Genomic DNA, 57,671 nt, shown 5'->3' on the forward strand with positions numbered 1-57,671 from the left:
TCGCCTCCCCGATCCCCAAGCGCATCGTGGAGTTCGACGCCGTGCGCGACCTGGTGGAGGACGGCTACGTGGTCGTGTCCACCGGCGGCGGCGGGGTGCCGGTCTTCGAGACCGAGAACGGCTACGTGGGCACCCCCGCGGTCATCGACAAGGACCGCTCCAGCGCCCTCATGGCCGCCGAGCTCGGCGCCGACATGCTGATCATCCTGACCGCCGTGGAGAAGGTGTGCATCAACTTCAACACGCCCGAGCAGGAGCAGATCTCCGAGATGACCGTGTCCCAGGCCCGCGAGTACATCGCCCAGGGCCAGTTCGCCCCCGGCTCGATGCTCCCGAAGGTCGAGGCCTGCATCGAGTACGTGGAGAAGTTCCCCGAGGGCAAGGCGCTCATCACCTCGCTCGAGTGCGCCGCCGCCGGCCTGCGCGGCGAGACGGGCACGGTCATCGTCGCCGACTAGGCAGTGATTTACAAAACCAAGGGGCGGCTCCGGGATAAAGAGCCGCCCCTTTTTATGCAAGAATTTCGACCTGTTAGAGTTATGGGAGGCAGGAAAGGGCCCCTTGCCGCTTGATTCAGGGAAAGCGACGGCGAAATCCCAGGTCGCTGTACGATCCTCTGCAGCCGATTCTTTCGAGCGTTCGTCCCGAACTCTAACAACTCGAAAAAACCGCTCTGCAAATGGCCGCCGATTGTCGCGGGGGATCCGGCTTCCTCGCTAGCCCTCCGCGCGCAGGAAGGCTTCGTAGCCGCGGCGGGCTTCGTAGATGTCGGCTTTGCTGGTGACTTCCCAGGGGGAGTGCATCGAAAGCACGGGCACGCCGGAGTCGATGACGTCCATGCCGTACTTCGCGGGGATGTAGGCGATGGTTCCGCCGCCGCCAGCGTCCACGCGGCCGAGCTCGGCGGTCTGGAAGCTCACGTGCGCGTCGTCCATGATGCGGCGCACCAGCGCGACGTACTCGGCCGAGGCGTCGTTCGATCCGCTCTTGCCGCGGGAGCCGGTGTACTTGTTGAACACGAGGCCGCGCCCCAGGTAGGCGGAGTTCTTCGCTTCGAAGACGCTCGCGTAGGCCGGATCGAAGCCGGCGGACACGTCTGAGGACAGCATACGCGAGCGGGTGAGGGCGCGGCGCAGGCGAAGCGGGCTGCTCTCGCCGGCAAGCGCCATGATCTCGGCGATGGTGTTCTCGAAGAACATCGAGGCCATGCCCGAGGCGCCCACGCTGCCGATCTCCTCCTTGTCCACGAGCACGCAGACGGCGGTGCGGGCGGGCACGTCGTCGCCCAAGGCCAGCTGGGCCACGAGCGAGGTGTAGGCGCAGACGCGATCATCCTGGCCGTAGCCGATGACCATGGAGCGGTCGAATCCGAGGTCGCGGGCGCGGCCGGCCGGCACCGCTTCCAGCTCGGCGGAAAGGAAGTCCTCCTCGCTGATGCCGTACTTGTCGGCCAGAAGCGCCAGCACGTGGGCCTTCACCGGATCTTTGGGAGTTTCGGTGCTCTCGGCTTCCTTGGAGTCGGAGGAGTCGGCGGTGCTCAAGAGCGGGCGGTTGCCCACGAGCACGTCCAAGTCCTCGCCTTCCACGACCTTTGCGCCCTTCTTGTCCATCTGCTGGGAGCCCAAATGCGGCAGCAGGTCGGTCACGCAGAACACCGGGTCGGCCTCATCATCGCCGATGTTCACCTCTATCACCTCGCCGTCGGTGGTCGCCACCACGCCGTGCAGCGCCAAGGGCAGCGCCGTCCACTGGTAGTTCTTGATGCCGCCGTAGTAGTGGGTGTCCAGAAGCGCGAAGTCGTTGGCCTCGTACAGCGGGTTCTGCTTGATGTCGAGGCGCGGCGAGTCGATATGCGCCCCCAGGATGTTCATGCCCTCGGAGATCGGCGCGGCCCCCACGTGCACGAGGATGACTGCCTTCCCCTGGGCGCAGGCCCACAGCTTGCTGCCCGGCCCCACGGGCGTGCCGGCGGCGATGCAATCGGCCAGCGAGTCGTAGCCGGCGTCCTCGGCCGCGGCGATGGCGGCCGCGGCGCACTCGCGCTCGGTTTTGTTGTCGGAGATGAAGTCGATGTAGTCAGCAGCCAGCGCCTCAACCTCGGCCGATGCTGCCTCGTCGTACTTCTTCCAAGCTACTTCGCGTTCCACGAAACTTCCTTTCTCTTGTGCGATCGAGCACAGTATGAACCAATCTATGGGGAAAAGTTCGGAAATTGTTACATCCTGTTTTCTCGATGCGCGAAGCGGGCGCTCCGTACTATAATGGCCCAGACATTGAGACGATGTCGCCGTTACCCAAGAAAGGAAGATTCAATGAATCTGCGTGACGTTATCCCCACTGCTGAGAACTCCAGCAACTTCAACGTGGTCCCCGAGTCCATCACCGAGGTGGGCACCACCCTCGAAAACCTGAAGGCCGCCGTGTGTGGCGAGACCGGTGCGTCCGCCAAGTACGCCGCCTGCGCCGCCGCCGCCAAGGAGCAGGGCTTCGACCAGATCGCCCGCCTGTTCGAGGCCACCAGCGCCGCCGAGCAGATCCACATCGGCCTTGAGGCCGGCGTGATCGCCGAGATCGAGCCGGGCTACGAGCGCCCCGCCGCTCCCGAGGCCGAGGGCATTGCCACCGACCTGAACCTCATCGCCGGTGCCCTGGGCGAGATCTACGAGACCTCCGACATGTACCCGAGCTTCATCAAGGTCGCTCAGGAGGAGGGCAACAAGAAGGCTGAGTTCGTGTTCACCCGCGCCAAGCTCGCCGAGGCCGTGCACGCCGAGCTGTACATGGACGCCTACAACAACATCGACGCCCCCACCGATGAGCCCTACTACCTGTGCCCCATCTGCGGCTACATCCACAAGGGCGACGACTTCGAGAAGTGCCCCATCTGCTTCACCCCGGCCGACAAGTTCCGCAAGTTCTAATTCAGCAGCGGAAACATGCGCTATACGGCGGCCGTCCTTCGGGGCGGCCGCTTTTTTGATTCCCCGCAGCTAGACGAACTGGATGACGAGCTTCTTTCCCATGCCTTCTGCCAACTGCTGCAGCGTTTTCAGGGTAGGGCTCGTCTTGCCCGTTTCTAGACGGCTGAGAGCGCTCTGCTTCATGCCGCAGCGCTCGGCGAGTTCGCTCTGGGTGATGCCGAGCTCGCTTTCGGCCCGCAGAATCGCGAGTCGCACCTCGTGCTCCGGCTGAAGCCGCTCCCATTCCCGGGCAAATTCAGGGTCCTGCATCATTTCCGCGAGGTGCTCATCAAGGGTTGTCATGCGTTGTGCCTCTTTTCCCAATCGTGCTTGTATCGAAATGCCCGTTCGATTTCCCGAAGGGGCGTCTTCCGTGTCTTTTTGAGAAAACCGTGGGTGACCACGATGCTCCCTCTCTGATAAAAGAAGTAGAACGCCCGCACGTTGTCCCCGTCGGCTTGGATTCTCAGCTCGAAAAGCCCCTTTCGGATGTGACGCGAATGCGGCATGCGCAATTCAGGACCCATTTCTTGGAGAGTAGCGAGGTCGCTAAACGCCTCGGAACTCAGTTTTGGCGAAAGGCTCTCGAGGAATTCTCGTAGGGGTTCCCTCCCATTTGGCTTGCTGTAGTAGACGATTTCGTAGTTGCCCATTTGATCCTCCTCCATAGTATAACAAAAATGTTATAAGTCAATGCCTTGTCTCCAAGGGGATGAGGATCTTGCAAGCTAGGTTGCCCGATGCGCCCAAGCTTCTCAAGCTTGCCGATGGGCTTTGACGACGATGAGCTGCCCGCCGCCGCTGCACTGGCTCATTAGTACAATATAGCAAACTAAAGTTCGAAATACAAGGTATCAGATATTGATATTTCCTGCACATTTGCTAAAATGCCTCTGCAAATGTGCGACGCGCGAAGGAGGTGAGAGGATATGTCGAAGAAGCGGATGCGCTCGGTGCCGGTGCAGCCGGAGGCCGATAGGACGGCGAAGGCGCGCGGTGTGGTGTGGCGCCAGTCGGCCGAGGAGGCAGCGCTGGCGAAAAAGCCGCGCTACAACGGATTCGCCTGTGGCCACGGAGCCCATGGCGATGCCAAGTACAGCCGCGCGAAAGCCAAGCGCGCCTGGCGCAAGCAGCTGCGACAAGAAGGAGCCTCTCGGGGCTCCTTTCTTTTTGTTCAATATTGTAATGTGTAACGTGACATATTACAATATCGGTGGAGGTGGCCTATGATTAAGACATTCGCCGACGATGACACCCGGAGCCTATTCGAAACGGGCCGTTCGAAACGACTTCCGCCGGACATCGTGAGAAGGTCGCTTCGAAAGCTTGAATATGTCGATAACGCGATGGTCCTAGGGGATCTGCGATTGCCGCCGGGCAATAAACTACACGCCCTCAAGGGCGATCGTGAAGGTCAGCACGCCATTGCGATAAACGACCAGTGGCGAATCTGCTTTGTTTTTGAAAGGGACGGTGTCTACGATGTCGAAATATGCGACTACCACTAGCGAGGAGGCGGGCATGGACGACAAGATGATCATGGTCTCTCGGGAGCCGATCCATCCCGGCGAGTTCCTGCGGGAGGACTATATGCCCGAGCTTGGCCTTACCGTGGCAAGTTTGGCGAAGCGCCTTGGAGTTTCGCGGCAGACGGTAAACGATATCGTTAGAGAGCGACGGGGCTTGAGTCCTGAGATGTGTCTTCGCCTCGCGAGGCTCTTCGGCACGACGCCCCAGTATTGGATGAATATGCAGGCGAAAGTGGACATTTGGGACTCTCTGGCGCTTCACGAGGAAGAGCTTGAGAGTATCGAGCCGTTCGATATCGCGGCCATCGCTTAGGAGGGCCAATGCGGCAGAAGAGTTTTGATACGGGGCGGGGAAATATCGTCTATTGGGTGAGCGATGAGCCTGATGTGGCGCGGCCGTGGCTGGTGTTTCTGCCGGGGCTCACGGCGGATCATCGCTTGTTCGAAGGGCAGATCGAGCACTTCGAAAGCTGCGCCAATTGCTTAGTTTGGGATGCGCCGGCTCACGGGCTCTCGCGTCCGTTCCCGTTGGATTTCTCGCTCGAGGATATGGCCCGCTGGCTGGGCGATGTCCTAGATGCCGAAGGCGCTGCGGACCCCTTGCTCGTGGGGCAGTCGCTCGGCGGCTACGTGGCCCAGGTGTTCGATGTGCTGTTTCCCGGGCGCGCCCGCGGCATCGTCTCGGTGGATTCCGCGCCGCTCGGCCGCAGCTACTACAAGAGCTGGGAACTGGCCTGCCTGCCCTTCGTGACGCGCATGTTCCGGCTCTATCCGTGGGAGACGCTGCAGAAGGCGAGCTCCGAGGGCAATGCCGCTACCGAGGCCGGCCGCGCGATCATGGTCGCCATGATGGCCGACTACTCGAAGGACGAGTACTGCCTCCTTTCCACCCACGGCTTCGCCATGCTCGCCGATGTGGTGCGCAGCGACGACTACGCCGCGCCGGCGGCTCCGCTTACCCTCATCGTGGGCGAGCGCGACAATACGGGTTTCATCCGCAAGTACAACGAGCTGTGGTCGCAGCGCACCGGGCAGCCGATCCATTGGATAGAAGGCGCCGCCCACAATGCCAATACCGACAACCCGCAGGCGGTAAATGCCATCATTGAAAAGGTGCTTGCGGTCGGCGCTTAAAACGCAGCCACTTTGGAAAACACTCAGTTCTTTTGTGCGATTATGCGCAAAAACGAGAGGCCCGCACCAGCGAGCCTCTCGTTTTGAGGGTGCCCGGCTCCAATGGGAGGGAGGTGGAGCCGGGCAGGAAAAGCGCGATTGGTGGTTATACCAGCGAAGCGACGTATTCGCCGGTAAACTTGCCTTGGGTGACGGCGAAGGAGATGGACACGCCGCACAGAGCCGTCGTGTACTGGATGCCGAAGCGGCTGCCGGCGGTGTTGCCCGCCGCGAACAGGCCGGGAATCGGGCGATAATCGGCGCGAGAGAGCACCTGTCCGTTCTCGTCAATAGCGATTCCTGAACCGTTGCAAAGCATATGCCTGATGGTCTTCTCTCCGGCGTAGGCATAATAGGGAGGCTGGGTCACGCCGATCATCAGCTGCTTCTCTTTACCGAAATCCTCGTCAAGCCCGATTTCGCATAGCTGGTTGTACCGCTCGATGGAGGCAACGAAGTTGTCTAGGGTCTCTCCTTCGTAGCCCAGATAGGTACCGAGGGTCTCGTAATCATTGGCAGCGTAAACGACTGGATTGGAGTCTGGTCCTGTGCCCTCGGGCCCGCCGGCAACAGCTGCCGCAAGCAAGTCGGGCAGAGCGTCCATGCCGCCGTTGGAGTAGTCGCCGCCCATGGTAGCCTGGTAGGGATCAATCTGTCCGCCGGCCCAATAGCAAAGCTTCAGGCCATCTCCCTTGTAGCCCATGGAGACTACCTCGCCGTCTTCGCCATCGAGCATGTTGGTTATCTGGCTGAGCAGATCCTTCGCCATTTCGGGATTGCCAGAGTAGTCGCCAGCAGTTACGATGACGCCCTTCTCGGCGTTGATCTTGAGGTAGCTGCCGTCTTCCTTTTTGGCAACGGCTCCGATCACGCGGCCGTCGTCGCCTTGAACCAGCTGCTCCGCCGGGCATCCCCAGTAAATCTGCGCGCCGGCATCGAGCCCGACTTGAAGCATGTTGCCGATGATCTTTTCCTGCAGGGGCATAGTCGAGGCCGTTCCTATGTAGGTGCCAAGGCCATTCTTGAACGTGGTATAGCCGGCGTCGGTTGGGAAGAACTGGATCTCGATAGACGAGCGTTCTTCAGGGGTCAGACAGTCGATGTACCAATCGAACGCCTCTCCGCAGGTATTGGTGAACTTGCGACACAGAGAGGCGTTAGAGCGGTTAGCCGCGCGCAACTGCCAGTTGTTGAGGAACTCGATGGGATCGACGGGATTCACGCCGCGCTCTTTCAAGAACTCGGAGTTGATGTGCCCGAAATGCCCCATGCCCAAAATGGCGAAGTCAGATTCGGCTTGGGCTTCAACGGCGATTACCTTGGCGCCCGATTCTGCCGCCGCTCGGAAGGCGGCGCAGCCGGAGTAGCCGAGCCCGACAACGAGGACGTCGCAATCGACAGTTTCGGCGATGTCGGCCTCGGTGATTGGGGCAGGCGCCTCTCGCCAGCTTGCGCTCGAGATGTTGTCCGACGCGCTTTTATTTCCGTTGTCGGCGGGCACTTCCGAGGCTGTCGTCGTGCTGCTGGGCGAGCATCCCGCAATGCCCGCTGCCGCAAGGCTTGCGGCGCCGAAACCGGCTCCCTTGAGAAAGCTGCGACGGCTCTGTTTCTCTCGTTCGCGGGATTCTTTGCAACGTGTCCGTTGGTGCTGTGGGATGCAGCGCTCTTCTTCCAAATCTCCTCGAACGCGGATTTCGAAGCGGCAGTGGTGGACGGAATGACCTCTGCGGGACTTGTGCTTTCTGTTGCGATCGGACTCTGGTCGCTGGCCCGTGGTTTCAGGGAATTCAAAGGAAGGATGCGTGTCATTGAGCTTTGCGGCGTGGTCCGACGATTCGTACTTCTCCATTGCCCGGGATTTTCTGGCGAACACCATAAGCGTTGAGACATTGGAGCGCGCGTTGTTCCTGGGCGGCCTGGGGTATCAGGTGGTCCTGAGGACGTCGCAAGTCTTCGGGGCTCTGTCAGGTACGGGCTGCGCAATTGCCGAGGGCGAACGGTGGAATCCCCTGCGCCCGAGCATGCGCAGGTGGTGCCGCGCGAGGACTACTGGCTAGGCTGGATCCTGGCGTGCTACCAGATGGAGACGGGACGCCCCTACCGCCAGGTGTTTGACGCCATTCCCTATGAAGAGCTTGCGGGCATGTTCTATCCGCTGCACGAGGCGCCCGAGGAGAAGTTCGTCGAGGCGCTCAACCATCGCCTGGCTGCGGCGCAGCTGCCCACCAGGCTCTATCGCCAGCGGAAGATCTGCGGAGTGTCGCAGAAGCAGCTGGCCGAGGCATCAGGCGTCGGCCTCCGCTCCATTCAGCTGTACGAGCAGCGCCAGAAGAACATCAACCACGCCGCCGCCGAGACCCTCTACCGCCTGGCCTTTGCCCTCCACTGCTCCATGGAGAATCTGTTAGAGCGGTAGGCTGAAAGCGGGGGTTGAACGGCGGAGTCAGCCGTACAGCTCGGGATGCCGGCCCTTCCTTTGTCATCTTTTATCACGCTTTATCATCGGGTTTTCTCTGGCATCAAGCGCTCGCGTACGAGATCGCAGAACAGGCGGGCGGCCGGGGTGAGCCAGTGGGTCTTGCGATGGCCGAGGTAGATGGGGAAGGTGCGCTTTCCGAAGGGGTCGGGAATCTCGACGAAGGTTCCGCGCGCCAGCTCGTCGGCGACGGCGAAGCGGGGGAAGACGGAAAAGCCCATGCCCATGGAAACGAGGCGTTTGATGGCCTGGGAACTCCAGAGCTCCATCGTCTCGGTGAGCGTCACGCCGCGTGCGTCCATGGTTTGCTCGAGGGCGATGCGGAACACGTTGTCGGGCTCGTCGATGATGAAGGGAAGGCCCGCTAGCTGCCCTGCGGACTGGAAGTCGGGGAGGGGTATACTCGGCGCGGCCACAAGGGTCGTGCGAATCTGCCCCACCTCTTCGATGGAGAAATCCTCGGGCTGCCAGTCGAAGGCATAGGTGAGCCCCAGGTCGCAGGAGCCGTCGCGCAGGTTCTCGGACACCTGGGCGCAGGTGCGGTCGCGCAGACGCAGCGCCACGCCCGGGGCGCGCTCGCGAAACGCGGCGATCACCTCGTCGAGCGCATAGCACAGAAGCGTCTCGGCCAGATCGACCCGCAGCGTGCCCTGCAACGCCGTCTCCTCTGTGCCGAGGGCGGCCAGGCGGTCAGCGGCGGCGATGATCTCGGCGGCCTGGGCGAGCGCCTCGGCCCCTTTCTGCGTGAGCACCATGCGGCGCCCGATGCGCTCGAACAGCGGCAATCCTAAGTCGCGTTCGAGTTGCTTGATGTGCACCGTCACGGTCGACTGGGTGTAGCCCAGCCGGTCAGCGGCCTTGGCGTAGGTGCCGCAGGCCACGACGGCCTGGAAGGTGCGCAGGCATTTGATATCCACAGTGGTTCTCCTTTTCGGCGCGTTTCGCGGGCGGGGCGGCCTCGCCGCGCGCAGGTTCCAGCATACGCAACATTGATTGATTTAGTTAAACATATTCTTCTCAATCATTCGTTATACAAATGGGTTGTGGCGCCCTATGCTAGAGCCAACGGAAAGACAGCGGAAGGGGAGCACCCATGGAGGCAACGGAAATGACGATAGCGGCCACCCTGGCAGGGCTGGCGTTCTACTGTTTCGTGCAGGGCATCACCCCGGGACCTGCGAACCTCTGCTCGCTGGCGACGACGCTGCGCTACGGTCGGACGCTTGCGCTACGCCAGTGGTACGGGCTCATCGCCGGCTTCTACGCGGTGTCGTTCGCCTCGGTGCTGGTCGTGTGGACTGTAGGCCAGGTGGCGTCGGGCCTGATGGGGTGGCTCACCGTGGCGGGCGCGGTCTACGTGCTCTGGCTCGCCTGGACCATGGTGGCGCCCAGCCGGGAGGGGCACGCGCTATACGAGGCGAAGCCCACGGCGGCCTCGGGCTTCCTCTTGCAGATCACCAACGTGAAGATACTGGTGCTGTGCCTGACGGCGCTGTGCTCCTACGTGCTTCCCCTGAGCGACCACCCGCTGGCGCTGGCGGCTGCGGGGCTGGTGATGCCCCTCATCGGCGTCGGCTGCAATCTGGCTTGGATATACGCGGGCGAGCTTTTGCGGTCGTTCTACGAACGGCATCGCCGCCGCGTGGACGGGGCGATGGCCGCCTCGCTCGCACTGTGCGCCGCGACCATGGTGGCGCCCCTGCTCGGAAGCTGAGACCCCGCGGCAGCGGGCGCGAAGCGAGTTGCGTGAGCTCCTTTTGGCTTAGAAATCACGGTTTTGTTACCGTGTACAACGACACGTCCAAACCCGACAGCTACCAGTCGATGATCGACACGGTGGTGGCTGCCGAGGGACGCATCGACGGGCTCGTGAACAACTTCGGCGGCACGAACCCCGCCGAGGACAAGGACCTGCTGAGCACCTCCTACGAGCACTTCCTCGCCGGGGTGGATGCGAACGTGGGCAGCGTGTTCCTCGGCTGTCAGGCGGCCGCGCGCGAGATGGCGAAGACCGGCGGCGGTGTGCTTCCTCGGCGACGAGAGCGCTGCCACCACCGGCCAACTCATCGAGGTGGCCGGCGGCTTCGGCCTGGCCACGCCCATCTACGCCGACGCTATGGACGCCGCCGTGGCACGATAGGGTGCTGCTTACCGCAGCGCGCGCATATCCAACGTAGGGGACAGCTTCAGCCGTCCGCCTTTCAGCGTGCATGGCGTCGCCTTGCGTCATCCAAAACCAAGGGTCCCGCAGCATATTGCCTGCGGGACCCTGCTCGATTATGCGGCGCGACGGGGAGGGAGGCGCGCGCCGCTGTATCGCGAATCGTTAGGCGAGGCTCGCCACGTATTCGGCGGTGAACTTACCCTGGGTGACGGCGAAGGCGATGGAAACGCCGCACAGTGCCGTGGTGTACTGAATACCGAAGCGGCTGCCCGCGGTGTTTCCGGCGGCGAACAGGCCGGGAATGGGGCGGAAGGTCTCGCGGGCGAGCACCTGGCCGTTCTCGTCGATGGCCACGCCCGATGTGTTGCAGAGCATGCCGCCCAGAGATTTTTCGCCCTTATAGGCGTAGTAGGGCGGCTGGTTCACGGCGAACATGAGCGACTTCTCCTTGCCGAAATCCTCATCGAGACCCGTGGCGCATAGTTCGTTGTAGCGTTCGATGGAGGCAACGAAATTGTCCAACGTCTCTCCCTCGTAGCCTAGATAGCCGCCGAGTGTTGCATAGTCGTCGGCGGCGTAGACGACGGGATTAGTGTCGGCGCCCGAGCCCTCGGCGCCGCCAGCAACGGCCGCCTCCAGCAGGGCCGGAAGCCCGTCCATGCCGCCATTGGGGTAGTCGATGCCCATGTGACATGCCGGTTGGGCCTTGATCAGCGCCTCGTAGTTGCTATCGAACACATTGGCGACCGGTCCCTGAGGTTGGAGCGCGCCTGCATAGGCCGCCCATTCCATAAAGCCGAATCCCTCATTGCAGTACCGCTTGCCGTCGGCGTTGATCCAGAGCGAGGCAGCCGACCCCAACGGATCCATGGGGCTGTCGCAGGGGTAGTAGTAATCGCCGCCCATGGAAGACTGGTACGGATCCAGCTGCCCGCCGGCCCAGTAGCACAACTTCAGGCCGTCGCCCTGATAGCCGGAGCTGATGATCTCTCCGTCGTCGCCGATCATGTTGGTGATCTGACTCAGTAGTTCCTTGGCCATTTCCTGGTTGCCGGAGTAATCGCCGGCGGCCACGATGACGCCCTTGGAGGCCGCCACCTTAACATAGGAGCCGTCCTCCTTCTGGCCGATAGCGCCGGTAACGGCTCCGTCGGCATCGGTGGTCAGCTGCTGCGCGGGGCAGCCCCAATAGATCTGCGCGCCCGCGTCCAGGCCTACCTGCAGTAAGTTACCGAGAATCTTCTCCTGGACAGGCATGGTGGAAGCGGTGCCGATATAGGTGCCCAAGCCGTTCTTGAAGGTCGTGTAAGACTCATCGGTGGGGTAGAACTGGATCTCCAGAGCGTCGCGCTCCTCCTGGGTAAGGCAGTCGATGTACCAGTCGAAGGCCTCGCCGCACGTGTTGGTGAATTTGCGGGCCAGGGCGGCGTTGGATCGGTTTGCCGCGCGAAGCTGCCAATTGTTGAGGAATTCAATGGGATCAACCCCGTTCACGCCGCGCTCGCGCAAGAATTCGGAGTTGATATGGCCGAAATGCCCCATGCCAAGGCACGTGTGATTGTCCTCGGGGTGCGCTTCCATGGCGATGACCTTCGCGCCCGCCTCGGCGGCTGCGCGGAAAGCTGCGCATCCGCTAAAGCTGAGGCCGATAACGAGCACGTCGCAGTCAGCCGTCTCGGCGATGGAGTCCTCTGCGATAGGCTCGGGAGCTGTGCGCCAGCTGCTTGCGGGCGCCGAGGATCCCGCAGTGCCCGCGGCGCTATCGGACGAGTCGCTGGTGGCGGGGGCGGACGGTGCGCAGCCGAACATGCCGGCGGCGGCGAGCCCCGCAGCTCCGATGCCCGCACCTTTCAAAAAATTACGACGCGTGCATTTCTGGGTGTCTTCCATAGTTCCCTCCTTGGATCGGTGGTAGACGAGGTGCCCGAATCGGCGGCCTCGCTTTCCATCATCGGTTCACGGGGGCGTTCTGCCTATACTCGAAACAGGGTAAACCCCTAACGAGAACCAGGTATTTTTCTCATGTGAGCTCGTCATTTCAGGTTAATCAGGTAGGATGAAGGTAGAGTGACGTTACTAATAGTGGGGAGGGATTTCGTGATTCGCCGACAAGAAGCTGCTCGGGCGGCGGCTTTGTTTTTGTCATTCGCTGCCTTTTTCATGACGTGTCCGCTGACTCTGTGGGATGCTGCGCTTTTCGCCCAGATCTCTATCGATCGCGCGGTGGAGGTCCTTGCGATTAACGGACTGATGGCAACAAGCGCCGTGCTGGCGGTAGGCACGGGGCTGTGGTCGATGGCCCGAGATTCCGTGCGCATGATGCCCGCTGCGACGGTGCTGGGAGGAGTGGCCTATGCCTTGGGAGGGTCGGCCTATGCGCTCGTGCAGACGCTTGCCCTGCCGGTCGGCCCGGCTGGCATCTGCGTTATCAGCGTCGCTATGGGTTTTGGATTAGCGATGCTCGTGCTCGGTTGGTGTCGCGTTCTCTGTCCGTTTGGGCTGAAACGCTCGCTTCTGGGCATGAGCATCGCATGCGCGATGGCGACATTCGTCGAGCTTGGCTTCGAAGCCGGTCTTCTGCCAGCGCGCGAAGGGGCATTCGCCGTACTTCTGTGGCTCGGTGTCGCCGGTCCGGTTTGGAGCGCCTGCAAGGGAGTTGGGGAAATCCCTGCCGTTGACGACACGGTAGGAGATCACCTGTGGGAGTCTATGCGCACCATGGTGCTCAATCCGTGCCTGGGCCTATTCCTGTTTCTCTTTATCATGAGCGCGCGGGAATTCGTGTTCATGGAATATGAGCACATTGGGGCAATCTCGGTCATAGGCGCCGCGGGAATTGCCGTCGCTCTCGTGCGGTTTTGGCCGCGTTTTTCACTCGGCACCGTTTACCGGACGCTTCTGCCCAGTGCGGCCGCATTTTTCATCGTGCTGAGCAGCTTTCCCGTTGGCAGTGTCTCGTTTGGTGCGGGGTTCCTCGTGTCTCATATTCTTATGGCTGCTATCGCCCTGCTTGCCCTGGCGTCGTTGTGCGCGGTGGCGCGGGCTGGGGAATTCTCCTCAGTGTTCGTGGGTTCCATACTGTGCGTGGCGACAAGCCTCGCAGTGTTGCTCGGCACCAACGTGGCGCAGGTTGTTCCCGATGACGATGCTCTCGGCGCCATCCTCCTCGTGTGTGCGATGGCTTATTTCGTTTATGTGCTTGCCTCACCCTTGGTCGACTACCATCGTCTGCTTCGGGAGGGAGAGGAAGGGGAAGAGGTGCGCGAAAGGGACGGTCTGCCGCAACCTCACAGTGACGTTCTATGCGCCGCTTTGGCCGAGGAGCGAAACCTGTCGGCACGCGAGAGGGAGATTTTGCCCTATATAGCTCGCGGGCACCGTCCTGCCTACGTGGCCGATATGCTCTGCATCTCCGAACATACGGTGCGCACCCACCTGCGGAACATATACCGCAAACTGGGAGTAGGGTCTCGTGAAGAGCTCATCCAGCTTGTCGAGAACGTGCAGAGTGCAAATAGGTAGCCGCTTGAATTGCGAGCGAAAAGCGGTCGCCGGCTTTCCCGGGTTTGCCCGATGTCCTTCAACCCAACGTAGGGCGCGGCGCGCGGCGGCCCTCGGGCGTCCTAGCAGCGGAAGCGCTTGCGCCAGGCGGCGGGGGAACAGCCCTGCTCGCGGGTGAAGGCGGTGGTGAAGCTGCTCGGCCGCGGGTAGCCCACTGCCCTCCCGATCTCGGCGAGGGGCATATCGGTGCCAGCGAGCAGGTCGGATGCGCGGTTCATGCGCAGCTGTCGCAGATCCTCGGCCACTCCACGCCCCGTTTCCTCCTTGTAGACGGCGGCGAGGCGCGTGCGGCTCACGCACAACTCGCGGGCGATGGAATCCAGGGTGAGGGGAGCGTCAAGGTGTTGCTCCATGATGGCATGGGCCTTGTGGATGAGCTGCGCCGCCGTGCGCGTCCCCTCGGCGCGAGCGGCCCACGCGGCGCCCTCCGCCGTCTCTATCAGGCAAGCGACTGCCTCGGCCATGAGCGCCGCAAGGCGAAAGCCGGTGGCCGGCGCATTGGCCGAGCGCGCATCCAGCCGATTGAGCATGGCGCTCACGTGGGGTGCCCTCAAGGGCAGCGACGACTCGGTGAGGCGCTCGAGCAGCTCGTCGGCGCCGGTTCCCTGATCGCGGGCCACCTGCTCGATGAAGCGCGGGGTGAAGCAGAGCGAGCGCGAGGCGTAGGCGCAGCCAGGTTTCAGCTGGTAGGAATAGGAGCCGGCCCCCTGACGGTACATGACCAGATCCGACGCGTCGGTAGGGAAGGTGGGGTAGGGCATCGTCTCCAGGCTGCTCGGCGACATGGAGCCGAGGCAGAAATAGCCCGGTCCACAGCTGGTGAGGCTCGAGCCGTCACTCACCGTCAGATCGAGTACGGTGACCAGGCAATCGCGACCCAGGCCGGTCATCCAGGCGCTGCCGGAGCCCCGTGCGGGATCAAGCTGCGACACCACCCCGCACCGTCGTGCCCGCGGTTCCATCTGCAGCGTCTCGAGCTGCGGCACGAAAAGATGGTGCAGGTTCTCGTCGATGTTCGCGAGCGCTGGGGCCTTCATGATCCTTCCCGTCGTTTCCATTCCGTCCGAAGTTCTTTCGCATTCGTCCAAAAGTTAACCATCAATAACATTCATAGCAGATCGCATGATAAATTATCCGACTGAAACTTTCAAGAAGAGCACGGCGGTGCGGCGGGAGAGTGCCTGCGAACGTCGATGCGCAGGGCGAAAGGGAAGTCGGAACGTGGAAGGTACACTGGATCGGGGTGAGGGGGCACCCTGCGTCATGGGGATAGATGAACGGGAGAGCGCATCGCCCTCGGCCTCGGCGCGCGGAGGTGCCCTGCTGTTTGCGGGTGGCGAGAAGAGCCGCCGCCGCGTGGATCCGCGGGCGGCCCTTGTGACGCTCGTGCTGCTCAATGTGGCCGTATTCGTGTCGGGTGCGAAGGCGGTGGAACTGATCGCGGTGGCGGCCGATGCCCTGCTCATGATGTGGTGCCATCGCGGACGTCTCGCCTGCGCGTGGGTGGCGGCCTATGCGGTAATCTCGCTGATTTCCCTCGCCTGCATCCTCGGCGGTCCCTTCTTCATGCCGGTGGGCGCCTGCTTGCTCATGCTCGCGCGCCTGTTCCCCACGGCCATGTTCGCCGCGGCGCTCATCTCCACCACGTATCTGGGCGAGCTCGCCTTTGCGTTGCAGTCTTTCGGCCTCACGGGTCGCATGACGGTGGCCGTGTGCGTGGGACTGCGCTTCTTCCCTACCATCGCGCGGGAGGCGCGGGCGGTGCGCGAGGCCATGCTCACCCGCGGCATCCGCCTTACCCCGGCGGCCATCGTGACGAACCCGGTGGGGCTTCTGGAGAACTTCATGGTGCCCTACATCCATCGCATCTCGCTCGTGGCCGACGAGCTCGGCGATGCGGTGATGGCCCGCGGCGTGGAGACGTCGCGGCCGCGCACGAGCTACCACGAGCTGCGGGTAACGCCGCTCGACGGGGTGGTCGTTGCCGTTGCGGCGCTGCTGGCTGTTGCCGCCGTGGCGGGAAAGGTGCTCTCATGAGGGGCGACGAGGCTTTGGCGGGGACGGCCGGGGCGGCTGTGCAGCTTGAGGGTGTGTCCTATACCTATCCGGGCGCGGCAGAACCGACGCTGCGCTCGGTGAGCCTGGAGGTGCCGGCCGGCCAGTGCGTCGTGGTCACCGGGCCCTCCGGTTGCGGGAAGACGACGCTCTCGCGCCTGGTGAACGGCCTGGTGCCCCATGTGTATGCCGGCGAGGTGACGGGGCGCGTGCTCGTGGGCGGCACCGAGGTGGCGGCATGGGCCCCCGACGAGCTGGGCGTGCGCGTGGGATCGGTGTTCCAGAACCCGCGCAGCCAGTTCGTGAACCTGGATGTGGCCTCCGAGATCGCCTTCGGCTGCGAGAATCTGGGGCTGCCGCGCGCAGAGATCGTCGAGCGCGTGGAGGAGGCGGCTGCGGCGCTCGGCATACGCCCGCTGCTCGACCGCAGCATCGAGGAGCTCTCGGGCGGCCAGAAGCAGGCGGTCATCTTGGCATCGGCTTTGGCCATGCGGCCTGCGGTGTTCGTGCTCGATGAGCCCACCGCCTCGCTGGACACCGCCTCCATGATGCGCCTGGCCGAGGTGGTGGCAGCGCTGAAGGCCCAGGGAAAGACCGTGATCGTCTCGGAGCATCGGCTCTGGTGGCTGCACGGAGTAGCCGACCGTGTGGTGCTCATGGAAGAGGGCACCGTGGCCGGCGACTGGGATGCCGCCTCCTACGGGGCGCTTCCCCGCGCCGAGCGTGCCGCCCTCGGCATGCGCGCTTGGACGGTGACCGAGATGGAGGAGGAGATGGCCGCCCGCGCCGCGGTTGCGCCGACCGCTTCCGCCGAGGGCAGTCCTGCGCCAGCTACAGAGGCCGCCACCGCGGAGGGCCTGACAGCGGAGGGCCTGACAGCGGAGGGCCTGACCGTGGCCTTCCGGCGCAAGCCGCCCGTGCTCGAGGGGCTCTCCCTTGCGGTGGCGCCGGGGCGCGTACTCGGCATCGTGGGCCGCAACGGCGCCGGCAAGACCACGCTGCTGCGCTGCCTGTCGGGGCTCACCCGGGAGCGAGCCGGCTCGGTGGCGCTCGACGGGCGCGCTCTCGCCGCCCGTGAGCGGCCGGGCACGGTGCACCTCGTCATGCAGGAGCCCGGCTACCAGCTGTTCGCCGACAGCGCCCGCGCCGAGCTGCGGCTGCCCGACGCTGAGACCGACGAGCTGCTTGCCGCCTTCGGTCTGACCGCCTGCGCCGAGCGCCACCCCCTGTCGCTTTCCGGTGGCGAGCGCCAGCGCCTGGCCATTGCCGCCGGCATCGCCCAGGGTGCCCGGGCCCTCGTGCTCGACGAGCCCACGAGCGGCCTCGATCGTGCCAACATGGAGCGCGTCGCCGCGGTATTGTGCCGAGTGGCCGCCGCGGGAGCGCCCGTGGCGCTCGTCACCCATGATTACGAGTTCCTCTGCGCGGTATGCGACGAGGTGGCGGAAGTGGAAGGTGGCCGTGTGAGCGCGCGCTACGACCTCGATCCCGTTCACGCCGCCCGTGTGCGCACGCGCTTCGGTTTCTGAATCTCTTAGGTACCCATCCCAACGGAAAGGATTGAATCTATGGCAGCAACGACAACGACGGCAGCGGCAACGGCGGTGGCGGGTTCTCCCGCCCGGCTCACCGCGAAGGACATCGTGCTTTTGGCGGTGTTCGGCGTGGTCACCTTCTTCGTGATGATGATCGTGGCCATGGTGTGCAGCTTCAGCACCGATATGGCCTGGTGGACCCATGCTATCGGCTCCATCCCCGCCGGTATTGTGTGGGCCTATCTCATGGCGCGGGTGCCCAAGCGCGGCTCTGCTCTTATCGCCGGCGCCATCATGGCGCTGCTCGGCTTCGTCATGGGCATGGCCTGGACGGGGCCGGTGGGCATGCTCGTCGGCGCGGTGCTTTGCGAGCTGATCATGATCGCGGGTAAGCGGGCGAAGTGGTCGATCGCGGTGGGCTTCGCCGTGCTCGTGGTGTGCTGGTGGTTCGGCCAGATCTCCCTCATTCTGTTCGCGAGCGAGAGCTACGTGCAGATGGTCATCGACATGGGCATGACCGCGGAGTACGGCCAGGGCCTCATCGACTGGGTTCACAGTCCCGTCTTCCCCGTATGCGGCTGCGTGACGGCAGTCTGCGCGCTGCTCGGCAGCTGGCTGGGCATGCGCATCTTCCAGAAGCACTTCGCGAGGATCGCGGCCTAAGGGGGAACAGTGGCATCATTGGAGAAAGCAGAGGCGCGCTCGGGCAACGCCATCGCGCAGCTGCTGAAATTCGCGGGACCGCGGCGCTGCTTGGCTTATGTGGGCTCGGCGCTCGCGGCACTCAACGGCGTGCTCACCATCGTGCCGCTCGTGCTCGTGTGGTTCGTGCTGCGCGACTTCGTGGCCGTGGCGCCCCGCTACGAGCTGGCGGCCGACGCCACGCTGTGGGCGTGGCTCGCCTTCGCCGTGGCCGTCGTCGGCGCGCTGTGCTACTTCGCCGGCCTCATGCTCACTCACACGGCCGCCTTCCGCGTGGCCGCCAACATGCGCAAGGCGTGCCTGGCCCATGTGGCGAAGGTGCCGCTGGGGTATTTCGACGCGAACGCCTCGGGGCGCCTGCGCCGCATCATCGACGGCTGCGCCGGCCAGACCGAGGACGTCATCGCCCACAAGATGCCCGACTTCATCGCCTCGTGCACGGCACCTGTGGCGTTCCTCGTGGCCATGTTCCTGTTCGATTGGGTTATGGGGCTTGTCTGCCTCATTCCCGTGGCGGTGTCGCTGTTCGCCATGTGGTGGATGATGGGGCGCGATGTGCCCGAGGGTGGCCGCTTCTTCATGCAGCGCTACCAGGAGGCCTTGAACCGCATGTCCACGGCAGCCACCGAGTATGTGCGCGGCATTCCCGTGGTGAAGGTGTTCCAGCAGACGGTGCACTCGTTCAAGGCCTTCCACGCGGCCATTATCGACTACCGCGATATGGCCACCCAGTATGTGAACTTCTGCCGCCTGCCCCAGGTGGTGCAGCTCGTGGCCATCAACGGCACCTTCGCGGTGCTCGTGCCGGCGGCTATCCTGCTGGCCGCAAGCGCCGGCGATTTCGCGCGGTTCCTCACCGACTTCCTCTTCTACGTCGTGTTCTCGGCCTTCACCACCACGGTGATGAGCAAGATCATGTACGCATCCGAGGCCCTCATGATGGCCGAGGACTCCGTGCGCCGGGTGAACGAGATTCTGGCGGTGGAGCCCATGGAGGAGGTGCGTTCGGAAGCGGCGGAGCACGTATCCGATGCGTCTGTGGCCCTGCGCGGCGTGACGTTCTCCTATCCGGGCGCCGCGGTGCCGGCTGTGCGCGACGTGACGTTGGAGGTGCCCGCCGGGGCCACGGTGGCGCTCGTGGGGCCCTCTGGCGGCGGGAAGAGCACACTCGCGAGCCTCATCCCGCGCTTCTGGGACCCGCAGGAGGGCACGGTCGCGGTGGGAGGCGCCGATGTGCGCGCCGTGCCGACCGCCGAGCTGATGGACACCGTGGCCTTCGTGTTCCAGAACGACCGCCTGTTCAAGGGCACGCTTGCCGACAACATTCGCATGGGGCGCCCCGATGCGAGCGACGAGGAGGTGCGCGCGGCTGCCGAGGCCGCCCAGTGCGCCGACATCATCGCCAAGTTCCCCGAGGGGCTCTCCACGGTGGTGGGGTCGGCCGGGGTGTACCTGTCGGGCGGCGAGTGCCAGCGCATCGCGTTGGCCCGGGCCATTCTGAAGGACGCGCCCGTGGTGGTGCTCGACGAGGCCACGGCCTTCGCCGATCCGGAGAACGAGGCGCTCATCCAGCAGGCGCTGGGACGTCTGGCCGCGGGCAAGACGGTGCTCATGATCGCGCACCGGCTCTCCACGGTGGTGGACGCCGATCTTATCGCCGTGGTGGATGGCGGCGTCATCGTGGAGCGCGGCACCCACGACGAGCTCTTAGCGGCTGGCGGCCTGTACGCGCGGCTGTGGGCCAACTATCAGCAGGCAACTCAGTGGAAGATCGAAGGAGGTGGCGCCCATGCTGCGTGATGCGCTGGCCCTCACCGAGCAAGGTGCGAAGTCGCTGCGCCGGGGTGCGGCCGTGTGCGCCCTGGCGAATGTGGTGCTCATGTTGCCCGTGGGCGTGTTCTATCTGGTGACGGGGGAATTCCTCGCCCATTTGGAGGACCCGGCGACGCCCCTGCCGCTGCTGGCACCCTATTTGGTGCTCATCGTCGCGGTGCTCGCCGTGGTGTTCGCCACTCAGTATTGGCAGTACCACGCCACCTACAGCGTCGTGTACCAGGAAAGCGCGCGCAAGCGCATCGGCTTGGCCGAGCGGCTGCGGGTTCTGCCCCTGTCCTTCTTCGGGAAGCGCGATCTGGCCGATCTGACGAGCGTGGTCATGAAGGACACCGCCGACCAGGAGCGCCTGTTCAGCCACACGATGCCCCAGCTGTTCGGCACGGGCGCGTCCACGGCCATCGTGGCCGTGATGCTGCTTGCCTTCGACTGGCGGCTCGCCTTGGCATCCCTGTGGCCGGTGCCGGTGGCCGTGATCGTGCTTCTGGCCACGACGCGCCTGCAGACGGCGGCCACGCGCAAAAAGAACGCGGCGGCCCTCGTGCTCGCCGACGGCATTCAGGAGTACCTGGAGTCGAATCGCGAGGTTCGCGCCCTGAACCGCACTGACGACTTCCTTGCGCGCCTGAACGGGAACGTGGATGCCTTCGAGCGGGCGAAGCTCGCCTCGGAGCTGACCACGGGCACGGCCGTGAGCTCCACCCAGACGCTGCTGCGCTTGGGCACGGTCACGACTATCCTCGCCGGCACGGCGCTCGTGGCCGCGGGCCAGTGCGACCTGCTCGTGTTCTTCTGCTTCATGCTCGTGGTCACGCGGCTCTACGATCCCATCAACCTCATCCTGCAGTCCACGGCCGAGCTCATTGACATGCGGGAGTCGCTTGCCCGCATGCGGGCCATCGAGCAGGAGCCGGCCCAGGTGGGCTCTGTGGACTTCGCGCCCCAGGGTCACGACATCGTCTTCGACGGGGTGTCGTTTTCCTACGAGAACGGCGAGCCGGTGCTCACCGACGTGAGCTTCACGGCCCGCGAGGGCGAGGTGACCGCGCTCGTGGGGCCCTCGGGATCGGGCAAGTCCACGGCCGCGAAGCTGGCAGCCCGCTTCTGGAACGTGAATGCGGGGCACATCACTGTGGGCGGCGTGGACGTGGCCGGCGTGGACCCGGAGACGCTTTTGACCGACTACACCGAGGTGTTCCAGGATGTGGTGCTGTTCAACGGCACCGTGATGGAGAACATCCGGCTGGGCAGGCGCGCAGCCACCGACGAGGAGGTGCTCGCCGCGGCCCGCGCTGCCAACTGCGACGAGTTCGTGCGCAAGATGGCCCAGGGCTACGACACTCCCATCGGCGAGAACGGAGCGCTTCTCTCGGGCGGGGAGCGCCAGCGCATCTCCATCGCCCGCGCTATCTTGAAGGACGCGCCCATCGTCCTGCTCGACGAGGCCACCGCCTCCCTCGACGTGGAGAGCGAGTCGCTCGTGCAGGAGGCGCTTTCCCGTCTTCTCGTGGGCAAGACGGTGCTCGTCATCGCCCACCGCATGCGCACCGTGCTCGGCGCCGACCACATCGTGGTGCTCGCCGATGGCCGCGTGGCCGAGGAGGGAGCGCCTGCCGAGCTCCTGGCGGCCAGCGGCCTGTTCGCCCGCATGGTGAGCCTCCAGGGCGCCGCCGCCGACTGGAAGCTGTAGCCCTTTTTGTCGCGATTCGCCTCGCCCATCAAACTCTGTAAGGGGCGGCTTCAGCCGCCCCGCCAGCCCCGTCTGGCCGCTTGTCTGCCTCAGTCTCTCGTACCGCCGCCGAAAATATGGAGCGGCATGCGGCGGCCTCTGGCAGAAGGGCCGTCCTCGGCCTATAATGAGCCAATTACCGTCCAGGGCATCGAGCGGCAAAGGAGCGCACAACTATGGCCTACTACTTCGAGGAACCGTCCCGTACATTCAACGAGTACTTGCTGGTGCCGGGCCATACGCCCGCCGATTGCGTGCCTGCGGCGGTCAGCCTGAAGACGCCCTTGGTGAAGTACCGCAAGGGCGAGGAGGAGTGCCCGCTCTCGCTTTCCGTGCCGATGGTTTCCGCCATTATGGCCGCCGTGTCCGACGACAAGATGGCCGTGGCCCTGGCCACCGAGGGCGGCCTGTCGTTCATCTACGGCAACCAATCCATCGAAGACGAGGCTGCTATGGTGGCCCGCGTGAAGGACTACAAGGCCGGCTTCGTCACCTCCGACGCAAACCTTTCCCCCGACATGACGCTCGAGCAGGTAGTGGCTCTGAAGGAGCAGTACGGCCACTCCACGATGCCTGTCACCGACGACGGAAGCGCCCACGGCAAGCTGCTCGGCATCGTGACCGAGCGCGACTACCGCCTCTCTCGCATGTCCATGGACGAGAAGGTGGCCGACTTCATGACGCCGCGCGAGAAGCTCGTGGTGGCTCCGGATGGCACCTCTCTGAAGGCCGCCAACGACATCATCTGGGATCACAAGTTGAACTCGCTGCCCATCGTGGATGCCGACGACCATCTGGTGGCGCTCGTATTCCGCAAGGACTACGACTCCCACAAGTCCAATCCCGACGAGCTTTTGGACGCCCACAAGCGCTACATGGTGGGCGCGGGCATCAACTCCCGCGACTACGCCGAGCGCGTGCCGGCGCTTGTCGAGGCCGGCGCCGACGTGCTGTGCATCGATAGCTCCGAGGGCTATTCCGACTGGCAGAAGATGACCATCGAGTGGGTGCGCGAGCACTACGGCAACGATGTGAAGATCGGCGCGGGCAACGTGGTGGACGCCGAGGGCTTCCGCTTCCTCGCCGATGCGGGCGCCGACTTCGTGAAGATCGGCATCGGCGGCGGCTCCATCTGCATCACCCGCGAGACCAAGGGCATCGGCCGCGGCCAGGCCACCGCGACCATCGAAGTGGCGAAGGCCCGCGACGAGTACTTCCGCGAGACCGGTGTCTACGTGCCCATCTGCTCCGACGGCGGCATCGTCTACGACCATCACATCTCGCTCGCGCTGGCCATGGGCGCCGACTTCGTCATGCTGGGCCGCTACTTCGCCCGCTTCGACGAGAGCCCCTCGGCCAAGGTCATGGTGAATGGCACTTACATGAAGGAGTACTGGGGCGAAGGTTCCGCCCGCGCCCGCAACTGGGGCCGCTACGACTTGGGTGGCAAGAAGTCGCTGTCCTTCGAGGAGGGCGTCGATTCGTACGTGCCCTACGCCGGTAGCCTGAAGGACAACATGGCCATCACGCTGCTGAAGCTGAAGAGCACCATGTGCAACTGCGGCGCGCTCACCATCCCCGAGTTCCAGGACAAGGCGAAGCTCACGCTGGTGTCGGCCACCTCCATCGTGGAGGGCGGCGCCCATGACGTGCTGCTGAAGGACAAGGCTCCCTACGCGAGCAACACCCGCTAGGACTCGCTTGGCGGCGCGCAGGCGCATCGCCAAACTCTGGGATTGCCGAAAGGCGCTTCGCGACAATGCGGAGCGCCTTTTTATGGGGTGGGATGAAGACTATGCTTTGAGCGCTTCGAAAAGATCTTCCATATCCTGCTCGTAGATGCTGTCGCGCAGGTAAATGAAGCTGATGTCGTGGAAGATGCCCGCATCGGAGAGGGGGATAACGCGCAGCGTGCCCTCTTGCACCTCCCGCTGCACGGCGGCCTCGTAAACGAAGGAAATCCCAAGATCGGCCTGGACGAATATCTTGATGATATCGAGGCTTTCCACGACGAAATGATCGGCGAAGGAGGCAGGCGAGAGATTGCGCTGAGCGAGCGCGTGGACAAGCACGTTGCGGCTGCCGCTGCCCTCCTCGCGCAGAATGAGTCGTTCGCCCAAGAGGTCTTCCAGGGTGCGTGGCGTACGCGGGAAGCGATGCTCGGCCGCGCAAATGGGCACCAAACGCTCGGACGAGAAGGGGCGTGAGGCATAGCGGGCCTTGTCGAAGAGCCCTTCCACGAAGGCGCAATCGATGGTTCCCGCGTCGAGGAGCTCCATCAGGTGCTGGGTTCCGCCCGAGCGCACGGTGACCTGAATGTCGGGTCGGGCGCCCAGACAGCGGGCGAGGGGCCGGGCCACCACGTACTCGCCGGCGGTCAGCGTCATGCCGATGCGCAGCTTGACTGTGGCGCCATGGGCCACCTCCTCGATGCGCTCGTGCAATAGCACGTCGTCGTGGGCCATGGTCGCTAGCCCGTCGCGCAGGACACGTCCCGCCGGCGTCAGCTCCAGCTTTTTGCGATGGTAGGTGAACAGCTTCGCGCCGTACTCGCGCTCCAGGTACGTGATGTGCTGGGAGACGGCCGGCTGGGTGAGCGCCAGCTCCTCGGCGGCTCGGGTGTAGTTCAGAGTGCGGCACACGGTGAGGAACGTCTTTACGCGATAGTCCTGCATTGCGTCTCCTTCGATGGGTGCGGTGGTTCCTTAGGGACTCGGGTAGCATATCAATAAACTTCTCTAATGGCTACATAATGATATATAAGTTTTCTTTTGGTAAGAAACCGCGCATAATAAAGCCATTCTACTCCTGCGGGTCGTTGCGTTATCTCCGGCGATTCGTGGTCGAGACATTTCCGGCTCCAAAGGCCCCGACGAAAGGTGCTCTATGCGCGACATTATCAAGAAAGTACCCATCCCCACAGCGGGCGTGGCCTTGGGCCTGGCCGCTTTGGGCAACTTGCTTCAACCCTATGCCGAGATCGCCCACATTGCTTGCGGGGCGTTGTCTCTCTTCTTGGTGGCTATGCTCGTCGCCAAGCTGATCATGTTCCCCTCCATGCTTCGCGAGGACATGAAGAACTCCGTTTTCGCAAGTGTTTCTGCCACGTTCTTCATGACGCTGATGCAGCTGGCCGGATACTTGGCTCCCGTGGCTATCGTGCCGGCTTTCGGGCTGTGGTGCTCGGCGGTGGCGGGGCATTTCGTGCTGATGACGTGGTTTACCCTGTACTATATCCGCCGCTTCAAGCTCACCGAGGTCTTTCCTACGTACTTCATTTGCTACGTGGGCATCATCGTGGCGGCTGTAACGTCTCCCGTCTTCGGCGCCGAGGCCTTCGGCCAGGGCATTTTCTGGTTCGGCTTTGCCTGCTACCTCGTGCTGCTCGCCGTGGTGACGATGCGCTACATCAAGCATGAGATCCCCGAAGGCGCTCGCCCGCTGTTCTGCATCTATGCTGCTCCTATGGGTCTGTCGCTGGTTGGATATCTGTCGGTTATGCCTGATCCGAACCTGGTGTTCGTGGCCGTGCTCATGGGCCTCGGCCAGCTGATGCTCATCGGCGTCGTCACCCGGGTGCCGAAGTTCCTCGCCCTGCAGTTCTATCCGAGCTACGCAGCCATGACCTTCCCCTTCGTCATCTCCGCGATGGCGCTCGGCAAGGGCGTGCAGGCTCTCTACGCTGCCGGCTACTCCATTCCGGCGCTCCCGGTGGTCGAGGCCCTCATCGCCGTGGAGACGCTGTTCGCCGCCGTGATGGTCGCCTACGTCTTCGTGCACTTCATGAAGTTCTTCTTCGGTACGCCGAAGGCGGCCAAGGCCCCGAAGACGCGTCCCGAGGTTCCTGCGGCTCTCACTGTCGAGGTCACCGAATAACGCTTGAACACCTATCGCCTCGCCGGCCCGACGTTCTGCTCTGGCCAACGACGGCCCCTCCTCTCCTCAGCGCCCCGGTTCCTCCACTGGGGCGCTCTCCTTTTTGGGAGGGGGTTTCGTTTGTGGCGGGATTTCCCGATTTTCATCGGCAGCGCCTTCGGCATCGCCGCGATTTCCCGATTGCCACGCTAATGCATACCTCACGAGGTGGAAATCGGGAAATCCCGCCATATTGTGCTCCATGGGGGATGAGCTTTCAGCTTGCGGTACGCCTCGGAGCTTGCGACGCGTCTCGGGGCTTGCGGCCCTTATCTCTCGATGGCGCGGTTGATGAGGGCGCGCAGCTCGTCGATGCCGTCGCCCTTCTCCGACGACGTCACCACCATGGGCACGCCACCCGGCAGCTTGAGCGCCTTCTTGATGGCGGCGCGCTGCTTCATCTGCTGCTGCTTCGACAGCTTGTCCGCTTTGGTCAGCGCGATGGCGAAGGGCAGCTCGGCGTCCATGAGAAACTGAACCATGTTGCGGTCGAGCGCCGAGGGCTCGTGGCGGATGTCGATGAGCGACACCACGAGTGCGAAGTCGCGATCTTGATTGTAGTAGCCCTCGATGAGCTCGCTCCACCGGCCCTTTTCTGCTTTGGACACTTTCGCGTATCCGTAGCCGGGCAGATCCACGAGATCGTGGCCGTCCACATCGTAGAAGTTGATGGTGGCCGTCTTGCCCGGCGTGGACGACACCTTCGCCAGGCCCTTGCGGTACATGAGCTTGTTGAGTAGCGACGACTTGCCCACGTTCGAGCGCCCCGCGAAGGACACCTCGGGACCTGTGGATGCTGGCAGCTGCTCCGAGGTGCCGTAAGCGGCTTTAAACGATGCGTTGTGGAAGTTCATGGGTGCTCCTTCGCGGAGGGGATCGCGGTATTTCGCTATCATGGTACTTGAATTGGACGGTCGAAGGGCGAAGGGGCGCGGAAATGACGGCAAATCATAGGAAAGATGCGCTGGAAGTGGCGCACATCACGGGCGTGCAGGGCATCCGCGCCGCCATGGCGCGCTTGGCCGATGAGGAGGCCGACGTGCCGCTGCCTGGCGCAACGCCCGAGGAGGTGCCGCTGGGGCGCCGCATCTGTTCCGTGTGTGCTGCTGACAACGACGGTTCCCGAGAAACCTGCTGGAACTGCGGCGCCTCCCTGCGCCGTGTGCGCTAACTTTTGACATAGCGGTGTGGTTCCAGAAGATCTGCAGGTTGCCGTCGGGCGGATTTTCCGACTTGTTAGATGTCCGCTGCAATAGTCAGCGAGAGCGCCGGCGTGTTTTCGCCGCAAGTTATCGCGATTCGTTAGCGGTCGCCTTCGAAAGGATCGTAGCGCGCATCGGGCATGTCTAACAAGTCGAAAAAAACGCCCGAAATCGGGTGATAGGTTTTCTGGCTCGTCCGTCTGTCCCGTGAGGGGCGCGGTCGGGCGCTGGCGCCCCTTTTCCAAGAGCGCATCATGGCTATAATGGGGAAATCAACTCGCGGCCGCGGGGAATGCGCGCGGTCGAAAGCCACGTTTTCGAGGGAGTGCCATGAAAGCTTACAATCCCCATGAGATCGAGCCCCGTTTGCAGTTGGCCTGGGAAGAGGCCGGGCTGTACACGGTGCCGGAGAATTCCGATGCGCCCAAGAAGTATGTCCTGGAGATGTTCCCGTATCCCTCCGGCGACATGCACATGGGGCATGCGAGCAACTACACCTACGGCGACGTGGTGGCCCGCTACTCCAAGATGCAGGGCTTCGACGTGCTGCATCCCATGGGCTGGGACGCTTTCGGCCTGCCCGCGGAGAACGCCGCCATCAAGCATCACAGCCATCCGGCCATCTGGACCTACGAGAACATCGAGACCCAGAAGAAGAGCTTCTCCCGCATGGGCTTTTCCTACGACTGGGATCGCAAGGTGGTGGCGTGCGATCCGGAGTACTACCGCTGGGGCCAGTGGATCTTCCTGAAGTTCTGGGAGCGCGGTCTCGTGGAGCGTCGCAACTCGCCGGTGAACTGGTGTCCGAGCTGCGGCACCGTGCTCGCCAACGAGCAGGTCATCGAGGGTCGCTGCTGGCGATGCGACTCCGAGGTGGAGAAGCGCGACCTCACCCAGTGGTACTACAAGATCACCGACTACGCCCAGGAGCTGCTGGACGACCTGGATCAGCTGGAAGGCTGGCCCGAGCGCGTGAAGCAGCAGCAGGCCAACTGGATCGGCCGCTCCGAGGGCGCCAACGTGGACTTCATCCTGTGCGACCGCGACGGCAACGCGCCGGAGAACCCCACGGAAGACGACGTCATCACCGTGTTCACCACGCGCGCCGACACGCTGTTCGGCTGCAGCTTCTTCTTGCTGGCGCCGGAAAGCAAGCTGCTCCGCGGCCTTGTGGAAGGCACCGAATACGAGGTGCCGGTCATGGAGCTGGTTGAGGCAGCCAAGAAGGTGACCGCCGTCCAGCGCGCCCAGGGCGACCACGAGAAGCACGGCGCGTTCACCGGTCGCTACGTGGTGAACCCCATCAACGGCGAGAAGGTGCCCGTGTGGGTGGGCGACTACATTGTGGCCGACTACGGCACCGGTGCCGTCATGGCCGTGCCCTGCGGCGATCAGCGCGACTTCGAGTTCGCCCGCAAGTACGATCTGCCCATCATCCCCATCATCCTGTCTGAGGACGACCCGCTGTACCCGCAGCTCAAGGACGAGCAGGGCCGCGTGGTGACCACGGTGGACTGGCCGGAGGCCTACGCCGCCGAGGGCATCCTCGTGCAGTCCGGTCCCTACACGGGCATGATCGGCGGTAAGCACTCCGAGGGCGAAGCGGCCATCGTGGCCGCGCTGGAAGAGATGGGTCGCGGCAAGCGCACCGTGGAGTTCCGCCTGCGCGATTGGCTCATCAGCCGCCAGCGCTACTGGGGCAACCCCATCCCCGCTATCCACTGCGAGAAGTGCGGCGTGGTGCCCGTGCCCGAGGAAGATCTGCCCGTGCGCCTGCCCGAGGACATCGACCTGGCCGCCGGCGAGACGCTGGCCACCCATGCCGGGTTCGTGAACACCACCTGCCCGGTTTGCGGCGGCCCGGCCAAGCGCGAGACCGACACCATGGACACGTTCACGTGCTCCAGCTGGTACTACATGCGCTACACCGACCCGCACAACGTGCACGCGCCCTTCGATCCGGAGAAGACCAACGCCTGGATGCCCGTCGACCAGTACATCGGCGGCATCGAGCACGCCATCCTGCACCTGCTCTACAGCCGCTTCTTTACGAAAGTGCTGCGCGACTGCGGCCTGCTCGACTTCGACGAGCCCTTCACGAACCTGCTGTGCCAGGGCATGGTGCTCGACGCCCACGGCGATGTGATGAGCAAGTCGAAGGGCAACGTGGTCTCGCCGGAGGAGATGATCGCCGAATACGGCGCCGACGCCGTGCGCGCCTACATCTTGTTCTTGGGGCCGCCCGAGAAGGAGAAGCTGTGGAACGAGGACGGCCTGCCGGGCATGTACAAGTTCCTGAACCGTCTGTGGCGCCAGGTGCACGACTTGTGCGGTAAGGCCGGCGACGAGACGCTGTTCGCGCAGAAGCCGGCTGACGAGGCGGCCGTGGCCGCGGCGAAGAAGCTCATTCGTGAGCGCCATCGCGTGGTGGAGAAGGTGTCGGCTGACATCGAGCGCAACACCTTCAACACCGCCATCGCCGCCATCATGGAGCTGTCGAACGCCGCCGGCGAGTACCTGCGTGCGTTCAGCCCCGAGGATCGCGCCGCCTGCGAAGACCATCGCGCGCTCGACGCGGAGGTGGCCGAGGTGCTGGTGAAGCTTGTGGCGCCGTTCACGCCCCATCTGGCCGACGAGCTGTGGCGCGAGGCGCTGGGCCGCGAGGGCTTCGTCTACGACCAGCCGTGGCCGGAATACGACCCCGATCAGGCGCGCGCCGACGAGGTGGAGCTGGCCGTGCAGATCTGCGGCAAGATCAAGGGCCGCGTGACCGTGGCCGCCGATGCCCCGGAGCCCGAGGTGCTCGCCGCCGCCCGCGAGGCCGTGGCCGCCGCCCTTGAGGGCAAGACGGTGAAAAAGGAAGTCTACGTCCCCGGCCGTCTGGTGAACATCGTCGCCGTGTAGCTGCAACTCCTCGCAAGCAGAATCCGTAGGGGGCGACCTTGGTCGCCCCTCTTTTTGTCGTGCGCCCATAACCCGCTCACGAGGGCTGACCAAGGTCAGCCCCTATGGAAGAGGATGCGCATCTCCGCAGGGCGCCCAGAGGCCTGCGATCGGGTCCGCCCTCCCGCAGCGAGCGATGCTAGCTGAGTACCTCGTCTAGAGCTTCGAAGAGCTTGTCGATTTCGACGGGCTTGGTGAGGTGGCCGTTCATGCCGCTGCGCAGGGCCTTCTGGCGATCCTCTTCAAAGGCGTCCGCGGTCATGGCGAGGATAGGCACTTGCGCTCGGGTCGGATCGTTTAGGCGACGGATGGCCTTGGTGGCCTCGTAGCCGTTCATGACCGGCATCTGCACGTCCATGAGCACCAGCTGGTAGTGCCCCGATGGTGCGTCCATGATCTTCTCTACCGCTTCGCAGCCGTTCACGGCGTATTCCACGGTGAAGCCCTCGTTCTCCAGAAGGGTGATGGCGATCTCGCGGTTGAGGTCGTTGTCGTCCACGAGCAGGATGCGGCTGTGGCGCAGCCGGTGGCTCGGGTCGACGTGCTGGGTCTTGGCCTCTTGGGCCGCTGCGGTCGCGCCCTCGCACGCCAGCTGCAAGGTCAGCTCAACGGTGAATGAGGTGCCCTTGCCCTGGGTGCTCTTCACGGAAATAGTGCCGTGCATCATGTCCACGAGGTTCTTCGTGATGGCCATGCCGAGCCCCGTGCCCTGGATGCCGCTGATGGTGGAGGTGCGCTCGCGCTCGAAGGGGTCGAAGATGTGCTCGACGAATTCGGGGCTCATGCCAATGCCCGTGTCCGACACGGTGAAGCGGTAGCGTCCGTAGCCGACCGGCGCGCCGGGCAGCTCGTCCAGCGTCACCTTGATGAAGCCGCCGGGATTCGTGAACTTCAGGGCGTTGCCCAGCAAGTTCAAGAGAATCTGGTTGATGCGCAGCTTGTCGCAGCGCACCTCGGTGTGGCGGACGCTCTCGGTGTTGATGGAGAAGTACAGTTGCCGCGCGCTCGTCTCGGCCTGAATGATGCTGTAGAGATCGTCCAGAAGATCGACGAGGTTGTAGGGCTGCTCGTCCAGCGAGACCTTGCCGCTCTCGATATGGCTCATGTCCAGAATGTCGTTGATGAGGCTCAAGAGATGCGTGCTGGAGGACTTGATCTTGTTCAGGTACTCCTCCACTTTCTCCGGCTGATCGAGGCGGCTGGCAGCCAGAGTGGTGAAGCCCACAATGGCGTTCATGGGCGTGCGGATGTCGTGGGACATGTTCGAGAGGAAGGCGCTCTTGGCGGCGTTGGCCTTGTTGGCCTGGGTCAGTGCCTCTTCCAACAGGGCCTTCTTCTTCATCTCCTCGCGGGTTTGCACGTCGACGCTGCGCAGGCCCAGCACCATGTTGTGAGCTTGGGGCCAATCGCCGCCGCGCACGACGGTGGCCTGGCAGTACTCCGTAACGTCGCCGTGGTTGATGCGATAGTTCACATGGATACGGCTCTCGTCGGTCAGGCGCGTGATGAGGCTTTCCGCCGAAAGCGCGTCGCGCAGCATGGCCTGGTCCTCTTCCACGACAGCTTCATTGATGTATCCGCCGAGGCAGCTGTCAAGATTGAGCTCGCCGGCGAACAGCTCGTCCAGCTTGCGAAGCCTGTCGCCGCTGACGCGCAGGGCCTCGCCCGCTTTGGTGTCCAGGCTGAAGGAGCACACGAGCAGGTAGTCCTCGGAAAGCGCCTGGATGAGATCGCGCTGGCGGCGCTCCTTGCGCACTTCTTCCTTTTTCTTGTCCGTGTAATCGAGCAGGTAACGCTGCAAGAGCAGCTCGCCATCGCTTTCGATGAGCTTCACGTTGCCCATGACATGCACGATGTCGCCGTTGTCGTGGCGCACGCGGTACTCGGTGCTCACCGAGTCGCCGACGTTCTTCAGGGTAGCGATTGATTCGCGCATCTTCCCGGCGTCCTCATCGACGACCGAGGGGGCCACCATGTCGAAGCCGGCGGCCATGAGGTCTTCCGCCGAATCGTAGCCCAAAATGTCCAGGGCCGCCTGGTTGATGCCGAGCAGGCGCGTGCCGTCGAGCGAATGGGTGATGACGCCGCAGTCCATGGTGGTGAAAATGGTTTCCATGGTGCGGTTCTTCTCGACGATCTCGTCCTCGTAGGCGCGTTCCTGGGTGACGTCGATGCCCACGCCAACGGTGCCCATGACCGAGCCGTCGATGTTGTAGAGGGGCGACTTGTAGGTGGTGAGCAGGCGCGTGCCATCGCTGGTCTGCACGGTCTCCTCCGAGACAATGGTGGACTTGGCGGCCATGACCCGGCGCTCCGATTCTATGCAGGCGGGATCGTCTGCCTCCACGTCCCAGATGTAGGCGTGGCCTCGGCCCTGAACCTGCTCTTTGGTCTTGTTCACCGTGGCGCAGAAGGCGTCGTTGACCTTGTGATGGATGCCGTCCTTGGACTTGTACCACACGAGCGACGGAATGGAATTGATGGTGGCTTCCAAATACTGGCTCGTCTCCCAGGAGTCGGCGTAGCGCTTGCAGGCGCGCTGCCAATGGTTGAAGCGCCAGGATGCCTCGGCGGCGCTCAAGGGCGCGATCCACAGGTCGGCGATGTCGTTGAAGTAGGGCTCGACGGCGGGCACTTGGTCGTGGGTGACGATGAGGGTGACCGTTGTGGTGGCCTGCCGGTGAGCGGCGAAGACGCGGGCCCAGGCGGCGGCATCGTGGCCCGTGGCATCGGCGAAAATGGCGCTGGCCTGGGCGGTGAGCGCCTCTTCGGGCTCGTCACTGCGCGTGAAATGGTGCGTGAAGCTTGGCTGCGGCTGCGCATCTTCGATAATGCGTGCGATCTCGTCGGGCAGGCCCACGAGGTAGAAAGTCACCGGGCAATGGTACATGGCGCGCGTCCTTTGGAGTTGCTCAACGTGTCGTTGCCGTAACAACGAGGAAACGGTTTCTCAACCTGTGTAGTATACCAACTTTATCAGGGATGACTTCCCGCACCGCTGGACAAGTTTGAATTTTTGCTATAGTGTACCCCGCTTTTCCGATGCTACGAAGGAGGTGGCCTGTGGCCCGCGACAACGCCCGACCCGTGCCCTGGTGGCGCTGGTGCGCTCGCGTGCTGCTGGCCGTCTGCGCGCTGGCGGTGCTTATCGTGGGCGTGGCCAACGTGGTCACCGTGGCCGCGACGCGCGATCGGGTGGTCACCGTGGAAGGGGCCGCATCGGCGCTGGCCAGCGACCCTGCCGATGCCGTGGTGGTGCTGGGGGCCAGCGTGTACGCCGACGGCACGCCGAGCGATATTTTGGCTGATCGCTTGGAAGTGGCCTGCGACTTGTACAAGAGCGGTGCGGCCCGGGCCATCATCGTCAGCGGCGACAACCGCACCTCCCACTACAACGAGTCCGACGCCATGAAGGCGTACTGCGTGGAGCTGGGCGTGCCGAGCGAGGACGTGTACGTAGACCATGCGGGCAACACCACCTACGAGTCGATGTGGCGGGCGCGGCACGTGTTCGGGGCGGACCGCATCATCGTGGCCACCCAGGCCTATCATCTGTATCGCGCCATGTTCGCTGCCGATTGCTTGGGCATGCAGGTGTGGGGCGTGCCCTGCGACAAGGGGGCCTACGACAACCAGCGGGCTTACAGCATCCGCGAGGTGCTCGCTCGCACGAAGGACTTCTACGCGGCGCTGCTGCAGGTGCCGGTGGACACGGCCGGCGAGGCGGTATCGCTGAACGGTTCCGGAGATCTGACGTGAGGGGGCGCTTGTGCAGACGCTAGGCACCGAACTGGACCGAACCATTGCCGGTTGGGGCCCTGAAGCCGCCGCAGCTCTCAAGCGCTCGCGGAACAAGGATCGCTTCCGCGCGGCCGTGGAGCGCACGTGGCGCTTGCGCCCGGACGTGGGACGGTTTGTCCTCATGCACACCAACGGCATCTACATCGCCAAGGACGAGCGCCCCCGCAAAGGGCCCGACCGCCACAAGGACTGGTGGGTCTTCGGCATGTACCTGGACGACGCCATGGCGCGCACCGAGGTGGACGCCTGGCAGTCGGTGCTGCTCATGAACCTGGAGCAAGAGGGTTTCGCCGTCAACGAGCTGCGCTTCTTCCCTGCGAAATGGGATATGCGCCAGCGGCGGCTGTTTCCGGAATTGTGGGAGGAGGGGGAGAGCGCCTGCGTTCCCGGCAACCGTGACGGGCTCAAGTACCAGGACGAGGCGCGGGCCTTGGATATCGTGAAGCGGGCCGTGTTTCTCGTCTTCGAGGACACCGAGCTGGCCTGGGCTCTTCTCGAGAAAGTTCGCGGTGCCTCGGTGCGGGAGATGTTCGCCGCGGGATCAACCGGCGAGACGGCAGTTCGGGATGGCAAGCGACAGGGGGAGAAGCGCTACCGGCTGCTTCTTTACGTGGATGACGTGGCGCAGACAAAGCCGATCGTGGAGGCGTACTCGGAGGCCATTCGGTCGCGCGCCCGCCTGCTGGGCTTGCGTCTCGGCTCCATTTGGGTGCGGAAGGCTCCGCCTCTGCTGGCCGGCAAGCACGCGTTTAAGCGCACGGGAACGTCGGAGCCGCTGCGCGACGAGGCGCTGCGGGGCGGTTCAGCCGAATAGCTTCAAGGCGACGGTGTCGTCGAGGACGATTTTCAGTTCGCGGCCATTCGGCAGCGCGTAGGTATAGTAGAGCGGCTCCTCCGGACGGCTGAACACGCGGCTCAGCGGCACGTCGGCGGCGCAGTAGATGCGGCGGCAGCGGGCCGAGACGCGATCTTGGGTGGCGAACAGCAACGGATCCTCGTAGCGGTCGCAGCCCTGGCTGAAGAAGTAGTTGTGGGCGTCGTCCCACCCGAAGTGCTGGATGATGAGCCGATGCAGGTCGGCAAGGGTCTCGTCGGCGCTCATGAAGGCGCTGCACTGCGGGGAGGAGTCGTCCGCCGGCCCGATAACGAGGGTGAGCGCAGCATTCGAAAAGACCCCCTCGCACGGGGCCGCTTCGGGCGCGCGCCACCATTGGCCGGGAAATTCGATGATCTTGGCGGTCACGACTCGAGCCTTTCTCGTCCTCCTCATGACGGGGGCATTGTAACAGGAGTTTTCCCTAAGGGAAATCAAATGGTTGAAATTGGCCGAAAAAGTAGCTTCAAGCAGGGATAAGGTGTCTATTTACACTAAGTAAATAAGTCAGGAATTCAAGGGATTTGGTGAGTCTTTCGCCGGGGCGCCCGGTCTTGCGGGAGCCCGGTATTATCATCGCAGCAGCGTCTCTCCTCGTTGATGAGAGATTAATGGCCGCAGCTGCGCTGCGATGACCAAAATGAGTGGTTGCCCGACGGCGCGGAGCCGGTCGAGGCGTTTTGCACGCGGCATTGTCGGTTGCGCGGGCGGGAAGGTGGGGCATGGCCCAGCAGAAGGGGAGAACGAGCAAGGCGGACGCCACCCGGCGCCAATTGCTGGATGCGGCGATCGAGGTCATTTCCGAACGCGGCTACGCAGACACGACGGTGGAGCGCATCGTGGAGGTGGCGGGCGTTTCGAAGGGCGTGGCCTACTACCACTTCTCCAGCAAGGCCGATATCGCCACCTGCATCCTCGTGGAGGGCATTGGCGAGATCGTCGACGACTTTGTGGCTATCGCCGGTAAGGCCCCTTCGGCCGTGGAAGCCCTTACGGCCATGATGGATTCTTTCGCCGCGACTATTTTCCGCAACGCCGGATTCGGGCGCATCCTCGTGTCGGAGTTGTGGCGGCGCGGGCGCGAATGGTCCGAGCCGATGCGCGCTTTGGAGGAGCGCCTGCTGGCGGTGCTGCGCGGGCAGATCGAGCGCGGGCAGCGCGAGGGCAGCATTCGCGGCGATATCGATGCGGCGTTCGAGGCGGTGGCCGTGGTGGGCATGGTGCTCACGACGACGCTGCACTACATCCGCGAGGCCGAACAGCGCGTCGAGGAAGGCTGCGACTGCGCCGAGGCGTTTGCGGCGGCGGAGCGCTCGCTTACCGCGCGCATTTGCGACTACGTGCACCACGCCAACGCGTAGGGGGCCGGGGCTTCTGCCGCCCTTGCGCGCCGCCGACCCTCGCGCCGCCACCCGCATGCGCCGCCGCCCTTGCGCGCCGCCGCACGCATGCGCCACCACCCGCGTGCGCCGCCGCACGAAACCGCTTTTTCTCCGTCAGCGCAACTGTTGCTTTAGCGCGCTAAAGTTCGCGGTATGCTGGGGATGCCTACTGAAAGGAGCTTTTCGTGTACAAGATCTACTGCCTGAACAACATCTCTCCTGAGGGCCTGGCCCTGCTCACCGACAACTATGAGGTCACCGAGAACATCGACGAGGCCGACGCCATCCTCGTGCGCTCCGCCGACATGCACGAGATGGAAGTGCCCGCGAACCTGAAGGCCGTGGCCCGCGCCGGCGCTGGCGTGAACAACATCCCGCTGGACAAGTTCGCCGAGGCCGGCATCGCCGTCTTCAACACGCCGGGCGCCAATGCCAACGCCGTGAAGGAGCTTGTGCTGGCCGGCATGCTGCTGGCGAGCCGCGACATCATCGGCGGCGTGGCGTGGGTGCGCGACAACGCCGATGATGAGAACGTGGGCAAGGCCGCCGAGAAGGCCAAGAAGCAGTTCGCAGGCGGCGAGATTCTTGGCAAGACGTTGGGCGTCATTGGCCTGGGTGCCATCGGCAAGCTGGTGGCGCAGTCCGCCGAGGCGCTGGGCATGAAGGTCATCGGCTACGATCCGGCCATGGACGAGATCACCGTGCACGAGCAGATTTCCCCGACGGTGGAGTTCGCCGACCTGCCGAAGGTTCTCAAGGAGAGCGACTTCATCACCATCCACGTGCCGGCGCTGCCCGCCACCAAGGGTATGATCAACGCCGACGCCATCGCTCAGATGAAGGACGGCGTCGTGTTCCTGAACTTCTCCCGCGACGTGCTGGTCGATGATGCCGCCATGGCCGAGGCGCTTGAGTCCGGCAAGGTGGCCGCGTATGTGACCGACTTCGCCAACCCGGCCGTCGTGAAGATGGAGCGCGCTATCGTCATCCCGCATCTGGGCGCCTCCACCGCCGAGGCCGAGGACAACTGCGCCAAGATGGCCGTCGAGGAAGTCATGGCCTACCTCGAGCGCGGCGAGAAGATCCACTGCGTGAATATGTAGAAACTCGGTAATGCGGGTGGCGAAGGAGAACGCCCTCTCGTCGCCCGCTTATCGCTTGATCCTGCTGCGAATGCGGCAAAAGAAGCAGAGAAGATGACGCGCATGGGTCGGTACCATCCCGACATCGTTGCTGCTGAAGCAGAATCTGCTTCTTAACGGCCGCATTCTCCGCAGGGCGATAAGAGGTCGCCGAGAGGGCGTTCTCCTTCGCTGGCTGCGTGCGATTCGAATTAGCCAGTTGGTTCGCCTATAATAGGCGGAAAACTTCGTGGAAGGAGAGGGCGATGAGTGTGGAGCGGCCTTGCATATTGGTGGGAGTGACCGGGTGCATTGCGGCCTACAAGGCCGGGGAGATCGTGCGCGGGCTGCAGAAGGCGGGCGTGCGCGTGAAGGTGGTCATGACCGAGCACGGTACGCACTTCGTCGACCCGGTGACGTTCCGGGCGCTCACCCACGAGAAGGTGGCGGTGGGGCTGTTCGACGATCCGTCCGATCCCATTCGCCACATTTCGCTCGCCCAGGAATGCGACGTGTTCCTCATTGCGCCGTGCACGGCCAACGTGATGGCGAAGGTGGCCTGCGGCATTGCCGACGACTTGCTGTCCACCACGGCCCTGGCGACCACGGCGACGCTGGCCATCGCGCCGGCGGCCAACGTGCACATGTACGAGGCCGCGGCCACCCAGGAGAACATGGCCACGCTGCGCCGTCGCGGTGTGCGCTTCATCGAAGGGGATGCGGGCTATCTGGCCTGCGGCGACGTGGGTCGCGGGCGCCTGGCCGACCCGGCCGTCATCGTGCGCGAGACGCTGGGGCTTCTGGCCGAGCGCGTGGGCCTGGACGCCCTGCGCGAGGCCTGCGAGCAGCACGGCGAAGTGCCGTTCGCAGCCGTGATGGAGCAGATCAGCGCTGTCTCTTCGCGTCATCCCGAGCGCTGCGCCGAATCCGCTTCTGCTCCCATTCCTACCGACGCCCCGCAGCCCGCCGCCGTGGCCGACGGCGCGGCCACCATGCCCGCGGGCGCGCTTGCCGGCCGCACGGTGCTCGTGACGGCGGGCCCCACGGTGGAGCCCATCGATTCGGTGCGCTACATCTCCAACTATTCCTCGGGCAAGATGGGTTACGCCATCGCCGAGGCCGCCGCGGCCGCCGGCGCGCGGGTGGTGCTCGTGTCGGGGCCGGTGGCCCTTGCCGCGCCCGCCGGCGTGGAAGTGGTGCCCGTGAAGACGGCCCGCGATATGCTGGCCGCTGCCGCATCCGTGTTCCCGGCCGCCGATGCCGCCATCTTCGCCGCCGCTGTAGCCGATTTGCGTCCGACAAACCCGGCCGACCGCAAGCTGAAGAAGGGCCGCGACGATGCGGCGCTCGCCAACGTACCCCTCACGGAGAACCCCGACATTCTGGCCACTCTGGCCGCGGGCAAGCGTCCCGATCAGTATGTGGTGGGCTTCGCCGCCGAGACCAACGACGTGCTCATGAACGCCCATGCCAAGCTCAAGAAGAAGAACGCCGACATGATTGTGGCCAACCAGGTGGGCGATGGCCTCGCCTTCGGCACCGACAACAACGAGGTGTGGCTCGTCACGGAAGGCGACGACGTGCTTCTGCCCCTCATGAGCAAACGCGCCGTAGCCGAGCGCCTCATGGAAGTGGTAGCTGCGCATCTGGACTAACGCCTCTTACGCTTCCGTAAGCTGGCGCGGTTTTTCCTGAAAGCGCCCCCTGTGCAGGGGCGCTTTCGCTATCATGGTGGCGAACGAGAAAGGGCATCGGGCGCAGCGGCTCAGGTGCTGACTGCGGCGACGCGCGCGTGGAAAGGGGCATCATGCGGGTTCTGTTGGTTGAGGACGACCATGCCATCGTGCGGGCGCTCACTGATCTTTTGGAAGGCGAGGGCTTTGCCGTGCGTTCCTGCGCGACCCAGGATGGGGCATGCGCGGCATTGGCGACTGACGACTTCGACATCGCGCTTCTGGACGTGACGCTGGCCCAGGGCAATGGGTTCGCCGTGTGCGCGGCGGCCCGCGAGGCGGCGCCGGATATGCCCGTCATCTTCCTTACCGCTTCCGACGACGAGTACTCAACGGTAGCGGGCCTCGATATGGGAGCCGTCGACTACATCGCCAAGCCCTTTCGCGCCCGCGAGCTCATCTCGCGCATCCGCGGAGCGCTGCGGCGCACGGCCCCGGCCTCCAACGTGCTCACCGTCGGCGACGTGAGGCTCGACGTAGCCTCGGCGGCCGTGACCAAGGACGGCCGCGAGGTGTTCCTCTCGGCGCTGGAGTACCGGCTGCTGCTGTACTTCTTGCAGCACAAGGGCAAGCTTGTCACCCGCGAGAACCTGCGCGACGCTATTTGGGACAGCGCCGGGGAGTACGTGTCGGACAACGCGCTGAACGTCTATGTGAAGCGCCTGCGCGAGAAGGTGGAGACCGATCCCGCTGAACCTGAGCTCATCGTCACCGTGCGCGGCCTCGGCTACAAAGTGGGGGAGTAGGGGCGATGGCGCGAGTTCGGTGGCCGAAGGCCGTGCGGTCGATGGGGTGCGTCGTGTGGCCGATGGAGTGCGCCGCCACGGCACGAGGGGGCGAGTAGCGTGGGCTCGGCATCGACGCTCTTGCGCCAGTGCGCGGTTATGGCGGCGCTCGTGGCTGTGCTCGCGTGGGCGGCGCCGAGCGAGGTGAAGCCGTGGGTCGCCGGCACGGGCGCGGTGCTGCTGGCGGTGTTCCTCGTGGTGTCGCTGTACCGCCATCGCCAGATTCGCCGACTTGCCGAGGAGATCGACGAGGTGCTGCATTCGGGCCGCACGGTGGACTTTTCGAACTGCCGCGAGGGTGATGTGGCCGTGCTCGCCAACGAGCTGTCGAAGATGGTGTCGCGCCTTTCGCGCACCCGCGATCAACTGGCCCGCGAGCGTAACGCCCTGGCCGATTCCCTGGCTGATGTGTCCCATCAGATTCGCACGCCGCTCACGGCCATCACCCTCATGCTGCCCGTGGTGGAGCGCGCCGACGATGCGCGGGAGCGCAAGCGCGCCGTGCGCGAGCTGGAGTCGATGATCGAGCGCGTCTCGTGGCTCGTGACCACGCTGCTGAAGATCGCGAAGGTGGACGCCGGGGCCATGCACGTGGAGCGGCGCGAAGTGCGGGCCGCCGAGGTGGCGCGCCGGGCCGTGGCGCCTTTGGCCACGGCCATGGATCTGCGCGATGTAAATCTCGTACTGGAATTGGACGAGACCGCCACCTTCCAGGGCGATGCCCCCTGGACCGCTGAGGCCGTGGAGAACATCGCGAAGAACTGCATGGAGCACACCCCTCCCGGGGGCACGGTGACCGTGGTCGTGCGTGAGGATGCCCTGGCCACCACTATTGCCGTTTCTGACACCGGCCCCGGCATCGCCCCAGAGGACCTGCCCCACATCTTCGAGCGCTTCTACCGGGGAAGGGGGCCCGTCCCGGCATCTCCCGAGCTTGCGCCCGAGGGGCGACTAAAGTCGTCCCCTTCAGAAGGCTTCGATCCGGCTGAGGGAATTCGATCAAAACCGTTCCGTTCGGAAAATACCGATCCGACCGACAGGATGCAGGCCGATCCCGTAGGGGGCGACCTTGGTCGCCCCTGGGCTGACGACGACGGCAACGACGCTCGTCAGCCCGCCGGGTTCGGCATCGGGCTTTCCCTGGCGCAGGCCCTCGTCTCGGCCCAGGGCGGCACCCTGCGCGCCTCCAACAACCCCGACGGCGGCGCCCGTTTCGAAATCGCCTTCCCGAAACTCGTGGTGTAGGTGGCGCGCCTGCTAATGCTCGAAATTTGGGACATTAGGCCCGTTAGTGTTCCAAATTTTGAGCATTAAGCCTTTTAATTACATTACCGTAATGGGCGCGTTAGGGGGCGGCAATGGGTGGCCGCCATACTTGTTCCGTAGATTGGGAAACCAGGAGAAGAAAGGCATCTGGCATGGACATTTTGACGGTCAGCCACTTGACGAAGATCTACGGAGAGGGCGAGGCGGCCACCCGCGCCTTAGATGACGTGTCCTTCAGCGTGGAAGAGGGCGAGTTCGTGGCCATTGTGGGCTCGTCGGGCTCGGGCAAGTCCACCTTGCTGCACCTCATCGGCGGCGTGGATCGGCCCACCTCGGGGCACGTGCTGCTGAATGGCGCCGACGTGTACGCTCGCTCCGACGAGGAGCTGGCGGTGTTCCGCCGCCGCGAGGTGGGGCTGGTGTACCAGTTCTACAACCTCGTGCCGGTGCTCAACGTTGTGGAGAACATGACGCTGCCCGTGGCCTTGGACGGCCGCACCGTGAACGCGGGCCGCTTGCAGGGCCTCGTGCAAAGGTTGGGGCTCGCCGGCCGCGAGGGGCATCTGCCCAGCCAGCTTTCCGGCGGTCAGCAGCAGCGTGTGGCCATCGGCCGGGCCCTCATGAACGCGCCGGCGGTGGTGCTGGCCGATGAGCCCACGGGCAACCTGGACACCCGCAACAGCTGCGAGATCATGCAGCTTCTGCGCGATTCCAACCGCGAGTTCGGCCAGACCATGATCGTCATCACCCACGACGAGGAGATCGCACTGGCCGCCGATCGCATCATCGCCGTGGAGGACGGCCGCATCGTGCGCGACGAGAGGATCCGCCGATGAACGCCACGACGAACTTCACCGTAAAGAGCCTGCGGGCCAATCGTGTGCGCACGTTGGTGACCATCGCCGGCGTGGCCTTGGCCGCGGCTTTGCTTACGGCGGTGCTCACCACCTTCGTCTCGCTGAACGACTTCCTCTATCGCAATGAAGCAGCCCTGGCCGGTACGTGGATGGCCTGTGTGGAAGCCGACGACAGCTCAGTGCTCGACGAGAGGATCACCGGCGCCCAAGCCGATCCGCAGGTTTCCGGCACGGCGATCATGCGCGATATCGGCTTCGCCGAGCTGACCGCCGACCAGCAGGATACCCAGGGCACCTACCTGGCCATCCGCTCCATCGAGGGCGATGTGGGCGACATCTGCGGCATCGAGCCCAGCGAGGGGCGCCTGCCCGAGAACGAACACGAGATCATGCTCTTCGCCACGTGGAATGACTACGGCGGCGTGAACCTCGGCGATGAGGTCACCTTCAACGTGGGCCAGCGGGTGGCACGGCTCGCCCCGGGCGAGGAGGGCTCCATGTCCGCGGGCACCATGACCGCCTCGTGGGGCGTGCAAGGGGAGGCCCACGAGAGCGAGATCACCGACGGCGCGCCGCTCAACTCCTCCATGGGCGTGCTGGAGGCGGACATCGACGGCGGCATCTTCAACGAGGAGGTCACGAACACCGAGGAGCGCACCTACACCGTCGTGGGCTTCTACGACCGTCCGGGTTACGCCCTTTCCACCGCTGCGGGCATGGTGGGCGTGACCGCCGGGGCCGCTGCGCCCGACGCCTTTACCGACGTGTTCCTCACGCTGAACGACGTGACCAACACCCAGCAGGTGGAAGAGGCCGCAGAGGCGCTGTTCCCCGACGAGCACGTGGTGCTGCACACGGCCATGCTGCGCTACATGGGCGTTTCCAGCGACTCCTCCATTTGGACGACGTTCTACGGCCTGGTCATGGTGCTGGCGGCGGTTATCGTGGTGGCCTGCGTGTCGCTCATCTTCAATGCCTTCAACATTTCGGTGGCCGAGCGCATCAAGCAGTTCGGGCTTCTGTCCTCGGTGGGCGCCTCGCGCCGGCAGCTGCGCCGGGCCGTGGTGCTGGAAGGGGCCATCGTGGCCGTCATCGGCATCCCCTGCGGGCTTCTCATCGGTTTGGCCGGGTGCGCCGTCACCTTCGCCGCCTTGGGGCCGGCGCTCGCCCAGCTGGCCGGATCGGTGGAAGTTCCCTTCCGCGTGGCCGTGAACGGCTGGGTGCTGCTGGTGGCCTCGGTGCTCACCTTCGTCACCGTGCTCGTGTCCGTGTGGATTCCGGCGAAGCGGGCGAGTCGCACGAACATTATCGACTCGCTGCGGGCCGCCAGTGGCAGCCGAGTTTCCCGGCGCGGGGCGGCTCGGGCCGCGAAGTGCACGGCGCCCTCGTCGCTGTGGAAGGCGCGTGGGGCGGCCGGGCGCGTGCTCGGCGTCGGCGGCATGCTGGCGCGCATCAGCCGCAAGCGCGGCACGGGGAAGGGCCGGGCAGCCTCGGTGTCGCTGGCGCTCGCCATCGTGCTGCTTATGACTGCCGGCTCGCTGAGCGTGTTCCTCGGCACCCTGACCGACGTGGTGACCGGCGGCGGCGAGCTGGCCGGCGAGGTGGGCGTCATGGCCCAACTGGATGTGGAGACGCCGCAGGGCGAAGGGACGGCCGACGGGGACGTGCAAGCCGGCGATGACGGCACGGCGGACTCCGCAGGCGCGGCTGCCGATGACGCTACCCAGCCTGCTGCCCCGACGACGCCCGAGGCCGTGGCGGCCGGGAACAACGAGCTGTTCGCCCGCCAGGCCGAGGTGCTCGCCGGCGCCTTCCACGACCTCTCTCAGATCGACAACGCCCAGCCCGTGGGCTGGAAGATGGGAACGGGGCTGTATGCCATGCTGCCCGAGGCTATGGCCGGGGAAGCTCTTGCCAATGAGGAGAACGGCGCGGGCGGCAAGATGGCCGATGGCCGCATCGGCACCATGGGATCGGTGGCCTACCTGGACAATGCCACCTTCGACGACTACGCGAAGAGCCTGGGGCTCAATCCGGCCGACTTCCGCGATCCGGATCACGTGCGGGCCATCGCCCTGGCCCAAGGCTACGGCAACAACGGCAGCGTCTACCAGCTGCTCAACGTGCTGCGCGAGCCGGGCACTTTGGAAGCTCTGGTGGCGGTGACTTACCATGGCGAGCCGGCGGCGGGCATTGGCGTTGGCGAAGAGCCCGGAGAGGACGGTTCGGCGGCCTTCGCCTTCCAACCCTACCTTGAGGGCGCAGGCGACGGGGTCGAATGGTTCCCGCTGGAAGAGGCGGAGGTGCAGACGGTCTCCATCGAGGTCGCTGCCTTGGCCGACGAAGCGCCTTCTATCGACAGCGCACGCGGAGAGGGCCTGCAGCTCATCGTGCCCGAGTCCGTGGCGGCCTATCAGAGCTTCGGCAACGACGCCCCTATCTTCTACGGCTACTTCGATGCCGCCGACGGCGACCATAGCGCCCTGACCGAGGAGCTGGCGACGGCGGGCAGCGCGTACTTCCACGACAAGAGCCCCTACGGGTTGGCGTTCTACTCCTTCAACGACTACATCGAGCAGCGCGACTCCAACCAGATGATCGCCACGGTGGTGAACGTGTTCTGCCTGCTGTTCGCGGTGATTCTGGCGCTGATCGCCATGGCCAACGTGTTCAACACGGTGACCAACAGCCTTATCCTGCGCCGCCGCGAGTTCGCCGTCATGAAGTCGGTGGGACTCTCGAACCGGCAGTTCCGCGCCATGGTGGCCGAGGAATGCGTCGCCTGGTGCGTCCGCGGCCTCGTGCCCGGCGTGCTGCTGTCGCTTTTCGTGTCCTTCCTGCTGTGGCAGGTGATCTCCGGCTCCATGACGGGGCTTCCCTTCACGCTGCCCTGGAACTACGTGGCCCTGGCCTGTGTCATGACCGCGGTCGCTGTGGGCGCGTCGGTGGCCTACGGCATGCACCGCTGCCGCGCCGACAACGTGGTAGAGGCCCTGCGCGCCGACGCCGTGTAGGAGGTGCTGCGACATCAAGCAAGGCGGGTGAGGGTGCGCTGCGTCCCCCACCCGCCCGAGTAAACTTGGTTTCTGCATCAAGGGGTGCCGAAATGATGCAGATAAGTTGACTACGATGCAGAAAACGTGGCCTAGTCCCCGTTTTCTGCTTTCGCTTTCGCCTTCGGGCTCAGGCCGCCTTTGCGGTAGCCGTAGCGGCCCGACAGGGCGATCATGAACGTGGCGGCTATCAGGCACGTGAGCCCGTCGCCCACCGTGACCGAGAGCCAGATGCCGTCGATGCCGAACAGCATCGGCAGCACGATGACCGCCGCCACTTGGAACACGAGCGTGCGCAGAAACGAGATGAGCGCCGAGACGAGCCCGTTGTTGAGCGCCGTGAAGAACGCCGAGGCGTACATGGCGAATCCCATGAACAGAAAGCACAGGGCGTACAGCTTGTAGGCGCTCACGGTGAGCTCCAGCAGGGCCGCGTCGTAGCTGACGAAGATGGCCGATAGGGGTGCGGCGAGCCACTGGCCGAGCAGGAACATGACGATGCTCGCCACGCCGATGATCCCGAGGCTCTTCCACAGAAGCGAGCGCATTTCAGTATGGTTCTGGGCGCCGTACTGGAAGCTCATGAGCGGGGAGGTGCCCACGGAGTAGCCCATGAACACGGCCGAGAAGATCATCACGGTGTACATGATGACGCCGTAGGCCGCCACGCCGTCCTCGCCGATGAAGCGCAGAAGCTGCCAGTTGTATAGGATGCCCACGAGGCTCATGGCGATGTTGGTGACCATTTCCGACGAGCCGTTGGCGCAAGCGCGCCCGATGACGCGCCAGCGCAGGTGCGGCCGCACGAAGTACAGGTGCGTCGAGCGCTTGCGGGCGAAGTACACAAGCGGAATGCCGCCGCCGATGAGCTCGCCGATGTTGGTGGCGAGCGCCGCGCCGGGAAGCCCCCAGCCGAACACGCCGACGAACAGGAAGTCCAGCAAGATGTTCGCCACGCCGGCTGCCACGATGACCAGAAAGCCGTACTTGGGCTTGCCCGCCGTGACGAAGAAGCTCTGGAAGGCGTACTGCAAAATGAAGAACGGCAGCGAGATCATCATCATGCGGCCGTAGAGCGCGGCGTCGTGGTGCATCTGGCTTCCCGGCGTGGCGCCGAGCATGGTGGCCGTGGGTTCCATGAAGAACCAGCCGCCGATGGCCAGCATCGAGCCCACGGCGAAGGCGAAGCCGACGAGCAGTGAGAAATGGCGCCGGGCCCGCGGCCGGTCGCCCTCGCCCAAGGTCTTGGCCACAAGCGCGCTGCCGCCGGTGCCGATCATCATGCCCACCGAGGCCAGTATCATCACGGCGGGGAAGATCAGGTTCACGGCGGCCAGCGCCGTTTTCCCCGCGTAGTTCGACACGAAGAAGCCGTCCACGATGGTGTAGCACGAGGTGAAGATCATCATGGCGATGGTGGGCAGCGTGAACCGTATGAGGGCGCTGGTGGAAAAATGTTTGGACATATCGACTGACATGGGGAAACCTTTCGGAGAAAAGAGGGCAGAACGAGCAAGGAAAGCGGGCGTCTCTAGTGGAAGGTGAGAGCCGAGAGGTTTTCGTTCAGCGCGTTGATGTAGCGCCTCATGGCGCTGGTAAGTTGGCGCTGCTCTTCATCGGTGAAGATTGCGACGGCTTCATGCTCGGCGGCCAGTACGGCTTTGATGTGGGCTTCGTACTGCTTTCTCCCGTAACCAGTCGGATAAACGCGTTGAGTGCGGGGCGTGTCTCCTCGCAGCTCGACTACGCCTTTGTCGATCATGCGCTTGATAGACGAGTGCACCGTTTGCTTCGAAGAGAATCCGAGCTCGCACAGCTGCTTCTGCGTGAGGCCATCTTCGTTGACGAGCGCGTACACGATATCGAAAGCGCAATCAGGGAGTCCCATGCGCCACGCGGTTTGGCGATACAGCTCATCAGCCTGGCGATAGAAATCATCGATGGCGCGGATTGTCTCCACGATTTGGCTTTTCTCGTCGAGCGCGGTGTTTTCGTTGAGCGCGATCTTGTCGGCGTTCATGGGCTTTCTGTACCTCAAAATGCGATTGGTCTGATTTCGGACTAACGAGTTCGCTAGTATAGTCCGAAATCAGACCAAAGCAAGGCCTTCACAAGGTTTCCAAGAGGTTTAGGGGTTAGAACTCGCGCTTCTCGTAGAGCTTGGCGGCGACGAAGGCGCTGGCCACGTAGATGAGGGCGACGACGGCCACTAGGGCGGCGGCGAGGAAGAGGTAGTTGCTGCCGGTGTCGAGCCACTGCACAAGGTCGGCGAGCACGCCGGTGGGCTGGATGCCGCTGCCGAAGAAAGCGACGGCGAAGGCGACGACGAGAACCACGATCACCGGAACGATGCGGGCGGCCTTCGTCATCCCAAAGCGCGTGATGACGGGCATTGCTACTGCCATGGCAATGGCGACGACGGACACACCGCCTATCGTGGATCCCACGATCATTTCGGGAGTGTTTTCGGCCGGCGAGAGGCTCTCGGGTAGCCACTGCGCCGGCAGGAGTCCCGCCAGGGCCGCAATTCCCAGGCCCAGCGCGAGGGCCAGGGCCAAGGATCCTACTGTAAGGAGGGCGATGGAGGCATAGCGTCCGAACACTACCTGACGGCGAGTGAGGGGCAACGTGAGACGAAAGCGCTCCCAGTTGTTCTGCTCGTCGTAGGCAGCGAGGCTGAACAGACCCATGAAGGGAACCATGGCGGCAATGGCAGCCGCGGTGCCCACTGCGCCCATGACATATCCCATGAACAGGGCGATGATGGCGCAGATACCCAGTAGTTGCAGAAGGGCGCTCCGCAGGACGGCAAAGTCGGAAACGATCATGGCTTTCATCGGGATTCCCCTTTCAGAATGAGGGTCATGTAGTCTTCAATGGTGGCCTTGTCCACGGGGATATCGGGGAAGGCGCGGGCGAAGGCGAAGCGGTCGGGGGCGAGCACGTCGCAGCCGTAGTCGTGGCGCAGGATGCGGGCCTCGCCGGGGGCGAAGAAGCCGGCATCCAAGATGGCAGTCACGTCGGCGGCGCGGCAGCGGGCCACGCCGGCCTCGTCGGTGATGGCATCCTTGGGGGCCGTAAACACGATGCGGCCGGCGTCCACGCAGACGACCTCGTCGGCGATCTTTTCCAAGTCGGAGGTGATATGGGTGGACATGAGGATGCCGCGATCGCCCTCGGCCATGAAGTCGCGCAGAAGGTCGAGCACCTCGTCGCGGGCGATGGGGTCGAGTCCGGCTGTGGCCTCGTCCAGCACGAGCAGCTCCGGGTTGTGCGAGAGCGCGAAGGCCAGCGTCAGTTTCATGCCCATGCCGCGCGAGAGCTCGCCCACCTTCTTTTTCGGGGCCAGGTTGAAGCGGTCGCACAGCGCGGCGAACTGGACGGCGTCCCATTCGCGGTAGGCTGCCCGCCCGATAGCGCCCACATCGCCCACGCGGCAGGTGTCGGGGAAGGCGCAGGTGTCCAGCACGACGCCGATGCGCGATTTGATGGTGTCCAGCTCGGGGCTGCCGCAGGCGATGGGCTGGCCGAACAGGCGCACGGCACCCTCGTCGGCGGCGATGATCCCCAAGGCCGCCTTGATGGTGGTGGTCTTGCCAGCGCCGTTCGATCCGATGAAGCCGACGACGCAGCCCGGTTCCACGGCCAGGCTCACGCCGGAAAGCTCGAAGTCATCGTAGCGCTTGCCCAGGTTGTCTATTTCCATGAGGTAAGTCATGTCCGCTCCTCGTTCAGTTTTCTTCCAGCAGCACATCCAGCATGGCGTGCAGATCGGCGGCTTCTATGCCGGCGTTTTCCGCTTCGGCCACGGCGCGGGCGAGGTGTCCCTCCACCTGGCGCAGCCGCTCCTCGCGCAGAAGCTCCAGGTTGCCTCCGGCGACGAAGGAACCCTTGCCCTGCACGGTGTCGATGAAGCCGGCTTCTTCCAGTTCCGCGTAGGCCCGCTTGGTGGTGATGACGCTGATGCGCAAATCGTTCGCCAGGGCGCGGATGGAAGGAAGGGGATCGCCCTCGGCCAGCTCTCCGGCCATGATGGCCGCCTTGATCTGACGCGTGATCTGCTCGTAGATGGGCTCGCTGCTTCCGTTTGAAATGATGATGTCCAAGGTGCCTCTTTCGCAGACGGCGTATCGCGAGCTCCGGCAGCGCTCGTCTTCGCGACGAGCGCCCAAGGTGCGGCGATGTGCCGTCCTAGTTTCGGCCCTTGCCGCCCCAGCGTCCCGGGCGCGGCAAGGGCGTGAATAGTGTATATACCCTACATGCACAGTATATACACACCTATACACAGCCGTCAAGGCCGCCGGAAAAGATTTCCGTCGGTTGCGGTACAGATTTTTGAGTTGTTAGACACGAGAAGAGAGATGCAGAGCGCGACAGGAAGTTTAGTGTTTGGTTAGAATAATTGCGAACTGGTGTTTTACGACGAAGTGATTTTACGGCATGATGAATCCTGACGGTGTTTTGCAGGCGCATGCCTAACAACTCGAAAATCTTGTCTTCGTGCGCGAGCTTTCTTGTCTGAATGAGGGAATTGCAGGCTCGGGGTCGGCTCGGATCTGTCGGGAGATGGAAAGTGCGCTGCCTACGACCGCGACGCCGTGGCCCTTCGCCGTGATTTAGACGTGGAAGACGACTGGCCGTGGCGCCACGACACCTTGTCCTGTGGCCAGCAAAAGCGGCTGCAGGTAGCTTGCGCGCTCTGGCAGCGTCCCGATCTGCTTGTTATGGACGAGCCCACCAATCACGTCGATGTCCCCACCCGCGAGGCCGTCACGGCGGCTCTTGCGCGCTTCAAGGGCGTGGGCCTGCTGATCTCCCATGACCGCGCCCTGCTGGATGCGCTGTGCTCCCAGTGCTTGTTCATGGCGGCCGGTCAGGTGACGGCGCGGCCCGGCGGCTACAGCCAGGGGCGCGGGCAGGAGCAGCTCGAGCGGGAAACGGCCGTCCGCCGGCGCGATCAGGCGAAGCGCGAGAGAAAGCGCCTCGCGGGGGAGGCCCAGCGCCGTCGGGAGGAGGCCTCGCGGGCGGCCGGCATGCGCAGCTGCCGCAACCTCGACCCGAAGGACCATAGCGGGAAGGCGCGCGTCAAGCTGGCCGTCTACACGGGAAAGGACGGCGTGGCCGGCAAGCTGAGCTCCCGTATGGAGGGCCGCCTGTCTCGCGCTGAGGAGACGCTGGCGTCGGTTAAGGTGGAGAAGCGCTACGACGGTGACTTATGGATGCGCGCCGAGCCGAGCGCGCGCAAGGTTCTCCACCGGCAGCCGGAGCTGACGCTGGCCCTTGGGGAACGTCGGCTTCTCGTGCCCCCGTTTTCTGTCGGGAACGCCGATCACATCGCCCTGACCGGCCCCAACGGTGCCGGGAAGACCACGTTGGTGAGTGAGGTGGCACGGCGGATCGACCCGACCGTGCGGGTGCTCGTCATCCCGCCGGAGCCCACCGCCGAGCAGTGCCGTGACGCGCTTTCTCGATTGGCCTCCCTCGATTCGCGTAGTCGCGGGCGGGTGCTGGCGGTAGGATTTCTCCCCCTTCTTTTTCGTTGACAGAGCGGGGCGTTTTCGCCATACTGAGCAGTGGGTTTGGGGACGATGATTTGTGGAAGGAACCACCATGACCGCAACGATTCGGCCCTCTTTGATCTTTAACATGGATATCGAGGCGCCAGGCGGATCGGCTGTGCAAAGCCGGCCGTATTTTGTTGCGCCATGCAGCGGTTAGTGGGAGAGGATATCCATGGACAACATTCTGGGACTTTTCGAGAAGCTTGAGAGCCAGTCGCTGGCGGTGCAGCCGAGCCGGTGCGTGGTGGTGCGCAATCGCAACGCTTCCTGCCGTCGCTGCGCCGAGGCGTGTCCGACGGGTGCCATTCTCGTGGAAGGCAACGACTTGGCCGTGGCCCCCGAACGCTGCATCGGTTGCGGCACCTGCGCTACCGTGTGCCCGACGGCGGCGCTGGAATCGAAGAAGCCCGACGACAAGGGCTTGCTGAAGGCGGCTGTGGCGGCCATGCAGGCCAACGACGGGGTGGCCGTGGTCATGGACGAGGCCATGCAGGCGGCCGCCGAGGGCAAGTACGACCCGGCGAAAGTGGTGGCGGTGAAGAGCCTCGCCCGGGTGGACGAGAGCCTCATCGCCGTGCTGGCCGCCGGGGGCGCGAGCTCCGTGGTCCTCGTGGCGGGGCCGCGGGCCGCAACCGACGGAGAAGGGGCCGCCGCGGCCGATGCCGACCCCGCGGCCGCCGATTCGCTGGCCACGGAAGCCGCCGACGAGGCCGCCGAGGTGGACGCCGCTGTCGACCGCACGGCCCGGCTCGTGCGCGACACGGCCGCCCTGCTGCTGGAGACCTGGGGCAGCGACGTCACGGTGAAGCTTACCACCAAGCTGCCCCGTTCCGTGCGCCTTACCGCGCCGGCCGATTTCGACACGGGGCGCCGCGGCTTCTTCTCGTCGATGCGCGACGAGGCCCGGGCCGCCGCAGCCATCACCGCCGAGCACGTGGTGCGCGAGAAGCTGGGCGCCGAGGAAGAGGAAGAGCCGAAGTTCGCGAAAGTGGGCGAGGACGGCACGCTGCCCCACTTCCTGCCCGAGCGTCGCGGCCGGCTGCTGTTGGCCCTCAGCAACATGGGCGAGCCGGACGACGTCATGATCGACACGCGGCTGTTCGGCCACGTCATCATCGATCCCGAGAAGTGCACGTCCTGCCAGATGTGCGCCACGTTCTGCCCCACGGAGGCCATCCACAAGTTCGGCGACGCCGCTACGGCCGCGGAGACCGGCAAGCCCTTCGGCATCGACCACTACACGGGCCGCTGCGTGCAGTGCCGCTGCTGCGAGGACATCTGCCCCACGGGCGCGCTGACCCTGTCCACCGACGTGTTCGCCGCCGACGTCACCAAGCGCGGCCGCTCCGAGCGCATCCCCATGAAGCCCCGCGCCCGCAAGGTGAACGACCCCAAGTCCATCGTGAACGCCATGAGCGCCCTGCTGAACGTGCCGAACGTGTACGAGCGGTAGAGGCGGTTTGCGTCGTCCCGACTGGCCGGGGAATTCGGCTGGCGGCCACTGCGGCTCCTACTCCCCGTAAGGGTTAGCGGCCTGCACCAAATCCAGCAGTTCTTGCTGGGAGTGGATGCCGAGCTTCTTGTAGATGTGCTGGCGGTGGGTGCTCACGGTGCTCTTTGAGATGAACAACTCGTCTTGGATGTAGGCGAGGTTGCGGCCCTTCGCGAACATGATCATGATCTCGCCCTCGCGTTCCGACAGGCCGTAGCGCTCGATGATGAGGCGGCACTTGTCCTGGAAGCGTTCGCGGCGCTCCAGGGGCAGGATGTCCATGGTCTCCATGAGTACGCGCTCGTTGAACACGGCCCCCATGGCCACGAACACCGCCAGCACCGCCACGAGCATGCAGGCGTATACGGTCGCAGGCGTAAGGCCGCCCACCAGTAGGGCGAAGCGGCCGAGCAGAAGCCCCGCCAGGGGACCTAGGGCCCAGCCGGCGCGGATGAGCGCGAAGGTACGCACCCGAGTGGCGGAGAAACGCTGGCAGAGGGCAGCGGTCATGATCCACATGAACAGGCCGAAGCACGAGTTGGCCGCCTGGTTCACGGCATAGGGGACGATGCTCGTCAGGGACGCCCAAAGAAGCGGCGCCGGCCCCAGCAAGACGCCCACCATGAGAAACAGCGTGATGCCGCCGTAGCACAGCCGCGGCATGGAGAGGGTCTTCACGCTCATCATGGCCAGGGCGATGAGGATAGCGCCGATGACCACCGCCGCCCCAGCCAGCGCCTGCACGAGGGCGTAGGCAGCCCCTCCGGCGCTCGCGATGTCCATTTGTATGTAGAGGGTGCGCATGAGCTCGTGGGCGAAGCCGACGAGGGCCACGCAGAGCACGATGCGGAAGACGAGGCGCGAGACCTGGCGATGCTCGTCGGCGTCGGTGAGGGGGTGCTGGTCGGCCAGCTCGATGACGCTGATCTGCGCCGCCTCGCGGATACGGCGGATGGCAGCCCACAGGGCAACAGCCGCGCCGACGGGCAACAGGGCGGTGAAGGCCAAGGCCGGCGGAGGCGAGAGCACGAGCGAGAAGCTGAACAGAAGCGGCGAGGCGATCTGCCCGATGGCGACGGCCGCTGTGGCCTCGCGCAGCGATACGCGGGAGAGCGCCATGCCGAAGTACATGAGGAAAAGCGCCGAGGCCACCCCCGACAGCACCCCGGTGCCGGCAACGAAGAGCGAGCCCTCCGGGGATGGAAGACCGCCGAGGGGCATGGCCAACGTCGCGAGCACGGTGCACGCCGCCGAGACCCAGAAAGTGCCCCTGCGGGCGAGCAGGCGTCCTGCGCCGTGCTCGAAGTAGCCGACGAGCAACAGCGTGAGGGAAAGCACCGTGATGGAAACCAGGTACACCGCGTCTAAGACAGACTCGCCGTGATCCGCGAAGGCGAAGATGCCCACGCTTTGGAACGCCCCCATGACCCAGGTGCCATTGAGCGCGAGTGCGCATCCCAGAAGCGCGATGATGACGGGCGACGAAGCAGTGAAACGCGTTCCCATGGATTTCCCCCTAACCTCCCATCTATTGTAAACGCTCCGGCGCGTCTGCGGAGAAAATGACCCGCTGTCAATAAGGAAGCGAAGAAATCCCAGGTCAAACCTATCGTGCTACCAGCATGATTTTCTCATTTGTTGTATTTTCGCCAAAAACGCGCTCCCAGCCCGATGGTGCGGCCGGGGCGGGCGCGGTAGGGTCGTGCAGTGTCTGATGAAGGGTCAGACTCATTCGAGAGGAGGAGAACCATGGCTTCATTGACCATGACGCGCCGCACCTTCGCGAAAGTGGCGGCGGCCACGGCGGCGGCCGCGGGCCTGGGCGCCGGCGCGACCGGCACGGCCCTCGCCGAGACCGACGCCGGCCCCGAGAAGGGCAACGAGGTCAAGCGCATCCGTTCCGCCTGCCGCGGCTGCGGCAAGATGGAATGCGGTGTGTGGGTGACGGTGCAGGACGGTCGCGTCATCAAGAGCGAGGGCGACGAGAGCGCCTTCCAGTCGGCGGGCAACCACTGCGCCAAGGGCCAGGCGTCACTGCAGGCGGCCTACCACCCCGACCGGCTCCGCTATCCGCTGAAGCGCACCACCCCGAAGGGCGAAGACCCCCAGTGGCAGCGCATCAGCTGGGACGAGGCCTACAAGACCACGGTGGACGCCATCCATGCCAACCAGGACAAGTACGGCAAGGAAACCTGCATCTTTATGGGCGGCACGTCGCGTATTTGGTCCATGGCCCCCTACGGCGCCTTCAAGCAGCTGTTCGGCAGCCCCAACGGCATTCAGGCCAACGAGATTTGCAAGGGGCCGCGCTTCTACGCCACGGCCATCGACGCCTCCAACGCCTACAGCTGGATGGAAGTGGTGGGCCGCCCGCGCGTGTTCGTGCAGTGGGGCGGCGCTTCCGAGCTCTCCAACTACGACGACAGCTGCCGTACCACGGTGGACGTGGCCACCCGCGCCGACAAGCACATCATCGTGGACCCGCGCCAGACGAACCTCGGCAAGGAGGCGGACATCTGGGTGAACCTGCGACCCGGCACCGACGGCGCCGTGGCCAACTGCTGGGCCCAGGTCATCATCGAGAACGAGCTGTACGACGATCTGTACGTGCGCAAGTGGATGAACGCTCCCATGCTGGTGGTGCAGGAGGAGAGCTTCAAGCCCACGCCCACGAGCTCCGCCCAGCAGTCGGCGAACATCGTCACGCGCATTCTGAAGGAATCCGACCTGAAAGAGGGCGGCTCCGACGGCCGCTTCATGGTCATCAACGAGAAGAACGGCGAGCTGTCCTGGTACGACGCCACGGCTGCCAACCCCGGCTGGGAAGGGGAGGACTGGAAGCCGGCCACGGAAGGTCGCGAGGCGAATCAGCCCGGCCTGGACGCCACGGGTCAGACCCAGGGCTTCGTGCTGGACTACGTGCCCTTCCCTGACGGTCTCTGGCCGGCGCTGCACACGGAAGAGGGCGGCCGCGAGGTGACGCTCAAGGACGGCACCAAGGTGCACGTGCGCACGGTGTGGGAGCACTACATCGACTTCCTCGCCGACTACACCCCGGAGAAGGCCAGCGAGATCACCGGCGTTGACCCGGAGGTGCTGAAGGAAGCGGCCATCACCTATGCCACGCGCGTGGACCCCTCCACGGGCTACGGCAACGGCGGCATCCAGTACATGCTGGCCCCCGAGCATGCCTGCAACTCCGTGCAGAACCAGCGCGCCTGCGACCTCGTGTGCGGCATTACCGGCAACATGGATATTCCCGGCGGCATGCGCGGCTCCACCCCCGGCTGGCCCTTCTTCGACCTGGGCATGTGCAATCCCGATTCCCCGGAAATCCCGCCCTACGATTCCAGCAAGATCCTGGGCTCCATCGAGTTTCCCATGATCGGGTCGGATCGCGGCCCCGGTTGGGCCGACGCCACGAGCATCTACGACGCCATCGAGACCGGCACCCCCTACAACGTCACCTGCGGCATCGGCCAGACCGGCGACTTCATGAACCAGTCGAACTCCATCAACGCCGCCGAGCAGCTGAAGAAGCTCGATTTCTGGTGCTCCATCGATCTGTGGCACACCCCCTGCGTGGACATGATCGCCGACATCGCCATGCCCGCCGCCCACTGGATGGAGCTGGACTGCATCCGCAAGTCCCAGGGCTCTTCCGGCGCCTTCGGCGCCACGGTGAAGGCCATCGACCCGCCCGGCGAGGCCAAAAACGACTTGGAGATCGTCGTGGGCCTGTACCAGGCCGCCGGCGTGCCCTACTTCGACGAGGCCAAGCACGGCGCGAAGTGGTTCACCGGCGACGAGGCCGTGAAGCACTGCAACGAGGTGGGCCTGGCCGGCTTCCGCATTCCCGATTGGGACGATTACAAAGCGGAGTTCCAGAAGAACGGCTGGTTCGATTCCAAGGTCGAGAAGCCCGAGGCCTGGGGCACCTACCGTCGCTACCAGGTGGGCACCAACGCCGTGAACGGCGACTTCCCGCCGCTGCCCCCCGAGGCCCAGCACCAGGGCTGGAACACCACCACCCACAAGCAGGAGATCTGGTCGCTGCTTTTGGAGTCGTGGCTTGTGAACGGCGCCGGCAATGACGGCGTGCGCCCGAATTTGCCCTACTCCGACACCGAGCAGTTCTCCGACAAGGAGATGTTTCCCCTGTTCGTGGAGGCGCCTCACGGGCCGGTGGCCGACCCCGACCTGTTCGCCGACGAGAACTCCTTCCTCATGACCACGGGACGCCGCCAGGGCACCTACTTCCATTCCGAGCACCGGCAGCTGCCCTGGTGCCGCGAGCTGTGGCCCGTGCCGCGCCTGGAGATGAACCCGGTGGACGCCGAGCGCATCGGCGTGACCCAGGGCGACTGGGTGTGGATCGAGACCGACCAGCACAAGATCCGCGAAGTGGTGGACCTGTACTACGGCATCGAGCCCGGCGTGGTGAACGCCGAGCACCAGTGGTGGTACCCGGAGCTGAAGCAGCCCGACCATGGCTTCATGCTGTCCGGCGTGAACTGCCTCATCGACCGCCATGCCCAGGACCGCATCTGCGGCTCGTCCAACTTGCGCGCCTACGGCGTGAAGGTGTACAAGGCCACGCCCGAGAACTCGCCCTTCGGCAACCCCGTGCCCTGCGGCGACGACGGCACGGAGATCATCCATACCTGCGACGACCCGCGCCTGAAGGAGTGGCTGCCCGACTACGCTTCCGAAAGGGGTGAGGCATAATGACCCAGTACGCGATTCTCACGGATGTGAACAAGTGCGTGGGCTGTTTGGCCTGTTCCATCTCGTGCAAGGTAACCAACGACGTGCCGGTGGGCTCCTACTGGAACAAGGTGCTGCGCATCGGCCCGAACCCGCGCCAGGAAGGCGGCCAGTGGCCCGACGTGTACACGTACTTCCTCACCATGCAGTGCCAGCACTGCGAAGATCCGGAATGCGTGAAGGTGTGCCCCACGGGCGCCTCCCATAAGCTGGCCGACGGCACGGTGCAGGTGGACAAGGAGAAGTGCATCGGCTGCCAGTTCTGCGCCATGAGCTGCCCCTACGGTGTGCGCTACCTGAACGAGACCGAACGTGTGGTGGAGAAGTGCACCCTGTGCGAGCAGAAGATCGCCCAGGACGAGCTGCCCCAGTGCGTGGCCCAGTGCGGCGGCCGGGCGCGGTTCTTCGGCGATTTGGAGCAGGGGCTCGAGAGCTTCGTGGCCCCGGGGGCGCCGGTGAAAAGCGGCGACAAGTCCTACGATGGCTGCGCGGCGGCTCGGGTGACCCTGGGCGAGTGCACCGGCGAGGGCCCGGAATACCCGGTGAAGCCCTACACCGATGCCGAGATCCACCATCTGCCCGACGTGGGCAACAAGCCCAGCTTCGTGTACATCCTGCGCCGCGAGACCTGGCAGGGCGGCGAGTAGCATCGCTTCGGCAGGGCGTCTTGCCTCCCAGGGCGCCCTGCTCTTCTGCCGATTTTCCGGGGGAACCTAGGAGAGAGGATTTTGATTATGGAACTGCAATGGCCTTTGATTCTGTTCACTACCCTGGTGGCCTGGTCGGCCGGCGTGTTCGGCACCCAGGCAGTGCTGGCCCTGCGCGGTGAGGCCCCCAAGGCCCAGCTGTCCTGCTGGATCACCGCGGCCGTGCTGCTGGCGGCCGGCGGCATCGCGGTGTTCTTCCATCTGGAGCACTTCGAACGCATCTTCAACGGCTTCGGACATTTGACCAGCGGCATCACCCAGGAGCTCATCGCCATCGTGGTGCTGGCCGTGGCGGCCATCGTGTACCTGGTGTACCTGCGCCGCGACGAGGGGAAGGTGCCGGCGTGGCTGGCTGTGCTCTCCATCGCGCTGGCGGCCGTGCTCGTGGTGGTGATGGCCCACTCCTACATGATGAGCGCCCGTCCCGCGTGGGACTCGGTGCTGTGGATCTTCTACGTGCTCGGCAACGCCTGTGTGCTGGGGCCGGCCACGGTG

At 64.4% G+C, this 57,671-nt stretch carries 49 protein-coding genes and 1 pseudogene (1 of these 50 running past the window's edge); 33 read left to right on the forward strand and 17 right to left on the reverse strand.

The window, feature by feature from the left end:
- On the forward strand, positions 1-458 hold a 458-nt coding region (locus tag GO707_RS04875; protein WP_472755561.1), incomplete at its 5' end, for an amino acid kinase family protein.
- A gap of 258 nt (positions 459-716) precedes the next feature.
- On the opposite strand, the gene GO707_RS04880 is transcribed toward GO707_RS04875, so the two are convergent.
- A complete protein-coding gene (locus GO707_RS04880) occupies positions 717-2,147 on the reverse strand; it encodes an aminopeptidase (RefSeq protein ID WP_227070445.1) in 1,431 nt (476 codons plus the stop codon).
- Between the two features lie 165 nt (positions 2,148-2,312).
- On the opposite strand from GO707_RS04880, the gene ngr reads away from it, so the two are divergent.
- Positions 2,313-2,921, forward strand: coding sequence for a nigerythrin (ngr, locus tag GO707_RS04885; protein WP_157012384.1), 609 nt, complete (start codon positions 2,313-2,315; stop codon positions 2,919-2,921).
- Between the two features lie 69 nt (positions 2,922-2,990).
- On the opposite strand, the gene GO707_RS04890 is transcribed toward ngr, so the two are convergent.
- Positions 2,991-3,263 carry a helix-turn-helix domain-containing protein gene (locus tag GO707_RS04890; RefSeq protein WP_157012386.1) on the reverse strand — a complete coding sequence of 91 codons (273 nt, stop codon included), beginning with the start codon at positions 3,261-3,263 and terminating at the stop codon, positions 2,991-2,993.
- A complete protein-coding gene (locus GO707_RS04895) occupies positions 3,260-3,613 on the reverse strand; it encodes a type II toxin-antitoxin system RelE/ParE family toxin (protein WP_198161013.1) in 354 nt (117 codons plus the stop codon). Before GO707_RS04895 ends, GO707_RS04890 begins: the two co-directional genes overlap by 4 nt.
- A 276-nt stretch (positions 3,614-3,889) precedes the next feature.
- Between GO707_RS04895 and GO707_RS04900 the strand changes: the two genes are divergently transcribed.
- The 4 genes from GO707_RS04900 to GO707_RS04915 are packed head-to-tail and all read left to right on the forward strand — an operon-like array spanning position 3,890 to position 5,623.
- Positions 3,890-4,153: a hypothetical protein gene (locus GO707_RS04900; protein WP_157012390.1), complete on the forward strand. Its 264-nt coding sequence runs from the start codon at positions 3,890-3,892 to the stop codon at positions 4,151-4,153.
- A gap of 33 nt (positions 4,154-4,186) precedes the next feature.
- A complete protein-coding gene (locus tag GO707_RS04905; protein ID WP_157012392.1) occupies positions 4,187-4,468 on the forward strand; it encodes a type II toxin-antitoxin system RelE/ParE family toxin in 282 nt (93 codons plus the stop codon).
- A gap of 13 nt (positions 4,469-4,481) precedes the next feature.
- Positions 4,482-4,802, forward strand: a complete 321-nt coding sequence (locus GO707_RS04910) for a HigA family addiction module antitoxin (RefSeq protein ID WP_157012393.1) — start codon at positions 4,482-4,484, stop codon at positions 4,800-4,802.
- A gap of 8 nt (positions 4,803-4,810) precedes the next feature.
- On the forward strand, positions 4,811-5,623 hold the full coding sequence (locus GO707_RS04915) for an alpha/beta fold hydrolase (protein ID WP_157012394.1): 813 nt from the start codon (positions 4,811-4,813) through the stop codon (positions 5,621-5,623).
- 145 nt (positions 5,624-5,768) lie between these two features.
- On the opposite strand, the gene GO707_RS04920 is transcribed toward GO707_RS04915, so the two are convergent.
- Positions 5,769-7,511, reverse strand: a complete 1,743-nt coding sequence (locus GO707_RS04920) for an FAD-binding protein (RefSeq protein ID WP_198161014.1) — start codon at positions 7,509-7,511, stop codon at positions 5,769-5,771.
- Positions 7,512-7,661: 150 nt separating this feature from the next.
- Here GO707_RS04920 and GO707_RS04925 point away from each other — a divergent pair, with 150 nt between their 5' ends.
- Entirely contained in the window at positions 7,662-8,078 is a 417-nt protein-coding gene (locus GO707_RS04925; protein WP_157012396.1) for a helix-turn-helix domain-containing protein, read from the forward strand.
- Positions 8,079-8,161: 83 nt separating this feature from the next.
- Here GO707_RS04925 and GO707_RS04930 read toward each other — a convergent pair whose 3' ends face one another.
- Entirely contained in the window at positions 8,162-9,055 is an 894-nt protein-coding gene (locus GO707_RS04930; RefSeq protein WP_157012397.1) for a LysR family transcriptional regulator, read from the reverse strand.
- 176 nt (positions 9,056-9,231) lie between these two features.
- Between GO707_RS04930 and GO707_RS12025 the strand changes: the two genes are divergently transcribed.
- Both GO707_RS12025 and GO707_RS12860 read left to right on the forward strand, forming a co-directional pair.
- Complete coding sequence (locus tag GO707_RS12025) at positions 9,232-9,852, forward strand: LysE family translocator (RefSeq protein WP_198161015.1); 621 nt, start codon at positions 9,232-9,234, stop codon at positions 9,850-9,852.
- A 110-nt stretch (positions 9,853-9,962) separates the two neighbouring features.
- A pseudogene (locus GO707_RS12860) lies at positions 9,963-10,103 on the forward strand (hypothetical protein); the annotation flags it as partial.
- 361 nt (positions 10,104-10,464) lie between these two features.
- Here the strand turns inward: GO707_RS12860 and GO707_RS04940 are convergent.
- Positions 10,465-12,192, reverse strand: coding sequence for an FAD-binding protein (locus GO707_RS04940; protein WP_157012398.1), 1,728 nt, complete (start codon positions 12,190-12,192; stop codon positions 10,465-10,467).
- A gap of 177 nt (positions 12,193-12,369) precedes the next feature.
- Here GO707_RS04940 and GO707_RS12705 point away from each other — a divergent pair, with 177 nt between their 5' ends.
- On the forward strand, positions 12,370-13,824 hold the full coding sequence (locus tag GO707_RS12705; RefSeq protein WP_157012399.1) for a response regulator transcription factor: 1,455 nt from the start codon (positions 12,370-12,372) through the stop codon (positions 13,822-13,824).
- Positions 13,825-13,925: 101 nt separating this feature from the next.
- On the opposite strand, the gene GO707_RS04950 is transcribed toward GO707_RS12705, so the two are convergent.
- Positions 13,926-14,921: a helix-turn-helix domain-containing protein gene (locus GO707_RS04950; RefSeq protein ID WP_157012400.1), complete on the reverse strand. Its 996-nt coding sequence runs from the start codon at positions 14,919-14,921 to the stop codon at positions 13,926-13,928.
- A gap of 163 nt (positions 14,922-15,084) precedes the next feature.
- On the opposite strand from GO707_RS04950, the gene GO707_RS04955 reads away from it, so the two are divergent.
- The 6 genes from GO707_RS04955 to GO707_RS04980 all read left to right on the forward strand — a co-directional run bounded on the left by GO707_RS04955 (position 15,085) and on the right by GO707_RS04980 (position 23,411).
- Positions 15,085-15,900, forward strand: a complete 816-nt coding sequence (locus GO707_RS04955; protein ID WP_198161017.1) for an energy-coupling factor transporter transmembrane component T — start codon at positions 15,085-15,087, stop codon at positions 15,898-15,900.
- The gene (locus GO707_RS04960) at positions 15,897-17,447 is read left to right on the forward strand and encodes an ABC transporter ATP-binding protein (RefSeq protein WP_157012402.1); all 1,551 of its coding nucleotides are present in this window, start codon (positions 15,897-15,899) and stop codon (positions 17,445-17,447) included. Before GO707_RS04955 ends, GO707_RS04960 begins: the two co-directional genes overlap by 4 nt.
- Before the next feature lie 39 nt (positions 17,448-17,486).
- A complete protein-coding gene (locus tag GO707_RS04965) occupies positions 17,487-18,116 on the forward strand; it encodes an MptD family putative ECF transporter S component (protein WP_157012403.1) in 630 nt (209 codons plus the stop codon).
- 9 nt (positions 18,117-18,125) lie between these two features.
- Complete coding sequence (locus tag GO707_RS04970) at positions 18,126-19,955, forward strand: ABC transporter ATP-binding protein (RefSeq protein WP_227070440.1); 1,830 nt, start codon at positions 18,126-18,128, stop codon at positions 19,953-19,955.
- Entirely contained in the window at positions 19,945-21,678 is a 1,734-nt protein-coding gene (locus tag GO707_RS04975; protein ID WP_157012404.1) for an ABC transporter ATP-binding protein, read from the forward strand. Before GO707_RS04970 ends, GO707_RS04975 begins: the two co-directional genes overlap by 11 nt.
- A 215-nt stretch (positions 21,679-21,893) precedes the next feature.
- Positions 21,894-23,411 carry an IMP dehydrogenase gene (locus GO707_RS04980; RefSeq protein ID WP_157012405.1) on the forward strand — a complete coding sequence of 506 codons (1,518 nt, stop codon included), beginning with the start codon at positions 21,894-21,896 and terminating at the stop codon, positions 23,409-23,411.
- Positions 23,412-23,510: 99 nt separating this feature from the next.
- On the opposite strand, the gene GO707_RS04985 is transcribed toward GO707_RS04980, so the two are convergent.
- Positions 23,511-24,392, reverse strand: a complete 882-nt coding sequence (locus GO707_RS04985) for a LysR substrate-binding domain-containing protein (protein ID WP_157012406.1) — start codon at positions 24,390-24,392, stop codon at positions 23,511-23,513.
- Between the two features lie 211 nt (positions 24,393-24,603).
- Between GO707_RS04985 and GO707_RS04990 the strand changes: the two genes are divergently transcribed.
- Positions 24,604-25,593 carry a TDT family transporter gene (locus tag GO707_RS04990; protein WP_157012407.1) on the forward strand — a complete coding sequence of 330 codons (990 nt, stop codon included), beginning with the start codon at positions 24,604-24,606 and terminating at the stop codon, positions 25,591-25,593.
- Between the two features lie 308 nt (positions 25,594-25,901).
- Here GO707_RS04990 and yihA read toward each other — a convergent pair whose 3' ends face one another.
- Positions 25,902-26,486 (reverse strand): ribosome biogenesis GTP-binding protein YihA/YsxC, encoded by a 585-nt coding sequence (yihA, locus tag GO707_RS04995; protein WP_022740782.1) that lies wholly within the window; start codon positions 26,484-26,486, stop codon positions 25,902-25,904.
- Between the two features lie 83 nt (positions 26,487-26,569).
- Between yihA and GO707_RS05000 the strand changes: the two genes are divergently transcribed.
- Positions 26,570-26,803, forward strand: a complete 234-nt coding sequence (locus GO707_RS05000) for a hypothetical protein (protein ID WP_157012408.1) — start codon at positions 26,570-26,572, stop codon at positions 26,801-26,803.
- A gap of 361 nt (positions 26,804-27,164) precedes the next feature.
- Entirely contained in the window at positions 27,165-29,738 is a 2,574-nt protein-coding gene (leuS, locus tag GO707_RS05005) for a leucine--tRNA ligase (RefSeq protein WP_157012409.1), read from the forward strand.
- Between the two features lie 178 nt (positions 29,739-29,916).
- On the opposite strand, the gene GO707_RS05010 is transcribed toward leuS, so the two are convergent.
- A complete protein-coding gene (locus GO707_RS05010; RefSeq protein WP_157012410.1) occupies positions 29,917-32,667 on the reverse strand; it encodes a PAS domain-containing hybrid sensor histidine kinase/response regulator in 2,751 nt (916 codons plus the stop codon).
- Between the two features lie 173 nt (positions 32,668-32,840).
- On the opposite strand from GO707_RS05010, the gene GO707_RS05015 reads away from it, so the two are divergent.
- A complete protein-coding gene (locus GO707_RS05015; RefSeq protein ID WP_227070438.1) occupies positions 32,841-33,536 on the forward strand; it encodes a SanA/YdcF family protein in 696 nt (231 codons plus the stop codon).
- A gap of 10 nt (positions 33,537-33,546) precedes the next feature.
- Positions 33,547-34,392 carry a hypothetical protein gene (locus GO707_RS05020; RefSeq protein WP_157012412.1) on the forward strand — a complete coding sequence of 282 codons (846 nt, stop codon included), beginning with the start codon at positions 33,547-33,549 and terminating at the stop codon, positions 34,390-34,392.
- Here GO707_RS05020 and GO707_RS05025 read toward each other — a convergent pair.
- Entirely contained in the window at positions 34,381-34,821 is a 441-nt protein-coding gene (locus tag GO707_RS05025; protein ID WP_198161018.1) for an IS1096 element passenger TnpR family protein, read from the reverse strand. The genes GO707_RS05020 and GO707_RS05025 overlap by 12 nt on opposite strands.
- A 353-nt stretch (positions 34,822-35,174) precedes the next feature.
- Between GO707_RS05025 and GO707_RS05030 the strand changes: the two genes are divergently transcribed.
- The 7 genes from GO707_RS05030 (at position 35,175) to GO707_RS05060 (ending at position 44,610) form a co-directional block, all read left to right on the forward strand.
- A complete protein-coding gene (locus GO707_RS05030; protein WP_157012414.1) occupies positions 35,175-35,813 on the forward strand; it encodes a TetR/AcrR family transcriptional regulator in 639 nt (212 codons plus the stop codon).
- A gap of 206 nt (positions 35,814-36,019) precedes the next feature.
- On the forward strand, positions 36,020-36,937 hold the full coding sequence (locus GO707_RS05035; RefSeq protein WP_227070437.1) for a 3-phosphoglycerate dehydrogenase: 918 nt from the start codon (positions 36,020-36,022) through the stop codon (positions 36,935-36,937).
- 284 nt (positions 36,938-37,221) lie between these two features.
- Positions 37,222-38,610 (forward strand): bifunctional phosphopantothenoylcysteine decarboxylase/phosphopantothenate synthase, encoded by a 1,389-nt coding sequence (locus tag GO707_RS05040; RefSeq protein WP_157012415.1) that lies wholly within the window; start codon positions 37,222-37,224, stop codon positions 38,608-38,610.
- 152 nt (positions 38,611-38,762) lie between these two features.
- Complete coding sequence (locus GO707_RS05045) at positions 38,763-39,434, forward strand: response regulator transcription factor (protein WP_157012416.1); 672 nt, start codon at positions 38,763-38,765, stop codon at positions 39,432-39,434.
- Between the two features lie 99 nt (positions 39,435-39,533).
- Complete coding sequence (locus GO707_RS05050) at positions 39,534-40,718, forward strand: sensor histidine kinase (protein ID WP_157012417.1); 1,185 nt, start codon at positions 39,534-39,536, stop codon at positions 40,716-40,718.
- A gap of 173 nt (positions 40,719-40,891) precedes the next feature.
- Complete coding sequence (locus GO707_RS05055; protein WP_022740744.1) at positions 40,892-41,575, forward strand: ABC transporter ATP-binding protein; 684 nt, start codon at positions 40,892-40,894, stop codon at positions 41,573-41,575.
- The gene (locus GO707_RS05060; RefSeq protein ID WP_157012418.1) at positions 41,572-44,610 is read left to right on the forward strand and encodes an ABC transporter permease; all 3,039 of its coding nucleotides are present in this window, start codon (positions 41,572-41,574) and stop codon (positions 44,608-44,610) included. The genes GO707_RS05055 and GO707_RS05060 overlap by 4 nt, the downstream gene beginning before the upstream one ends.
- A gap of 131 nt (positions 44,611-44,741) precedes the next feature.
- Here GO707_RS05060 and GO707_RS05065 read toward each other — a convergent pair whose 3' ends face one another.
- From GO707_RS05065 to GO707_RS05085, 5 genes are all read right to left on the reverse strand, one after another.
- Positions 44,742-46,127: an MATE family efflux transporter gene (locus tag GO707_RS05065; protein WP_157012419.1), complete on the reverse strand. Its 1,386-nt coding sequence runs from the start codon at positions 46,125-46,127 to the stop codon at positions 44,742-44,744.
- A gap of 53 nt (positions 46,128-46,180) precedes the next feature.
- Positions 46,181-46,669: a MarR family winged helix-turn-helix transcriptional regulator gene (locus GO707_RS05070; RefSeq protein WP_157012420.1), complete on the reverse strand. Its 489-nt coding sequence runs from the start codon at positions 46,667-46,669 to the stop codon at positions 46,181-46,183.
- A gap of 115 nt (positions 46,670-46,784) precedes the next feature.
- Entirely contained in the window at positions 46,785-47,486 is a 702-nt protein-coding gene (locus GO707_RS05075; protein ID WP_114539500.1) for an ABC-2 transporter permease, read from the reverse strand.
- Positions 47,483-48,367, reverse strand: a complete 885-nt coding sequence (locus GO707_RS05080) for an ABC transporter ATP-binding protein (protein WP_157012421.1) — start codon at positions 48,365-48,367, stop codon at positions 47,483-47,485. Before GO707_RS05080 ends, GO707_RS05075 begins: the two co-directional genes overlap by 4 nt.
- 13 nt (positions 48,368-48,380) lie before the next feature.
- On the reverse strand, positions 48,381-48,755 hold the full coding sequence (locus GO707_RS05085; RefSeq protein ID WP_114539498.1) for a GntR family transcriptional regulator: 375 nt from the start codon (positions 48,753-48,755) through the stop codon (positions 48,381-48,383).
- A 492-nt stretch (positions 48,756-49,247) separates the two neighbouring features.
- On the opposite strand from GO707_RS05085, the gene GO707_RS05090 reads away from it, so the two are divergent.
- Positions 49,248-50,192 carry an ATP-binding cassette domain-containing protein gene (locus tag GO707_RS05090; RefSeq protein WP_227070429.1) on the forward strand — a complete coding sequence of 315 codons (945 nt, stop codon included), beginning with the start codon at positions 49,248-49,250 and terminating at the stop codon, positions 50,190-50,192.
- Between the two features lie 190 nt (positions 50,193-50,382).
- Positions 50,383-51,663, forward strand: a complete 1,281-nt coding sequence (locus GO707_RS05095) for a 4Fe-4S binding protein (protein ID WP_114539496.1) — start codon at positions 50,383-50,385, stop codon at positions 51,661-51,663.
- Positions 51,664-51,720: 57 nt separating this feature from the next.
- Here the strand turns inward: GO707_RS05095 and GO707_RS05100 are convergent, their stop codons facing one another.
- Positions 51,721-53,208 carry a helix-turn-helix transcriptional regulator gene (locus GO707_RS05100; RefSeq protein ID WP_114548854.1) on the reverse strand — a complete coding sequence of 496 codons (1,488 nt, stop codon included), beginning with the start codon at positions 53,206-53,208 and terminating at the stop codon, positions 51,721-51,723.
- 243 nt (positions 53,209-53,451) lie between these two features.
- Between GO707_RS05100 and GO707_RS05105 the strand changes: the two genes are divergently transcribed.
- The 3 genes from GO707_RS05105 to GO707_RS05115 form a co-directional block, all read left to right on the forward strand.
- Positions 53,452-56,430 (forward strand): molybdopterin-containing oxidoreductase family protein, encoded by a 2,979-nt coding sequence (locus tag GO707_RS05105; protein ID WP_114539494.1) that lies wholly within the window; start codon positions 53,452-53,454, stop codon positions 56,428-56,430.
- Positions 56,430-57,116, forward strand: a complete 687-nt coding sequence (locus GO707_RS05110) for a 4Fe-4S dicluster domain-containing protein (protein ID WP_114539493.1) — start codon at positions 56,430-56,432, stop codon at positions 57,114-57,116. Before GO707_RS05105 ends, GO707_RS05110 begins: the two co-directional genes overlap by 1 nt.
- An 87-nt stretch (positions 57,117-57,203) precedes the next feature.
- Positions 57,204-57,671: the 5' portion of a dimethyl sulfoxide reductase anchor subunit family protein gene (locus GO707_RS05115; RefSeq protein ID WP_114539492.1), read on the forward strand. The gene runs 444 nt beyond the window's last position; 468 of the gene's 912 nt are visible here — the first part of the coding sequence; it begins with the start codon at positions 57,204-57,206; its stop codon lies beyond the right edge, outside the window.

The sequence above is a fragment of the Adlercreutzia rubneri genome (assembly GCF_009755265.1).
Classification (GTDB): domain Bacteria; phylum Actinomycetota; class Coriobacteriia; order Coriobacteriales; family Eggerthellaceae; genus Adlercreutzia; species Adlercreutzia rubneri.

Excerpts from the sequence above, each read along its gene's own strand:
- ngr (WP_157012384.1), top strand. The coding sequence starts at position 2,313 with ATGAATCTGCGTGACGTTATCCCCACTGCTGAGAACTCCAGCAACTTC.
- GO707_RS04890 (WP_157012386.1), bottom strand. The coding sequence starts at position 3,263 with ATGACAACCCTTGATGAGCACCTCGCGGAAATGATGCAGGACCCTGAA.
- GO707_RS04895 (WP_198161013.1), bottom strand. The coding sequence starts at position 3,613 with ATGGGCAACTACGAAATCGTCTACTACAGCAAGCCAAATGGGAGGGAA.
- GO707_RS04900 (WP_157012390.1), top strand. The coding sequence starts at position 3,890 with ATGTCGAAGAAGCGGATGCGCTCGGTGCCGGTGCAGCCGGAGGCCGAT.
- GO707_RS04905 (WP_157012392.1), top strand. The coding sequence starts at position 4,187 with ATGATTAAGACATTCGCCGACGATGACACCCGGAGCCTATTCGAAACG.
- GO707_RS04910 (WP_157012393.1), top strand. The coding sequence starts at position 4,482 with ATGGACGACAAGATGATCATGGTCTCTCGGGAGCCGATCCATCCCGGC.
- GO707_RS04915 (WP_157012394.1), top strand. The coding sequence starts at position 4,811 with ATGCGGCAGAAGAGTTTTGATACGGGGCGGGGAAATATCGTCTATTGG.
- GO707_RS04920 (WP_198161014.1), bottom strand. The coding sequence starts at position 7,511 with ATGGAGAAGTACGAATCGTCGGACCACGCCGCAAAGCTCAATGACACG.
- GO707_RS12025 (WP_198161015.1), top strand. The coding sequence starts at position 9,232 with ATGGAGGCAACGGAAATGACGATAGCGGCCACCCTGGCAGGGCTGGCG.
- GO707_RS04940 (WP_157012398.1), bottom strand. The coding sequence starts at position 12,192 with ATGGAAGACACCCAGAAATGCACGCGTCGTAATTTTTTGAAAGGTGCG.
- GO707_RS04950 (WP_157012400.1), bottom strand. The coding sequence starts at position 14,921 with ATGGAAACGACGGGAAGGATCATGAAGGCCCCAGCGCTCGCGAACATC.
- GO707_RS04960 (WP_157012402.1), top strand. The coding sequence starts at position 15,897 with ATGAGGGGCGACGAGGCTTTGGCGGGGACGGCCGGGGCGGCTGTGCAG.
- GO707_RS04965 (WP_157012403.1), top strand. The coding sequence starts at position 17,487 with ATGGCAGCAACGACAACGACGGCAGCGGCAACGGCGGTGGCGGGTTCT.
- GO707_RS04975 (WP_157012404.1), top strand. The coding sequence starts at position 19,945 with ATGCTGCGTGATGCGCTGGCCCTCACCGAGCAAGGTGCGAAGTCGCTG.
- GO707_RS04980 (WP_157012405.1), top strand. The coding sequence starts at position 21,894 with ATGGCCTACTACTTCGAGGAACCGTCCCGTACATTCAACGAGTACTTG.
- GO707_RS04985 (WP_157012406.1), bottom strand. The coding sequence starts at position 24,392 with ATGCAGGACTATCGCGTAAAGACGTTCCTCACCGTGTGCCGCACTCTG.
- GO707_RS04990 (WP_157012407.1), top strand. The coding sequence starts at position 24,604 with ATGCGCGACATTATCAAGAAAGTACCCATCCCCACAGCGGGCGTGGCC.
- yihA (WP_022740782.1), bottom strand. The coding sequence starts at position 26,486 with ATGAACTTCCACAACGCATCGTTTAAAGCCGCTTACGGCACCTCGGAG.
- GO707_RS05000 (WP_157012408.1), top strand. The coding sequence starts at position 26,570 with ATGACGGCAAATCATAGGAAAGATGCGCTGGAAGTGGCGCACATCACG.
- leuS (WP_157012409.1), top strand. The coding sequence starts at position 27,165 with ATGAAAGCTTACAATCCCCATGAGATCGAGCCCCGTTTGCAGTTGGCC.
- GO707_RS05010 (WP_157012410.1), bottom strand. The coding sequence starts at position 32,667 with ATGTACCATTGCCCGGTGACTTTCTACCTCGTGGGCCTGCCCGACGAG.
- GO707_RS05030 (WP_157012414.1), top strand. The coding sequence starts at position 35,175 with ATGGCCCAGCAGAAGGGGAGAACGAGCAAGGCGGACGCCACCCGGCGC.
- GO707_RS05040 (WP_157012415.1), top strand. The coding sequence starts at position 37,222 with ATGAGTGTGGAGCGGCCTTGCATATTGGTGGGAGTGACCGGGTGCATT.
- GO707_RS05045 (WP_157012416.1), top strand. The coding sequence starts at position 38,763 with ATGCGGGTTCTGTTGGTTGAGGACGACCATGCCATCGTGCGGGCGCTC.
- GO707_RS05055 (WP_022740744.1), top strand. The coding sequence starts at position 40,892 with ATGGACATTTTGACGGTCAGCCACTTGACGAAGATCTACGGAGAGGGC.
- GO707_RS05060 (WP_157012418.1), top strand. The coding sequence starts at position 41,572 with ATGAACGCCACGACGAACTTCACCGTAAAGAGCCTGCGGGCCAATCGT.
- GO707_RS05065 (WP_157012419.1), bottom strand. The coding sequence starts at position 46,127 with ATGTCAGTCGATATGTCCAAACATTTTTCCACCAGCGCCCTCATACGG.
- GO707_RS05070 (WP_157012420.1), bottom strand. The coding sequence starts at position 46,669 with ATGAACGCCGACAAGATCGCGCTCAACGAAAACACCGCGCTCGACGAG.
- GO707_RS05075 (WP_114539500.1), bottom strand. The coding sequence starts at position 47,486 with ATGAAAGCCATGATCGTTTCCGACTTTGCCGTCCTGCGGAGCGCCCTT.
- GO707_RS05080 (WP_157012421.1), bottom strand. The coding sequence starts at position 48,367 with ATGACTTACCTCATGGAAATAGACAACCTGGGCAAGCGCTACGATGAC.
- GO707_RS05095 (WP_114539496.1), top strand. The coding sequence starts at position 50,383 with ATGGACAACATTCTGGGACTTTTCGAGAAGCTTGAGAGCCAGTCGCTG.
- GO707_RS05100 (WP_114548854.1), bottom strand. The coding sequence starts at position 53,208 with ATGGGAACGCGTTTCACTGCTTCGTCGCCCGTCATCATCGCGCTTCTG.
- GO707_RS05105 (WP_114539494.1), top strand. The coding sequence starts at position 53,452 with ATGGCTTCATTGACCATGACGCGCCGCACCTTCGCGAAAGTGGCGGCG.
- GO707_RS05110 (WP_114539493.1), top strand. The coding sequence starts at position 56,430 with ATGACCCAGTACGCGATTCTCACGGATGTGAACAAGTGCGTGGGCTGT.